The sequence below is a fragment of the Roseburia sp. OF03-24 genome, from assembly GCF_003463035.1.
In the GTDB taxonomy this organism is placed as follows: Bacteria; Bacillota; Clostridia; order Lachnospirales; family Lachnospiraceae; genus Roseburia; species Roseburia rectibacter.
In genome coordinates this window covers 1-57,671 of record NZ_QSCK01000017.1, presented here as the reverse complement: position 1 = coordinate 57,671, position 57,671 = coordinate 1, and the positions used below count along the sequence as shown (strand labels likewise).

At 42.9% G+C, this 57,671-nt stretch carries 51 protein-coding genes and 3 tRNA genes (1 of these 54 running past the window's edge); 43 read left to right on the top strand and 11 right to left on the bottom strand.

Annotated elements, in window-relative coordinates:
* The 14 genes from DXA60_RS10305 to DXA60_RS10235 all read left to right on the top strand — a co-directional run.
* Window positions 1-181, top strand: partial view of a hypothetical protein gene (locus tag DXA60_RS10305; protein ID WP_243006843.1) — the 3' portion only. The gene continues 179 nt to the left of window position 1, outside the view; 181 of the gene's 360 nt are visible here — the last part of the coding sequence; its start codon lies beyond the left edge, outside the window; it ends in the stop codon at window positions 179-181.
* A 171-nt stretch (window positions 182-352) separates the two neighbouring features.
* Entirely contained in the window at window positions 353-1,309 is a 957-nt protein-coding gene (locus DXA60_RS10300; protein ID WP_117921136.1) for a PD-(D/E)XK nuclease family transposase, read from the top strand.
* 143 nt (window positions 1,310-1,452) lie between these two features.
* The gene (locus DXA60_RS10295; protein WP_117831996.1) at window positions 1,453-2,202 is read left to right on the top strand and encodes a phospholipase D-like domain-containing protein; all 750 of its coding nucleotides are present in this window, start codon (window positions 1,453-1,455) and stop codon (window positions 2,200-2,202) included.
* Window positions 2,203-2,394: 192 nt separating this feature from the next.
* Window positions 2,395-3,207, top strand: coding sequence for a TIGR02391 family protein (locus tag DXA60_RS10290; RefSeq protein ID WP_117831998.1), 813 nt, complete (start codon window positions 2,395-2,397; stop codon window positions 3,205-3,207).
* Window positions 3,208-3,823: 616 nt separating this feature from the next.
* Window positions 3,824-4,513 (top strand): hypothetical protein, encoded by a 690-nt coding sequence (locus tag DXA60_RS19230; protein WP_243006842.1) that lies wholly within the window; start codon window positions 3,824-3,826, stop codon window positions 4,511-4,513.
* Window positions 4,514-4,531: 18 nt separating this feature from the next.
* Window positions 4,532-4,867, top strand: a complete 336-nt coding sequence (locus tag DXA60_RS10275; RefSeq protein WP_006858957.1) for an MmcQ/YjbR family DNA-binding protein — start codon at window positions 4,532-4,534, stop codon at window positions 4,865-4,867.
* Window positions 4,868-4,981: 114 nt separating this feature from the next.
* The gene (locus tag DXA60_RS10270; RefSeq protein ID WP_006858958.1) at window positions 4,982-6,364 is read left to right on the top strand and encodes an MATE family efflux transporter; all 1,383 of its coding nucleotides are present in this window, start codon (window positions 4,982-4,984) and stop codon (window positions 6,362-6,364) included.
* 68 nt (window positions 6,365-6,432) lie between these two features.
* Window positions 6,433-7,803, top strand: coding sequence for an MATE family efflux transporter (locus DXA60_RS10265; protein ID WP_117921135.1), 1,371 nt, complete (start codon window positions 6,433-6,435; stop codon window positions 7,801-7,803).
* Between the two features lie 272 nt (window positions 7,804-8,075).
* Window positions 8,076-8,951: an NAD(P)/FAD-dependent oxidoreductase gene (locus tag DXA60_RS10260; protein WP_330418410.1), complete on the top strand. Its 876-nt coding sequence runs from the start codon at window positions 8,076-8,078 to the stop codon at window positions 8,949-8,951.
* A 115-nt stretch (window positions 8,952-9,066) separates the two neighbouring features.
* Window positions 9,067-9,381: a thioredoxin gene (gene trxA, locus DXA60_RS10255; protein WP_370819180.1), complete on the top strand. Its 315-nt coding sequence runs from the start codon at window positions 9,067-9,069 to the stop codon at window positions 9,379-9,381.
* Between the two features lie 81 nt (window positions 9,382-9,462).
* Window positions 9,463-9,903, top strand: a complete 441-nt coding sequence (locus tag DXA60_RS10250) for a MarR family winged helix-turn-helix transcriptional regulator (RefSeq protein WP_022113081.1) — start codon at window positions 9,463-9,465, stop codon at window positions 9,901-9,903.
* Between the two features lie 174 nt (window positions 9,904-10,077).
* The gene (locus DXA60_RS10245; RefSeq protein WP_006858962.1) at window positions 10,078-11,343 is read left to right on the top strand and encodes an ATP-binding protein; all 1,266 of its coding nucleotides are present in this window, start codon (window positions 10,078-10,080) and stop codon (window positions 11,341-11,343) included.
* Between the two features lie 83 nt (window positions 11,344-11,426).
* Window positions 11,427-12,722: a helix-turn-helix domain-containing protein gene (locus tag DXA60_RS10240; RefSeq protein WP_055195095.1), complete on the top strand. Its 1,296-nt coding sequence runs from the start codon at window positions 11,427-11,429 to the stop codon at window positions 12,720-12,722.
* A gap of 163 nt (window positions 12,723-12,885) precedes the next feature.
* A complete protein-coding gene (locus tag DXA60_RS10235) occupies window positions 12,886-14,124 on the top strand; it encodes an MFS transporter (RefSeq protein ID WP_055195093.1) in 1,239 nt (412 codons plus the stop codon).
* Window positions 14,125-14,147: 23 nt separating this feature from the next.
* Here the strand turns inward: DXA60_RS10235 and DXA60_RS10230 are convergent, their stop codons facing one another.
* Window positions 14,148-15,167 (bottom strand): LacI family DNA-binding transcriptional regulator, encoded by a 1,020-nt coding sequence (locus tag DXA60_RS10230; RefSeq protein WP_022113077.1) that lies wholly within the window; start codon window positions 15,165-15,167, stop codon window positions 14,148-14,150.
* Window positions 15,168-15,450: 283 nt separating this feature from the next.
* Here DXA60_RS10230 and malQ point away from each other — a divergent pair, with 283 nt between their 5' ends.
* The 5 genes from malQ to DXA60_RS10195 all read left to right on the top strand — a co-directional run bounded on the left by malQ (window position 15,451) and on the right by DXA60_RS10195 (window position 22,847).
* Window positions 15,451-16,932 (top strand): 4-alpha-glucanotransferase, encoded by a 1,482-nt coding sequence (malQ, locus tag DXA60_RS10220; protein WP_117921133.1) that lies wholly within the window; start codon window positions 15,451-15,453, stop codon window positions 16,930-16,932.
* 84 nt (window positions 16,933-17,016) lie between these two features.
* Window positions 17,017-18,354 carry an extracellular solute-binding protein gene (locus tag DXA60_RS10215; RefSeq protein WP_117921158.1) on the top strand — a complete coding sequence of 446 codons (1,338 nt, stop codon included), beginning with the start codon at window positions 17,017-17,019 and terminating at the stop codon, window positions 18,352-18,354.
* A gap of 100 nt (window positions 18,355-18,454) precedes the next feature.
* On the top strand, window positions 18,455-19,822 hold the full coding sequence (locus DXA60_RS10210) for a carbohydrate ABC transporter permease (protein ID WP_117921157.1): 1,368 nt from the start codon (window positions 18,455-18,457) through the stop codon (window positions 19,820-19,822).
* Window positions 19,822-20,733: a sugar ABC transporter permease gene (locus DXA60_RS10205; protein ID WP_117921132.1), complete on the top strand. Its 912-nt coding sequence runs from the start codon at window positions 19,822-19,824 to the stop codon at window positions 20,731-20,733. The genes DXA60_RS10210 and DXA60_RS10205 overlap by 1 nt, the downstream gene beginning before the upstream one ends.
* A gap of 338 nt (window positions 20,734-21,071) precedes the next feature.
* Window positions 21,072-22,847: an alpha-amylase family glycosyl hydrolase gene (locus DXA60_RS10195; RefSeq protein ID WP_117921131.1), complete on the top strand. Its 1,776-nt coding sequence runs from the start codon at window positions 21,072-21,074 to the stop codon at window positions 22,845-22,847.
* A gap of 71 nt (window positions 22,848-22,918) precedes the next feature.
* Here DXA60_RS10195 and DXA60_RS10190 read toward each other — a convergent pair whose 3' ends face one another.
* Both DXA60_RS10190 and DXA60_RS10185 read right to left on the bottom strand, forming a co-directional pair.
* Entirely contained in the window at window positions 22,919-23,563 is a 645-nt protein-coding gene (locus DXA60_RS10190; RefSeq protein WP_117921130.1) for an extracellular solute-binding protein, read from the bottom strand.
* Between the two features lie 158 nt (window positions 23,564-23,721).
* A complete protein-coding gene (locus tag DXA60_RS10185; RefSeq protein ID WP_243006840.1) occupies window positions 23,722-24,222 on the bottom strand; it encodes a TetR/AcrR family transcriptional regulator in 501 nt (166 codons plus the stop codon).
* A gap of 350 nt (window positions 24,223-24,572) precedes the next feature.
* On the opposite strand from DXA60_RS10185, the gene DXA60_RS10180 reads away from it, so the two are divergent.
* Window positions 24,573-25,382 carry a hypothetical protein gene (locus DXA60_RS10180; RefSeq protein ID WP_117921129.1) on the top strand — a complete coding sequence of 270 codons (810 nt, stop codon included), beginning with the start codon at window positions 24,573-24,575 and terminating at the stop codon, window positions 25,380-25,382.
* Between the two features lie 159 nt (window positions 25,383-25,541).
* Here the strand turns inward: DXA60_RS10180 and DXA60_RS10175 are convergent.
* From DXA60_RS10175 to DXA60_RS10165, 3 genes are all read right to left on the bottom strand, one after another.
* Window positions 25,542-25,612: transfer RNA gene (locus tag DXA60_RS10175), tRNA-Gly, on the bottom strand.
* A gap of 54 nt (window positions 25,613-25,666) precedes the next feature.
* A tRNA-Phe gene (locus DXA60_RS10170) sits at window positions 25,667-25,739 on the bottom strand.
* Between the two features lie 557 nt (window positions 25,740-26,296).
* Window positions 26,297-28,495, bottom strand: coding sequence for an amylo-alpha-1,6-glucosidase (locus DXA60_RS10165; protein ID WP_243006839.1), 2,199 nt, complete (start codon window positions 28,493-28,495; stop codon window positions 26,297-26,299).
* A 344-nt stretch (window positions 28,496-28,839) separates the two neighbouring features.
* On the opposite strand from DXA60_RS10165, the gene DXA60_RS10155 reads away from it, so the two are divergent.
* Genes DXA60_RS10155 through DXA60_RS10145 form a run of 3 tightly spaced genes read left to right on the top strand, consistent with a single transcriptional unit; the run spans window position 28,840 to window position 31,033 of the window.
* Window positions 28,840-29,337 carry a hypothetical protein gene (locus DXA60_RS10155; protein WP_117921126.1) on the top strand — a complete coding sequence of 166 codons (498 nt, stop codon included), beginning with the start codon at window positions 28,840-28,842 and terminating at the stop codon, window positions 29,335-29,337.
* A 26-nt stretch (window positions 29,338-29,363) separates the two neighbouring features.
* On the top strand, window positions 29,364-30,086 hold the full coding sequence (locus DXA60_RS10150; protein WP_006858976.1) for an ABC transporter ATP-binding protein: 723 nt from the start codon (window positions 29,364-29,366) through the stop codon (window positions 30,084-30,086).
* 29 nt (window positions 30,087-30,115) lie between these two features.
* Window positions 30,116-31,033 carry a SufB/SufD family protein gene (locus tag DXA60_RS10145; protein WP_173022940.1) on the top strand — a complete coding sequence of 306 codons (918 nt, stop codon included), beginning with the start codon at window positions 30,116-30,118 and terminating at the stop codon, window positions 31,031-31,033.
* A gap of 4 nt (window positions 31,034-31,037) precedes the next feature.
* Here the strand turns inward: DXA60_RS10145 and DXA60_RS10140 are convergent, their stop codons facing one another.
* Window positions 31,038-31,295 carry a hypothetical protein gene (locus DXA60_RS10140; RefSeq protein ID WP_006858977.1) on the bottom strand — a complete coding sequence of 86 codons (258 nt, stop codon included), beginning with the start codon at window positions 31,293-31,295 and terminating at the stop codon, window positions 31,038-31,040.
* Window positions 31,296-31,720: 425 nt separating this feature from the next.
* On the opposite strand from DXA60_RS10140, the gene DXA60_RS10135 reads away from it, so the two are divergent.
* Entirely contained in the window at window positions 31,721-32,296 is a 576-nt protein-coding gene (locus DXA60_RS10135; RefSeq protein WP_243006838.1) for a M48 family metallopeptidase, read from the top strand.
* Window positions 32,297-32,299: 3 nt separating this feature from the next.
* Here the strand turns inward: DXA60_RS10135 and DXA60_RS10130 are convergent, their stop codons facing one another.
* On the bottom strand, window positions 32,300-32,488 hold the full coding sequence (locus tag DXA60_RS10130; protein ID WP_015521422.1) for a DUF4250 domain-containing protein: 189 nt from the start codon (window positions 32,486-32,488) through the stop codon (window positions 32,300-32,302).
* Window positions 32,489-32,637: 149 nt separating this feature from the next.
* On the opposite strand from DXA60_RS10130, the gene DXA60_RS10125 reads away from it, so the two are divergent.
* The 3 genes from DXA60_RS10125 (at window position 32,638) to DXA60_RS10120 (ending at window position 34,413) form a co-directional block, all read left to right on the top strand.
* Window positions 32,638-33,021, top strand: a complete 384-nt coding sequence (locus tag DXA60_RS10125) for a hypothetical protein (protein ID WP_015560933.1) — start codon at window positions 32,638-32,640, stop codon at window positions 33,019-33,021.
* A gap of 80 nt (window positions 33,022-33,101) precedes the next feature.
* The gene (locus tag DXA60_RS18870) at window positions 33,102-33,275 is read left to right on the top strand and encodes a DUF6472 family protein (RefSeq protein WP_015521421.1); all 174 of its coding nucleotides are present in this window, start codon (window positions 33,102-33,104) and stop codon (window positions 33,273-33,275) included.
* A gap of 40 nt (window positions 33,276-33,315) precedes the next feature.
* A complete protein-coding gene (locus DXA60_RS10120) occupies window positions 33,316-34,413 on the top strand; it encodes an N-acetylmuramoyl-L-alanine amidase (RefSeq protein WP_243006837.1) in 1,098 nt (365 codons plus the stop codon).
* A 133-nt stretch (window positions 34,414-34,546) separates the two neighbouring features.
* Here the strand turns inward: DXA60_RS10120 and DXA60_RS10115 are convergent, their stop codons facing one another.
* Window positions 34,547-36,154, bottom strand: a complete 1,608-nt coding sequence (locus tag DXA60_RS10115) for a CTP synthase (RefSeq protein WP_117921123.1) — start codon at window positions 36,152-36,154, stop codon at window positions 34,547-34,549.
* 266 nt (window positions 36,155-36,420) lie between these two features.
* Between DXA60_RS10115 and ftsH the strand changes: the two genes are divergently transcribed.
* The 13 genes from ftsH (at window position 36,421) to DXA60_RS10040 (ending at window position 52,662) form a co-directional block, all read left to right on the top strand.
* The gene (gene ftsH / locus DXA60_RS10110) at window positions 36,421-38,571 is read left to right on the top strand and encodes an ATP-dependent zinc metalloprotease FtsH (protein WP_117921122.1); all 2,151 of its coding nucleotides are present in this window, start codon (window positions 36,421-36,423) and stop codon (window positions 38,569-38,571) included.
* Window positions 38,572-38,678: 107 nt separating this feature from the next.
* Window positions 38,679-40,547 (top strand): excinuclease ABC subunit UvrC, encoded by a 1,869-nt coding sequence (uvrC, locus tag DXA60_RS10105; RefSeq protein ID WP_117921121.1) that lies wholly within the window; start codon window positions 38,679-38,681, stop codon window positions 40,545-40,547.
* Between the two features lie 71 nt (window positions 40,548-40,618).
* The gene (gene hprK / locus DXA60_RS10100; RefSeq protein WP_117921120.1) at window positions 40,619-41,560 is read left to right on the top strand and encodes an HPr(Ser) kinase/phosphatase; all 942 of its coding nucleotides are present in this window, start codon (window positions 40,619-40,621) and stop codon (window positions 41,558-41,560) included.
* Window positions 41,561-41,609: 49 nt separating this feature from the next.
* Window positions 41,610-43,010: an aminopeptidase gene (locus DXA60_RS10095; RefSeq protein ID WP_117921119.1), complete on the top strand. Its 1,401-nt coding sequence runs from the start codon at window positions 41,610-41,612 to the stop codon at window positions 43,008-43,010.
* 21 nt (window positions 43,011-43,031) lie between these two features.
* Window positions 43,032-43,940, top strand: coding sequence for a UDP-N-acetylmuramate dehydrogenase (gene murB, locus DXA60_RS10090; RefSeq protein WP_117921118.1), 909 nt, complete (start codon window positions 43,032-43,034; stop codon window positions 43,938-43,940).
* 131 nt (window positions 43,941-44,071) lie between these two features.
* Window positions 44,072-44,947 (top strand): RNase adapter RapZ, encoded by an 876-nt coding sequence (gene rapZ, locus DXA60_RS10085; protein WP_117921117.1) that lies wholly within the window; start codon window positions 44,072-44,074, stop codon window positions 44,945-44,947.
* Window positions 44,948-44,950: 3 nt separating this feature from the next.
* Entirely contained in the window at window positions 44,951-45,856 is a 906-nt protein-coding gene (gene whiA / locus DXA60_RS10080) for a DNA-binding protein WhiA (RefSeq protein WP_117921116.1), read from the top strand.
* Between the two features lie 67 nt (window positions 45,857-45,923).
* On the top strand, window positions 45,924-46,175 hold the full coding sequence (locus tag DXA60_RS10075; RefSeq protein WP_182384829.1) for an HPr family phosphocarrier protein: 252 nt from the start codon (window positions 45,924-45,926) through the stop codon (window positions 46,173-46,175).
* 21 nt (window positions 46,176-46,196) lie between these two features.
* Window positions 46,197-47,099 carry a diacylglycerol/lipid kinase family protein gene (locus tag DXA60_RS10070; RefSeq protein ID WP_117921115.1) on the top strand — a complete coding sequence of 301 codons (903 nt, stop codon included), beginning with the start codon at window positions 46,197-46,199 and terminating at the stop codon, window positions 47,097-47,099.
* A 92-nt stretch (window positions 47,100-47,191) separates the two neighbouring features.
* Window positions 47,192-48,058: a class II fructose-1,6-bisphosphate aldolase gene (gene fba, locus DXA60_RS10065; protein WP_006855227.1), complete on the top strand. Its 867-nt coding sequence runs from the start codon at window positions 47,192-47,194 to the stop codon at window positions 48,056-48,058.
* Between the two features lie 387 nt (window positions 48,059-48,445).
* Window positions 48,446-50,566, top strand: coding sequence for a glutamine synthetase III family protein (locus DXA60_RS10060; RefSeq protein WP_117921114.1), 2,121 nt, complete (start codon window positions 48,446-48,448; stop codon window positions 50,564-50,566).
* A 324-nt stretch (window positions 50,567-50,890) separates the two neighbouring features.
* Window positions 50,891-51,229, top strand: a complete 339-nt coding sequence (locus DXA60_RS10050) for a P-II family nitrogen regulator (protein WP_117921112.1) — start codon at window positions 50,891-50,893, stop codon at window positions 51,227-51,229.
* A 236-nt stretch (window positions 51,230-51,465) separates the two neighbouring features.
* Window positions 51,466-52,662: an ammonium transporter gene (locus tag DXA60_RS10040; protein WP_117921110.1), complete on the top strand. Its 1,197-nt coding sequence runs from the start codon at window positions 51,466-51,468 to the stop codon at window positions 52,660-52,662.
* 171 nt (window positions 52,663-52,833) lie between these two features.
* Here the strand turns inward: DXA60_RS10040 and DXA60_RS10035 are convergent, their stop codons facing one another.
* Entirely contained in the window at window positions 52,834-55,602 is a 2,769-nt protein-coding gene (locus DXA60_RS10035; protein WP_243006836.1) for a transglycosylase domain-containing protein, read from the bottom strand.
* A gap of 288 nt (window positions 55,603-55,890) precedes the next feature.
* On the opposite strand from DXA60_RS10035, the gene DXA60_RS10030 reads away from it, so the two are divergent.
* The 3 genes from DXA60_RS10030 to DXA60_RS18665 all read left to right on the top strand — a co-directional run bounded on the left by DXA60_RS10030 (window position 55,891) and on the right by DXA60_RS18665 (window position 57,146).
* Entirely contained in the window at window positions 55,891-56,529 is a 639-nt protein-coding gene (locus DXA60_RS10030; RefSeq protein ID WP_117921109.1) for a YigZ family protein, read from the top strand.
* Window positions 56,530-56,625: 96 nt separating this feature from the next.
* Window positions 56,626-56,697: transfer RNA gene (locus tag DXA60_RS10025), tRNA-Gln, on the top strand.
* 275 nt (window positions 56,698-56,972) lie between these two features.
* A complete protein-coding gene (locus DXA60_RS18665; RefSeq protein ID WP_158570870.1) occupies window positions 56,973-57,146 on the top strand; it encodes a hypothetical protein in 174 nt (57 codons plus the stop codon).
* A gap of 209 nt (window positions 57,147-57,355) precedes the next feature.
* Here the strand turns inward: DXA60_RS18665 and DXA60_RS19770 are convergent, their stop codons facing one another.
* Window positions 57,356-57,544 (bottom strand): helix-turn-helix domain-containing protein, encoded by a 189-nt coding sequence (locus DXA60_RS19770; RefSeq protein WP_117921107.1) that lies wholly within the window; start codon window positions 57,542-57,544, stop codon window positions 57,356-57,358.
* Window positions 57,545-57,671 lie beyond the last annotated feature (127 nt).

Below are 57,671 nucleotides of genomic sequence, written 5' to 3'. Positions count from 1 at the left end.
AGCGATGTTAAACATGTTAGAGAAAAAAGTGCTGGAACCGGCAGGGGTTGATTACAGCAGCATTAAAATCCGGTATATGGCAAAAGTGCAGGAAGCAGCGAAAAATATAGACCATATACCGGAGCAGGATGCTTTGGAGCATGAGGAGCAGGAACAACATGTACAGGTGCAGACAATGTGAAGAATGGATGGAATCAAGACTCCGAGTCTATGACAGGTTTGGAGTTTTTCTTATGTTCCTTTTTCAAATGTAAAAATTGATTGTATAAAAGAAATGGGTAAGTTATAATATAGGTGTGGTCAGATGCCTTTTTGGGGATGACTATATCTGTTACAAAAAGGAGGAAGGCCAGTGAATACAGAATTAAAAAATGCAGTGAAAGCAACAGACAAGGATGCACAGTATGATACGAGTGCAAAGCGCCTGTTAGGGCAGAAGAGCATACTGGCACATATACTGGTAAAAACAGTTGATGAGTTTAAGGGCATGAATCCCAAGGATGTGGTCAACTGCATCGAGGGAACACCACATATCAGTACGGTACCGGTAGAGCCTGGACTCACAAATGCAGCCAGCGAAAAAAATGGTGAAAGACTGGTCGGTTTCAACACAGAAAATGAAGAGATCAATGAAGGTCTGGTAAGATTTGATATCGTTTTTTATGTGCGCATGAAAGATGGATTGTCACAGATTATCATCAATGTAGAAGCACAGAAAGACGAGCCGACGGGATATGAAATCTTAAACCGGGCAATCTTTTATGTGAGCAGACTGATTTCATCACAAAAAGAACGTGATTTTGAGAACTCCAGCTACGATGACATTAAGCGTGTATATTCCATCTGGGTATGTATGAACATGGACGAGAGCAGCATGAGCCATGTGCATCTCACAAAGGAAGATTTGATTGGTTCCTATGAATGGAAGGGAAATCTTGACCTGCTGAATATCATCATGCTTGGACTGGCAAAGAATCTGCCGGAACATGATGAGACGTATGAACTGCACCGTCTGCTGGGAGCATTGTTATCCAAGGAACTTACAATAGATGAAAAACTAAACATAATTGGAAATGAATACGATATTCCTATTGAGGAGAACTTCAGGAAGGATGTGAGCGTTATGTGTAACTTGAGTCAGGGAATAAAAGAAGATGGTATTGCGATTGGAGAGGCAAGAAAAGAAGAAAAAATTATTCTTAATATGCATAACAATGGTTTTACTGTAGAGCAGATTGCTATGGCTACAGATAAAAACGTAGAAGAAGTGAAAGCGATTATTGCAGGGAAGGAACCTGCGCTTGCATAAAGTTGTAAGAAAAAGAGAGCCTTTGAGTTTAAATAACTTGGAGGCTCCTGTTATATGAAGATTTGGGAAATAATAGATACAGTTAAATTATCTGATGAAAAAATGGGTATATGTGGAAATACGGATGGAGAGTGAATGTGTAAATGAATGAAAAACAATTCTTAAAGACAATGATAGAAACTATAAAATATGATGAAGATATTCAGAACAAAGATGATTTGTTGGGGATTTTAAGATATTCTATAGTTACATTTAGAAAAACCGGTGCATATACCCATGTATCGAATCAGAGGCAGGAATATATGGATTTAAGAGTGCCAATTCCAATGCTGAAAAAAGCAAAGGAATATAAAGATGTTTTTTTTGACTTAGCCAATGATATTTATATTCCAGATGATGACTATGATTTGTATGGAGTTGAGATTAAACCTAAATTGGTAGAGTTGGAAGATGATGGACAAAATGAACATGATGTAGCATTTGATGGAATCAAAGATGTAATTATTCAAGGCATTCGGAATGCAAAGTATACAATCTGGGTAGCGGTTGCGTGGTTTTCTGACCGAGATATCTTTCAGGAATTACTTGCAAAGAAAAAGCAGGGCATAAGTATTAGAATTATTACATCAAATGAAAAATCTAATATGACGTTGATGAGTGAATTGGAAAGTAATTTTGAGGTGGTAAAAGTGCCACTTAAAGGAGCATATTTGTCCAATCGGCTGCATGATAAATTTTGCATTATAGATTTTGAATTTGTAATGCATGGTTCATATAATTGGAGCAAAGCAGCACAGTATAATGATGAAACATTGGCAACTGCTTTGGATAGAGATTTTGTAAAGAAATTTGCGGATGAATTTATGAGACTGTACAATAATCATAATGAGTAGTTTGCTAAAAGCTTTAATTGTATAAATGGCTGGGATCAAGCCTCCAAGTTTGCAACAGATTTGGAGGTTTTCTTCTGTCCATTTGCGAGGAAGGGAAATTCCAAAACATAATCATCTGTGATACAATATATAAAAAATTGAAGTGAAAGTTAAACGATGTAGATAATATACTAGGGTGAGGAGGATTAAGCTATGGCAGAGAGAATTAGAAAACTTACTAATTCAGAAGTTGAGGTTTTGGCGCGTATAATTGCAGATACCATGACGGGAAGTCAGATGAATGAAATTTTTCAGGAATGTGGAGTTCAGGATGTCAGTAATGAAAGTACAAAATGGAAGAGAATTTATTATACATTTTTAGCAAGACAAGAACAGGATGGAGCATCGAATTCATTTCTTAATTTTATAAAAAAGAGTCTGAAACCGGTAAGGTTTATCAGTGGCCAGAATGGTAATTATGATGAGATTTTATTAGAAATTAACAAACCGTTAATGTTAATTGGACTTCAGATGACAAACGAAGGAAAATTGTTAAAGGTTCAGGCAGCAACTACAATTTCAGAAGTTGAAAGAAGAACCAGAAATCTGGTGAGTGAATTACAAAAAAGACATATTCATCAGGATGTAATAAAGTGTTGCAAAGAGGAATATTTACAAGAAAATTATTTTCATGCAGTTTTTGAGGCGGCTAAGAGTTTGTCTGAGAAGGTAAGAGAAAAAACAGGAATGCAGGAGGATGGTTCAAATTTATTTAATAATGCTTTTGCAGTTAATAATCCTCGATTAGCAATAAATTCATTACAGACACCTTCGGAAAAAAATGCTCAAAACGGTCTAAAAGAAATGTTAAATGGGGTTACGCATATGGTAAGGAATGTAACAGCACATGAGTTGAAAATAAAATGGATTGTAAATGAGCAGGATGCAATTGATATATTAACTACAATTTCTTTTTTACATAAACAGTTAGATGAGAGTTTTGTTGTTCCGCAACATATAGCATAGATTTCTTTGAAAAAGAGTAAATGGTCGGAATCAAGCCTCCAAGTCCACAACAGATTTGGAGGTTTTCTTCTGCCCATTTGAGAGGAAAGTGATTTCCAAAACAAAATGATCTGTGATACAATATATGAAAGAAATTTTGGAAGTATTGGATCATAGAGAAAGAGCAGAGTCAATCGTAAGCTAATCTGGCTTACATCTAAAATACAATGCAATCTTTTTCTATGCGGGGGCAGGAGAGAGTGCATCATGTCAATTTTTTGCAGCCTCATCAGAGAGGAGTGCAACACTTTTCACTCCCAGAGTACAGTGAAAACTCTGGAAAGTGCATCTCAATTACCCTATCGACACATGTGGAGACAGTTGTCTTGCTTTCCAAGTGAATGGTCGATACAAGAAAAGTGAAGGTGGACTTCTCCCTGGAGGATATGGATTTATCTGAATTTAAGGGGCGCTAAAGGTCCGGGGGACCTTTGTCTGGCACGGATCGAAGCGGAGCGGAGACAAGCAGCTTATGAGCAGATAAAGGCATATGTACTGCAACAGACAGGACTTAAGGTTTCGTCATTGTATATAGCACAGGAGAGGAAAACAGGGTAGCTGATGTGGAACATATCCCGTGGGTGGAGCGGGAGCTGATGGTTATGAGAGAAGTGAGGGAGCTGCAGTAATAAAGATAATTTATATAATTTTAACTTTAGTTTCAGGAATTTTGCTGTCAGGAGTATGGTTTGGGCTTAATTTTCTGATACAGATATGTGTGGAAAAGTCAAAAGTAAAATTTTTGGAACGCTATAGTGTAATAGCTGCATCTGTGATACCATTAGTTTTCATCTTAAAATACAACAGACTGGAATTATGGAATTATCATAGTCTTGCTGATTGGAAAAACTGGATGATTCTGGCTGTTACAGTATTATTGTCAGCCATTGTCATTTCCATAAATCAGGTTGCGGAAATCCCACGCGGAAAAGAATTATTGCTTTATGCGTTAGATGGTGTCTGTATGGAAATCCCGCAGCGTATGATGATGCAGACATTTAGCGGTGTTCTTTTCATGCACTGGGGATTAGATTTGTATTTGTCCATACCGGTTACAGCGTTTGCCTGGTGTATCAGCATCTGTATACAATGTCTGATCTGCAAATTAAAATTTGACCGGAAAATAGCAATAGAGATAGCGGCATCCTTTCTGTTTTCTATGGGAGCCGGATTACTATTATTAAAAAGCGGATTTATTGGACTACCTATGGCAGGACATTTTTTAGAACGTATTTTGAGTACAATTATCCGTAAAATCCGAAGATAAAAGAAAGGAAGAAAGTCCATGACAACCAGACAGGAAGCATTATCTTTTGGCATGACATTTAAAGATGTCTATCAGGACACACCGTTCCACGATCCAAACTGGATTCTGGTGCGGTATAAAAAGAACAAAAAGGCATTTCTCTGGACTTATGAGTACGAAGGACAGATGCGCATAAATATAAAAGTTGATCCGCAGTGGCGCGATTTCTGGCGGGAGGCATATGCAGCGGTGATTCCGGGATATCATCAGAACAAGGAACACTGGAATACCGTTATTCTGGATGGAAGCATACCGGATGAGGAAATCAGACGGATGATCGCAGAGAGTTATGATCTGATCTGCGGAAAAAAATAAATTCATTTGTAAAGAACAATCAAGAAGTGAGGCAATAGTGTGAAAAATAAGATTTTTCACACGCAAGATTTGTGCTTGCGCACAAACTTGAGATGCGCAGAAAGCTGCGCAAGAATGGAGATTTTTATGTCAGCAAAAGATACAATGGAAAATAAAATCACAGAGGGAGTCATCTGGAAACAGCTTTTATTATTCTTTTTCCCGATACTGGTGGGAACATTTTTCCAGCAGCTTTACAATACGGTGGACGCGGTGATCGTCGGGCGGTTTGTCGGAAAAGAGGCACTATCCTGCGTCAGCGGTTCGTCCGGTCAGATCATCAATCTGGTGGTCGGATTTTTTACCGGATTATCTGCCGGCGCAACAGTTATGATCTCCCAGCATTTTGGGGCAAAAAATGAGGAACAGCTGCATAAGGCACTGCACACGGCATATGCATTTGCAATCACAGGCGGTATCATTGCCGGAGTGATCGGTGTTGTTATGACACGTATGGTTTTAAAATGGATGAATACGCCGGAAAATCTGCTGCCTGACTCGACACTTTATGTGCGGATTTATTTTGCGGGACTCTTATTTATTTTTGTTTACAATATGGGAGCGGCAATCTTACGGGCAATCGGCGATTCGAAACGTCCGCTTTATTTTCTGATCGTCTGCTGCATCGTCAATATTATTCTGGATCTGGTGCTGGTGCTTGGATTTAAAATGGGAGTCCTTGGCGTGGCAGTGGCAACACTGATCGCGCAGGGGATCAGCGCTGTGCTCGTCAGTGTGGCATTAATGTATCATACTGCCGGCTTAAAGTTAATTCCACGCGAAATCAGGATCCATAAAAGTGTGCTGAAAAATATGCTCGCCATCGGACTGCCGACCGGTATCGAGTCGAGCATGTACAGTATTTCAAACGTGATCGTGCAGGCTGCGTTAAACGGATTTGGCGTTGACACAATGGCGGCATGGGCTGCATTTGGCAAAATAGACAGCCTTTTCTGGATGATCAACAGTGCGTTTGGAATCGCTGCGACCACGTTCGTTGGTCAGAATTTTGGTGCCGGAAAAATGGACCGCGTCCGCAAAGGAACAAGGGAATGTCTTGGCATGGCACTTGTAACTGCGATTCTTCTGAGTGTGATCTTAATGTCGGCGGGAAGATTTTTATTTGGCATATTTACCACAGATGCGAATGTAGTGGAAATTGGTCTTAGCATGATGCAGATCATATCGCCGACCTATTTTCTGTTTGTGTTTATCGAAGTATATTCCGGCGCACTGCGCGCGCAGGGGCATGTGATCGTGACGACGGCAATGACGATGATCGGTATCTGTGTGCTGCGTGTCGTATGGGTCACCTGGATCGTACCGGATGGCACACTCTCACAGATCGTGGCATGTTACCCAATTACATGGCTGGTCAGCGCGGTGGGGATGATCATTTATTATCATTATAAGCAGAAAAAGATTCTGGAAAAATTTGCTGCAACACATGATTTATAAACAGAGAAACTGGAAGCAGTTTTTTATAGCTACATGGTTAAAAATAAGTTCAGGAAAAGAGGATATAAATGAAACAGTCAAAAAATGAAATTAATCTCGGCGAGGAAAGCGTCGGCAGACTTTTGCTGACCTTGGCGGTACCATCTGTGATCGCACAGCTCGTCAATCTTCTTTACAATCTGGTGGATCGTATTTATATCGGTCATATCCCGGAAAACGGGGGCGTGGCACTGACCGGTCTTGGACTCTGCTTCCCGATTCTGATGATTGTCACGGCATTTTCCGGTCTGATCGGGTATGGCGGGGCGCCGCGTGTTGCTATTTTCATGGGAAAAGGCAAAAATGATGAGGCGGAGGAGATACTCGGCAACTGTACCATGGCATTGATCGTGATCGCATTGATTTTAGTTGTGGTACTGCAGTTTGCAGCGGAGCCGCTTCTGATGCTGTTTGGTGCAAGTGACAATACGCTGCCGTATGCACTTTCTTATCTGAACATTTACGGAAAAGGGACTTTGTTTGTCATGCTTACGATGGGATTAAATTCCTTTATCAATACACAGGGATTTTCCAAAGTCGGTATGAAAACGGTTCTGATCGGGGCAGTCTGCAATATCATTTTAGATCCGGTCTTTATTTTCGTATTTGGCATGGGTGTGCAGGGAGCCGCGCTTGCAACGGTGATCTCACAGGCAATTTCAGCGGTATGGGTCATCCTTTTTCTGACGGGAAAACAGACAAAGCTGAAAATAAAGACAAAGTATTTTAAGCCGAAAGCCTCCGTACTTTTGCCGGTATGTGCACTTGGTGTATCGCCTTTTATCATGAATGCGACGGAGAGCGCAATCAATATTGCATTTAACGCATCTTTATCACGCTACGGCGGTGATGTGGCGGTCGGAGCCATGACGATCTTAAGCAGTATTATGCAGCTTCAGTTTATGCCGGTGCAGGGAATTGCACAGGGAGCGCAGCCGATCATGAGTTTTAATTATGGAGCAAAAAAGATGGATCGTGTGAAAAAGGCATATCGTCTGCTTATGATCTGCAGTTTTACATACACGATGATCTTCTGTCTGGCGGTGGAAATCGCACCTGGATTTTTTGTGCATCTGTTCAACAGCAGTTCACAGGAATTATTTGAAATGACAAAATGGGCACTGCGCATCTATATGGCAGCGACCGGAGTATTCGGGATCCAGCTTGCGGTGCAGCAGGTATTCATGGCACTCGGACAGGCAAAAATCTCATTGTTTATTGCGTGTCTGCGAAAGATTATCCTGCTGATCCCGCTGATTTATATCCTGCCGCATTTCTTTGTAGATAAAGTATTTGCCGTTTTTTTAGCAGAGCCGGTTTCGGATTTTATTTCGGTGACAGTTGCAGCGACATTATTTTTCCTCAACATTAAAAAGATATTGAAAGAGGGAGAAGTGTGAGCGTATAAAAAAATCTGAAACTGAAAAAAGGCTCCAAATACTGTCTGATGGATTCGAAATATTATCCGACGGAGCGTGATACATGGGTAACAAGGTCGAAAGTATACAAGTTTACAGCAAAATAAAATAACGTATAGGAAAAGAGAACTGTGAGAAAATAATCTCACGGTTCTTTTTTTACTTGACAAGTGATGGTATCTTCCTGTAAGATAAAAAGCGTAAAGATTGCACACAATTAAATTTAAAACAATGATTTTGAGATGGAGAGAAAAATGGAGAGAGCAGACATAGCGATTATCGGAACCGGACCTGGCGGCGTTTCTGCTGCATTGACGGCAAAGGTAAGAAATAAAAATATTTTGCTGATCGGGAAAAAGCAGATGAGCGACAAGGTCAGCAAGGCGCATCAGATCATGAACTATCCGGGACTCCCGGCGGTGACCGGAGCGGATATGGCGAAGGCGTTTGAAAAGCAGCTTGCCATGATGGAGATCAATATTACGGACAGCCGGATCGGCACAGTCTATGCGATGGGCGACTATTTTGCAATCCAGGCAGGCGAGGAAGTGCTTGAGGCAAAGAGTGTGATCTTAGCGTGCGGCGTTGTCTCAGGCAAAACACTTCCGGGCGAGGAAGAGATGTTAGGACGGGGTGTCAGCTACTGTGCGACCTGTGATGCATGCTTTTATAAAGGAAAGAAGGTTGCCGTCATCGGTTACGGAAAAGACGCGGAACACGAAGCGGACTTTCTTGCGGAAGTGGCAGCAGAGGTACTTTATTTTCCAATGTATCAGGATGTACCTGGCGTATCAGAGCAGGTAACGGTGATCAAAGAACGTCCGAAGGAGATCTTTGGTGAAAAGAAAGCCGGGGGACTTCGCACAGAGCAGGGGGAGTACCTTGTGGATGGCGTTTTTGTACTGCGGGATGCCGTATCCCCGAAACAGCTTGTGCCGGGTCTGGAATTAGACGGAAATCATGTAAAGGTCAATCTGTCGATGGAGACAAATATTCCGGGGCTTTTCGCCTGCGGAGATATCACGGGAACACCGTATCAGTATATCAAAGCAGCCGGACAGGGCAATGTTGCGGCATTATCCGCAGTGGCTTATCTGGATGCGAAAAAACGCGAAGCCGGGAAGCAGTAAAGAGGCAGCCCGCATGAACAGAAATGTGTGGGACTAAAACCGGAACGTATTTTACAGCAAATATATCACAAAAAACAGTGTGTCATGCGCAAAGAACTGCGCAGGAAAGGAAAATATTATGGTAAAGAAAATTACAAATAACGATTTAAATGAGGCAAAAAAAGGTGCAGCAGTTGTTGATTTTTCCGCAGTATGGTGCGGACCGTGCCAGATGTTAGCACCGGTGATGGAAGAATTATCCGAGGAACTCTCCGGCAAGGCAGAGTTTTACAACGCAGATTCCGATGAAAACATGGGACTTGCACAGGAGTACCGCATTGTCAGCATCCCGGCAGTCATCGTGTTAAAAGATGGCGTGGAAGTGGCAAGAACGGTTGGATTCCAGCCGAAAGACGCAATGCGCAGCTTTATCGAGGAACATCTGAATTAGAAAGAGCTGACTGTGAACTGGTACATCGTCTGGGAATAATCTGGATTGCAGAACGGTGTACCGGTAGAAATGAGGATTATCATGCCAGATAAATATGATGCATTAAAACTGGAAAACCAGTTGTGTTTTCCACTTTACGCCTGTTCCAAAGAGATCGTGCGCAAGTACAAGCCTTTTTTAGATGAGCTTGACCTGACATACACGCAGTATATCGCGATGATGGTGCTCTGGGAACACAGACAGATCAGCGTGAAAGATATGGGAGCACTTTTATATCTGGATTCTGGCACACTCACGCCTGTCCTGAAAAAGCTTGAGCAGAAAGGCTATCTTGTACGCGCAAGGGACAGTGAGGATGAGCGTGTGTTAAATGTGACGATCACAGAACTCGGCGAAAAGCTGAAAGAGGATGCCGTTCTGGTGCCAAAAAAAATGGGCTGCTGCGTGTGTCTGGAGAAAGAAGATGCTGATGAGTTGTACCGGCTGCTGCACAAAGTGCTGGGAGTGCTTGGAAAAGAATGAAAATAAATCATATTTCAAACATTTGACAAGTGTATCTGCAACAGAAAGTTAAAGTGATTTCTCCCCCTAATCCAGTTGCACCCCACCAAACCCCTATGGTAAAATTATCCTTATAAGATTGCCGGAAAACAGGCAGTCATTTATGAAGAGTAGAAACCACTGGGGGTTTTTGTTATGGAACAGACAATGTTGATCGCAGTACTGATCGCGGCACTTGTGGGATTGTTTTTGTTTGACACGGTGCGTCTGCGGCGCATGCAGGTGCAGAGGGATGCAGCGAAAGAGGAAGTTGCAGAAGTAAAAACAGAGTTTTTGTCGCGCATCAGTCACGAGATCAAGACACCGATGAACGTGATCGTGGGGGCAACGGCGTTAGGACTTGAAGAGACGGAACATCCGGAGCGGATGGAAGAGTGCTTAAACCGGATACGCGGCGCGAGTGAATTTCTGATGGGACTTTTGAATGATCTGGTGGATATGTCTAAGATCGAAAACGGAAAGTTCCATCTTCATCCCAAGCCGTATTCGTTTACGGAATTTTTAAATGAAGTGGAAAATATGATGGAGCCGATGTGTGAGCGCAAATGGATCCGATTTCATATGCCGCATGAGGAGATCAACATTAATATGATGGTTGATCCGGTGCGGTTTTTCCAGATATTTTTTAATCTGCTCTCCAACGCGGTGAAGTTTACACCGGAGGGCGGGGAGGTCACATTCCGCATCTGTAATTATGCCACGCACAACAATCAATTTTGTGCCGACTATGTGGTGTCCGACAACGGAATGGGAATGAGCGAAGAGTTTCAGCAGATTCTCTTCCAGCCATTTACGCAGGAGAGCGTGAATCAGGGTGAACCGGGAAACGGAGCCGGATTGGGACTTGCGATCGTGAGAAGCATCGTTGATCTGATGGGCGGAACGATCACGGTAAAAAGCGAGCCGCAGAAAGGTACGGAGATAAAAGTCCATCTTGAGATTGAGATTGCGGAGATACAGCCGGAGATCGAAGTGGCACACCGTTCCGCGGAGGAGATACAGAACATCCTGCGGGGAAAGAGGGTTCTGCTTGTGGAGGATCATCCACTTGATGTTGAGATCAGCAGGCGTATCTTAGAGCATGTGGCGGTAAATGTGATCAGTGCGCAGGATGGAAAAGCGGCATTAGAGCAGTTTAAAGCGGAAGAACCCTATCATTTTGATGCGATACTGATGGATATCCAGATGCCAAACATGAACGGTTTTGTTGCGGCGAGAGCGATAAGGAAGGTTGCAAAGCCGGATGCGCAGATCATTCCGATCATAGCATTGAGTGCAGACGATACGCTGGAAGATGTGAGAAAATGCAAGGAAGCGGGCATGAATGCACATATTGCAAAACCGGTTGAACCGCAAAAATTATATCAGATTTTGTGTGAGTACCTGCTTGCGCCGATTTAAGAGGCAATTTTATAACAGAAAAATCCAATGGGCTTTATAAAGACGATAGATAGTTCACAGAGACAAAAATTTGGAAAATAAGCATGAATAGAAAAGAAAAAAATCCGGCAGGGATGATTTTGCGCGCGGAGCGGATCAGACAGGGAAAGGGGCAGAAAGAAGTCTGCTATGGCATCTGTGTGGTTTCGTATTTAAGTAAAATCGAGCGTGGATCGGCGGAGCCGGATATGGCAATTTTAAAGCAGCTTTTTGCAAGACTTGGAATCAATTATGAGACAGATTCTGCGTTTCTTACTGAGAGCAGGAAACAGATAGATGAATTTTTTTACAATCTGCAATATGGGCTGGAAAATGAAACGGTATGGAAAAAACTTGCCGGAAAATGGGACAGGCTTTTGATGTCACCGCTTACAATCGATATCAGACTGGTATCCGCAATTTATTACAGTGAGAGCGCGTGGAAAGAAGTAGATAAAAGTTTTATCGAAAGTTTGATGAAAAAAGAAGCAGATGGAAATGACATACAGAATTTTTTGAATGAAAATGTCAGCACTTTAGTGCGGTTAGAAGACTGCATGGATGAAAAACAGTATGCCTATTACAGTCTGGTCTGTTCAAGACTTACAAAAGATCCGGCAGAGAAAATGGAGTGGTATCAGAAAGTACAGCACGGACTGCAGAACACGCTTGGCATGTGCTGTCTGATTGCCGGTTATTATGAACAGGCAGAATACGACGCGATTCACCGGATGGAGAACCGTTTTGTGACGGCGGCATTAGAAGAGGGAAATGTATATGCACTGGCGGATTATTATTTTATGAATGGAAGCGCATATGCATGTGTCGATATGGATGAGATGATGACCGTCTATTATGAGCGCACCAGAAGGCTATTGCAGAATACCGGATGGTGGAAAGAATACGAGCAGGGATTATATTATAATATGGGGGCGACCTATCTTGCAGTTGGAAGATATGAGGAAGCACTCGACTGTTTAAACCGTGTCCGGTCAGAAGATTTCCTGCTCTGTCATAAAAAGGCATGGTTACATCTTCTCCTTGGAAATACCGGGGAGGCGGATCATTATCTTGCAATAATGAAACAGTTACTTTCCCGGAAAGATATGAAGGGTAAGATGGCAGAGCGTCTGATGTATGAGGAACTTTGCATGGAACAAAAGCAAGACTTTACGGCGGATCCGGCATATTTAGATCTGATCGAACGACTGATCAGGGCACTCATAAAAGAAAAGTCGTTTGGTTTCCTCTATCAGTATAAAAATGTGATTTTAGAAGCCTATACGAGGCAGCGAAAATATAAAAAGGCACTGGAGTTTAGTGAACAAATTTCCGCAAAGACCAGAAAAAGTACGTTTTAGCGTGCTTTTTTTGTGCCGATTTTCCCAAATCAATTCGCTTTATCTAGTTTAAAGTGGAATATATAATAACTGTAGCAATCGATATATGATGTCTGGAATCCACTATTTGCTCCGGACATCATAATCTTTACGCTATACTACAAAACATGAAATGAGGGAAAACATGTCACACAAGCAAAAAACACTCTGGACAAAAGATTTTACCAGTATCACTATCGCAACCATTTTAACTGCTGTGGGCGGCGAAGCCATGAACCTGCCGATCAGCCTTTTGGTATTTGATGAGACCGGATCTACATTCTTATCAGCATTGGTACTGATCTGCGGCGTTTTGCCGGACGTTGTTCTTTCTGTTTTAGTTGCTCCATTGATTGATAAAGGCGGAAAGAAAAAATGGATCGTCGGACTGGATATTGTAACGGCGGTATTGTATGCGGTAATGGGACTCTATATCAGTGGTCATGCATTCAATTACCTGTTGTATCTGATATTTGTCCTTGCAGTGGGAACAATCTCAGTGTTTTACCGTCTTGCATATGATGCATGGTATCCAAATCTGATACCGAATGGGATGGAGCAGAAGGGTTATGCGGTCAGCAATACGATCTATCCGCTTGTCATTATTGCAATGTCCCCGGCGGCAACCTTTTTGTATGAAAAAATATCCATGGCACACATTTTTTATCTGGTTGCCGGTATCACGATGGTATCTGTCATCGTGGAGAGCCGGATTCATGAGGAAAAGGAAGAAGCACAGGACGATTATACCTGGAAGCAGTATTGTCAGGATATCAGGGAAGGATTTCATTATCTGAAAAAAGAAAAGGGCATTCGTAACATCTATACTTATATGAGTATCACAAGCGGTGTGTCAGATGGAAATACCGTACTGATACAGGCGTTTTACCAGACAGTGCCGTGGCTTACGGTCACAATGCTTGGATTTTTAAAAAGTGCGGAAATGATCGGGCGGGGACTTGGCGGCATTTTTCAGTATAAAAAAGAAATACCGGTAAAAAAACGTTATGCGTTTACCAAATTTGTCTATACGGTCTATGGACTGATGGATATTTTACTTTTATATCTGCCATATCCGCTGATGCTGTGTAACCGTTTCCTTTGTGGGGCACTTGGCATCTCAAGTGCGACCATCCGTGAGACAGCAGTGCAGAGCTATCTGCCCGAAAATATGCGGGCGCGTATCAACGCATTTTTTAATATGGTATTTGCGATCGGAAGTGTGGCATTCCAGATGGCAGCGGGAGCACTGGGACAGATCATGTCTTACCGGTTTGCAATTCTGCTGCTCGCGACGATAGAACTTACCGCCATGTTTCTGCTGATCTGCCTTCCGGCAAAAGAAAACCGCCCCGTATACGAGGCGGTCCGAAACGCAGAGTAGTGTTGATAAATCTGTTGGCAGTTTTAAGCCAGCGGTTTGATCTCCGGCGCCGCCGGACAGCGTGCCGTCGACTCTCTCTCGATGAGTCTGGCGCGGATCTGCGTCCGGCAGAACGGGATGTGGTGCACCAGAGAATTTAAAACGACGTAAGCGCATTTTCCAAGCTCATTGCGCTCCTGACGAACCGTGGTAAGCGGCGGCTCTAAGGAGGCAGAGAGCGGCAGGTCATCAAAACCGACAACGCTGATATCCTCCGGAACACGGAAACCGCGCAGCTTACACTCAGCGATCACACCGGAAGCAATCAGATCGTTGCCGCAGATGATCGCAGTCGCACCTGCGCCGAGAAACGTCGGGACGTGATACTTTGCGCTGTCTGCCACATAATAGCCGTAGGCGGTCAGCTTCTCATCAACAGTCAGTCCGTGAGCTTTCATGCTGTTATAAAATGCTTCCTGGCGCTGCTCGGATACCATGGAGTGCAGGGAACCGTTTAAGAAAGCAATTTTTTTGTGGCCGAGCGTATAAAGATGATCTACGGCTGCGTCGATGCCCTCATAGTTATCGGTGCCGACGTAGCAGACGTTCGGATTTTTTTCGATATAGTTATCAAAGAGAACAGTCGGCATTGTGGTGTGGGAAAGCTGCTGCATCCATTCGTCATGCAGGGCGAATCCGACTAAAAAGGCACCGCAGAAACCGTTCTTTAACATGTATGTATCATATTTTTCTGTAAGCTGAAAAGCAGGTGTGACCGGAATAACGGTGACATCCCAATTATGGCGGAAAGCATTCTGTTTGAAACCGAGTACGATATCGTAGCCAAACTGATCTTCCGTTTCATATTCCATATTTTCGATAAAAACCGCCAGTTTGCGGTTTTCTTTTTTCTTTGATTTTTTTGTTGCGTATCCCATTTCAACTGCAGTGTCAAGCACCATCTGACGTAATTCTTCGCTGATGTCACTCGCGCCATTTAAACCTTTTGATACGGTACTGACGGAAACACCGAGTCTTGTTGCAATATCTTTGATTGTTGCCATGGGTAAGATCCTCTCCTTAGTAAAAACAGTTGATTTTTTTATATTATATAAAGAAAACAAAAAGTTGACAAGCAGACATACTAAAATTTTCGAAACTTTTGAGCGCTTTCGTTGTAAAAATAAACAAAAACGATATAGCAAAAACGGCAAATATGGCAAAAACGCTGTTAAAAGTTGCAAATTCGTTGACAAAAAACGTTTCCAGTAATAAAATTATCACAGATACGAAAAAAAGCGAAAAAATGAGAGGAAGGACCGGGGAAGATCATTGGATGCAAAAAGAATGGCAAGGGGAGCAGGAATCCTCTTAGCGATCACAAGTTTACCATCTTCATACGGAATTGGTACATTAGGAGATGCGGCATTCCAGTTTATAGATCTGCTGGTGGATTTAAAACAGCGTTACTGGCAGGTGCTGCCGATCGGTCCAACCAGTTTTGGAGACAGTCCATATCAGTCATATTCCGCATTTGCCGGGAATCCATATCTGATCGATCTGGATGATCTTGTGCAGGAGAAGCTGCTTAGTGTGGAAGAGATCCGAAGTTTCCATTGGGGAAATGATGAAGCGGATATTGATTATGCGATGATTTATGAGAACCGCTTTAAAGTTTTGAAAATGGCGTTCGCACGATTCGATATCGAAAATGAAGTTTTTGTAACGTTCTGTGAGGAAAATGCCAGATGGCTTTCTGATTATGCACTTTATACTGCATTAAAGAAACATTTTGGTGATGAGGAATGGCAGAAGTGGGACGAACCGCTTCGAAGCCGGGATCCTGAGGCATTAAAAGAGTATGAAACAACGTTACATACAGACATATTGTTCTATGAATTCTGCCAGTTTGAATTTTTTAAACAATGGAAAAAATTAAAAGAATATGCAAATAACAGAGGTATCCAGCTGATTGGTGATCTTCCGTTTTATGTGGCATTAGACAGTGTGGATGTATGGGCAAACCGGGAACTTTTCTTATTGGAAGAGGATGGGACGCCAAAAGGAGTTGCAGGTTCTCCGCCGGATGCATTTTCAGAGAATGGACAAAAGTGGGGAAGTCCAGTATACAACTGGAGCCGGATGGAAGAAGACGGATTTGCCTGGTGGCAGGCGCGCATGTTAGAACATGCAACGCTGTTTGATGTGATACGGCTTGATCATTTTGCAGCGATCGTAAAGTATTATGTCGTACCGAACAAGGCAGAAGATGGAAGAAGTGGAAAGTGGAGTAGGGGACCTGGAAAGAAACTTACGGATGCAATCGAAAAAGTGATCGGAGATACACACATCATCGTTGAGGATATCGCAGGAAAGAGTCCGATACCGGGTGTGAAGAAGCTGATGGCAAGAACCGGATGGCCGGGCATCAAGATTTTGATGTTCGCATTTGGGGATGATACGGCAAACGAACATCTTCCACATAATTACACCGACTGCAATCTTGTCGTTTATGCGGGAACGCATGACAATGAAACAATTGTTGGTTACTTCAGGGACAAAACAGATTATGAGCTTGCTTATCTGTACGAGTATCTGAATATCAAATATAAAGAAGAAATACCGGATGCGCTGATCCGGGCTGCCTATGCAAGCATTGCAGATGTGGTGATCATACAGATGCAGGATCTGATGAAGCTTGGAAATGAAGCGCGGATGAATGCACCATCCACCGTCGGGAGAAACTGGAGATGGAGGATTGGAACCGATGAACTGAGTGAGGAGCGGAGGGCATGGATCCGGACGCTTGCGTCGGTTTATCACAGATAATTATGTTATAAAGTGCAGATTGCATTTTATATAAAAACAAAGTTCATGAAAACTTTTTGGGAAAAAGAAAAGGAGAGGAAAAAAATGAAAAAGAAAGCAGTGTCATTATTAATGGTAGCAGCTATGATGACAACCATGGTAGCAGGATGCGGAAACAAAGCCGCAAACAATGCTGGAAGCGATGCAGCAGCAGACAACAGCACAACAAGTGATGCAGCAGCAGAGGAGACAGCAGGTACTGAGGCAGCAGCCGTAGAGACAGCAGGTACTGAGGCAGCAGCCGCAGATTCTGAAGATGAGCCATGGTCCGGTACAATTACAGTATGGAGTCCACAGGAAGATCAGGACACAGGCTGGCTTGCAAAAGAGTGTGACGCATTCAACGCAGCTCATCCAAACTGGGATATCACTTTCAATTATGGTGTATGTGCAGAGGGTGATGCAAAAGCAACGGTTACACAGGATGTTGAAAACTCCGCAGATGTATATATGTTAGCAAACGATAACATCCCGGATCTGGTATCTGCAAATGCATTAGCAGAGCTTGGAGGAAGCTATCTTGACTATGTAACTACAACAAACTCTGATTCTATTACAGCATCTGTTACTTACAATGATGCAGTAGTGGCATTCCCGTTTACATCAAATACATGGTTCATGTACTATGATAAGAGTGTATTTTCAGATGATGATATTAAGAGCTTTGATACCATGTTAGAAAAAGGAAAAGTTTCTTTCCCATTATCTAACTCCTGGTATATTCAGGCTTTCTATGTAGCAAACGGATGTACATTATTTGGTGATGGTACTGATGCAGCAGCAGGTGTCGATTTTAGTGGTGACAAGGCAGCAGCAGTTACTGAGTATCTTGTAGACCTTTGCAAGAATCCAAACTTCATTAATGATGCAGACGGAGCAGGTATTGCCGGTTTACGTGATGGCAGCGTTAATGCCATTTTCTCAGGTACATGGGATGCAGAATCTGTAAAAGAAGCTCTTGGCGATAACATGGGTGTTGCAGCTCTTCCTACTGTAAATATCGGAGGAACAGAGGGTCAGATGAAATCCTTCATAGGATCTAAAGCAATCGGCGTTAATCCAAATACAGAGAATATGCAGGTTTCCATGGCTTTAGCGGCTTACCTTGCAGGTGAAGATGCCCAGAAAGATCATTATGATATGAGAAATATCCTTCCTACAAATACAAACATTGCAATCTCAGATGATGAAATTGCTACGGCAGTTACAAAAGTTATGACAGATACATCTATCATGCAGCCATTAGTAAGCGAAATGAGCAACTACTGGTCACCGGCTGAGAACATGGGTAAAGCACTGGTCGCTGGTGAGATCACAGCTGATAACGCAGCAGAGAAAACAGAAGATATGAATACAACAATGAACACAGACATTGCACAGTAAAAAGATTTCTTCTGATAGAAATCCCAGGGTGCCCGGACGGGCATCCTGGATGTTTCTACATTGAGATTTAAAGGAGGCCCATAACGTGAAAAAGGCTGGAATGAAAAAAGGAAAAAATAAAGAATTTTCAACACCGTACACGGTTACAAATGCGGCGGCAAAAGGAAATATAATCACAAAACTTTCCCTGTTAATTATGGGCTTAGGAAATATTGCACATAAACAAATTGGAAAGGGAATCATGTTTCTTGCAGTAGAAGCTGCATATATCTGGTACATGATTCAGTCAGGAATTTATAATTTATCTATGCTGCCATCTCTTGGATGGAGAGAGCAGGAAAAAGTATGGAACGAAAAAAAGAGTATTTATGAATATACAGCAGGTGACCAGTCAGCACTGATTCTGTTGTATGGAGTGGCAACAGTTTATATTACAGCAATGTTTATCATTGTCTGGAGAGAGTCCGTAAAGAGCTCTTATAAATCGGAAGTGTTGGCAAAATCAGGAAAGCACTTAAACAACTTTAAAGAAGACTGCAAGAGTTTGTTAGATCAAAATTTATATAAATTACTGTTGGCAGCGCCGGTTATGGGAATTTTAATTTTTACGATCTTACCACTGATCTATAACATTACCATGGCGTTCACGAACTACAGTAAAGTCAACGATCATCTGGTATTATTTGACTGGGTGGGACTGGCAAATTTCAAGAAGATTTTAAACTTCGGTGACAGCATCGGCAAGCAGTTTTATTCCGTATTGGGATGGACACTGATCTGGGCGATCTTAGCAACTGCATTAAACTATATCCTCGGTATGATCTTAGCGATCATCATCAACCGTAAGGAAACAAAAGGAAAGGCATTCTGGAGATTCTGTTTTGTACTTTCCATCGCAGTACCGCAGTTCGTATCATTGCTGATCATGCGTACCATGTTACAGCCGACCGGTATCGTCAATACGCTGTTAATAAAATATGGTCTGATCGATACCGCATTACCGTTCTTTTCAAATGCAACATGGGCAAGAGTAACGGTTATTGTTATTAACCTCTGGGTAGGTATTCCGTATACGTTACTTCAGGTAACCGGTATTTTACAGAATATTCCGGGTGAACTTTATGAGGCAGCAAAGATCGACGGAGCGAATGCTGTACAGACTTTCTTTAAGATCACATTGCCTTACATGTTATTCGTTATGACACCGTACCTGATCACACAGTTTACGGGAAATATCAATAACTTCAATGTCATCTTCCTTCTGTCAGGTGGAAATCCTACTCCGGTGGATGCCACGGCAGGAAAGACAGACCTTCTTGTTACCTGGCTGTATAAGCTGACGGTTGATAAGAACTATTATAACTTAGGTGCTGTTATCGGTATTATGACATTTATTGTACTTGCGATCGTAGCATTGGTAACATATCGCAATACCGCATCCTATAAAGATGAGGAGGGATTCATGTAATGAACACGACACATACGAGTACAGCAGCAGTGGCTGCGAAAAAAAGTGGTGCATCCAATACGGCGAAAATCCGTAAAACAGTGATAAATGTGATTGTTCACATTTTCCTGGCAATACTGGCATTTATCTGGGTTCTCCCGATTTTCTGGGTAATCCTTACAAGTTTCCGTGGAGAGAAAGGTTCTTATGTAAGTACATTTTTCCCGAAAACCTATACATTTAATAATTACATCAAATTATTTACAGACACCAGTATTTTAAACTTTCCGAAGATGTTTATGAATACCTTTGTGATCGCAATTTTTACCTGCATCATTTCTACCATCTTTGTACTTTCAGTGGCATACAGTATGTCAAGAATGCGATTTAAGATGAGAAAACCGTTTATGAATATTGCGATGATCATTGGTCTGTTTCCATCTTTCATGTCCATGATCGCTGTGTACTATATTTTAAGAGCACTTAATTTAGCAGATGGTGCAATGATCCGTGTAGCACTTATCATCGTGTTCTCCGCCGGTTCCGGTGCAGGATTTTATGTTGCGAAGGGATTTTTTGATACAATCTCAAAATCGCTGGATGAGGCAGCGATTATCGATGGAGCGACAAGATGGAATGTATTTACAAAGATTACTGTACCGCTCAGTAAGCCGATCATCGTATATACGATTTTAACATCCTTTATGGGACCGTGGGTTGACTTTATTTTCGGTAAAGTTATCTGCCGTGCAGATGCACAGTATTACACCGTATCCATCGGTCTTTGGAAGATGCTTGAGAAAGAGTATATCGATAGCTGGTATACCTGTTTCGCAGCAGGAGCAGTTGTCGTATCGATCCCGATCGCAATTCTGTTCTTAATGACACAGAAGTTCTATGTAGAAGGAATGAGCGGAGCTGTCAAGGGCTGATCCACAGGATACAAATTGAATATGAGGGCACATTTTGGTGTGTCATTGGGCAGATGGGGAGTCTGCCGGGAGAGCAGGGACGGTTTGTTTCTGCTCTCTTTTTAAATTCATAGGAAATTGCGTCCTATGAATTTAAAAGCCCTCCGGGCAGGATGCGCATCTTGCGGAGCAGAAGTTAGCTGTAAACAGCACCGCTCGAGCGCGAAAGAGTCGCAAGCGACTCTTTATTCTAATAGAGTAATTGAAGGATGCTGAGGTCAAATAGTGCAATCAGGAAGCTTGGGTGTACTATTGTGACTTTAACATAATTGAAAAAGCGCAGGCATATATGCGCAGAAATGAGGACTGAGATGAAAAAGAGAATCATTGCGGCTGTTTTAGCCGGTATGTTGATAGTTTCCGCAGGGGGATGTGGAAATGGGACAGCTTCATCAGGGAATGCTGTGGATAATTCGAATGGAATGGCGACGGAAAGTTCTGCGGATCAAGCCATAGCTTCTGCCGGGCAGGATGAAAATGCAGATGCTGACACGAAGGAGGGGGGAGTGACCGCCCTTTCTCTGATGCAGGAAGTCAATACCGGGGATGAACAGATCATTGATGATAATTACCGTACCTGGTATGAGGTGTTTGTGTACAGCTTTTTTGACAGCGACGGGGACGGCATCGGGGATCTGAATGGTCTGACAGAAAAGTTAGATTATATCAATGACGGTGATCCGGCGACAGATACGGATCTTGGATGTAACGGAATCTGGCTGATGCCGGTCATGCCATCGACAACCTACCATAAATATGATGTGACGGATTACTGTGATATTGACCCGGAATACGGTACGATGGACGATTTTAAAAATCTGATCGCGGCATGCCATGAGAGGGGAATCAATGTCATTATCGATCTTGTCATGAACCATACTTCCTCCCAGCATGAATGGTTTAAAACGGCAGCAGATTACCTGAAAAACCTGCCGGAGGGAGCAGAGCCGGATGCGTCGGAGTGTCCTTATGTGGATTACTATAATTTTTCTAAGGAAATGCAGGGCGGTTACAGTAAGCTCGATGGTACAGACTGGTATTATGAGGCGCAGTTCTGGAGCGAGATGCCGGATTTAAACCTTGGCAGTCAGGCAGTCCGTGATGAATTTGACAAGATCGTAGACTTCTGGTTTGATCTGGGGGTGGACGGATTCCGCCTGGATGCGGCAAAAGAGTATTACAGCGGAAGTGTGGATAAAAATGTGGAAGTGTTGTCATGGTTTCATTCCATGGTAAAAGAGAAAAAAGAGGATGCCTATATCGTGGCGGAGGTCTGGACGGATCAGAATACCTACGCAAAATACTATGAGAGTGGTATTGACAGCTGTTTTGATTTTTCTTTTGCGGACAGCACCGGAACGATCACTTCCGTGCTTAAAAATGGTTCGGCATCTTCCTATGGAAAGGCGTTGGTAAATCTACAGGATAATCTTTCCCAGTACAGTGACAGCTATATCGATGCACCATTTTACACAAATCATGATATGGCACGAGGCGCAGGTTATTATTCTGGGGATGACAGTGAAAAACAGACAAAGATCGCACAGGCAATGAATCTGTTGATGTCTGGAAGTGCTTTTCTGTATTATGGAGAGGAACTGGGCATGAAGGGTTCCGGTAAGGATGAAAATAAGCGTGCACCGATGTATTGGAGCGAAGATAGCGCAGTCGATGGAATGTGCAAGGGACCTGCTGATATGGATGCCATAAAAATGAAATACGGTGCGCTCGAAACACAGGAGGAAGATGGAAACTCTATTTACCAGTTTGTAAAACAGACGATAAAACTCCGCAATGAGTACCCGGAAATAGCCCGTGGAACAGTAAAGTTTGAGGAGAATATTTCGGATGACAAGGTATGTGTCATAAAGAAAACATATGGTGATTCGGAAATACTTCTGGTTTACAATCTTGCTCCGGAGAGTGCGGATGTAGATTTATCCGGAGTTGCAGTTGGAGAAAAGAGCGGAGGTGATCTTGCAGTTGGCGGTGTACTGCTGACGGGCACAGAAGAGGCAGTGCTCCAGGATGGAACACTGACAATGCCGGGATATTCGGTGGTGATAGTGAAATAATATGTCAGGCTGTGCCGGGCAGATTTAAGAAATTACGGACAGAGCAGGCAGTAATGTGCCTGCCAATCCAATTAGTAGTTCAGCAGGAAATCCGCAAATTTCGTATAGTAATCTTTCTGCTCGGAGCGGCTGAAAACACCAAAGTAGCAGCTGTCATAAATGCCATATTTCTGGATCCACCGATTATCGGTCAGTTCGATCGCACATGGATAGGACTCTGACTCGCCATCATCGGTGGAGTAGATCAGATGATCTTTATATTTTTCTAACACATCATCCGAAACATAGGTGCGCAGATCCATCAGCGCACCTTCTTCGGCATAATCGGTGTAAACACTTCCTGTACCGAAAAACAGATCCTCGCCGCCGGCACCGATCATCGTGGAAAGTACCATGTAGTCGTTGTAGTCCGTTGTTGCATTTGGATCATCGGAAAACTGCAGATTTGCAGAAACGTCGATTGGCTGCTGTTTTTTATCATAACCGGCAGCATCAGAAAATTCGTCGAAAGCAGTTTCGGCATTCTCGCTGACTGTCTGGATATTGATCATGATGACGCTGAGTACCGGCTTGCGGTAAGTGATAAAATGATATCCCAGACCAATCACGATCGCAGCAATGACACCTCCAAATAAAATATGCAGTTTGTAATAGTCCCAGATATACTGAACTTTTGCCTTGTTCGAAAGTGCCTTAAAATCTGTCTTTTTTTCCATGGTATTTCTCCAATTCTAAATATTTGTCATGTATTTTTGCCAGTTACTCCACCGGTATCATTCTACTAGCATAACATACTTAAAAAAATGAAAAAAGTGCCAATTTGTGAAGTTTTTCTAAAAAATGTTACTGTTTACACTATATGCGGGAGCAGTAACTAAAAATTTTCTGTACTCTGGTCCGTCAGTGTTTCTAAACAGGTCAGCACTTTTGACATATTTTCCATGATCGTATCGGTATTAAATAATTGCGGCTGCAAGACGGAGTTACGGATCGTGGAAAAAATGCCGCCGGAAAGAAACGAGGCGAGAAGTTCCGGGGATACGGAAAAGGTGCAGCTGCGTTGTTGGTGTTCTTTCAGATTACTTAAGATGTTAGAGTGTATTTCTTCATTAAAAATATCAAGCGGTGAGGCGGACATGTCGCTTTTTAAAATATTCTGGATCAGTGATTCGTGCTCCTTAAAATAGAGTATGGACCTTTGGGTAAGGTAGAGCGTGTAAGCATAAATTCCGTTGGGGGGAGTTTCCTCTTTTGCCTGTGAGATGAACTGATCCTGCTTTTGGCGGATAAAAAAAGAAAAGAAATCATACTTGTCTGCAAAATGTTTATAGAACGTGGCGCGCCGGATCGTTGCCTCATCACAAAGCTCATTCACAGTCAGATCGTCAAATCTTTTTTCTCCAAAATAGTTACAAAGGCATCACACAGTGCCTTGTAGGGTTTTCGGATTCTTAAATCTGTTTTTTCTTCCATAATTATTCCGTCCTTTCGAAAAATAAAAGACAATTATTCTGTTTTTGTCAAATAACTATCATATACATTGCAATTGTACGTTGAAAAAAACGATTTGTTATTATTATACAGAAAACGAACAGTTGTCAATTATAAAACAATCGTCAGAAATAAAACAAATGAAAATCTACTGAAAAAGCAGGGATCAGAAAAAAGGATACAGGGAGAGCAGTAGAAAACGTTTGAAAGGTTTTTTGAAAAAGGAGAAAGCATGTGGAAAAGTTTTATGAATTGGTGATCCGTCATCGTAAAATCATTTTTGCAGTATTCATTGGAATAGCAGTCATTTGTGCGATGGCGCAGAAGTTCGTATCAGTCAACTATGATATGATCTCTTATCTGCCGGAGGCGCTTTCCTATAAGGAAAAGTTAGGAGAAATCGACGGTGTGACAGATGTGACCTGGTTAGATGATACGGTAACGGCAAAGATTGGTGAACTTGCGGCAAACGGCGATCAGGAAGCCAACGCACTGTATCAGTGTGCAGCGACCGGAAATACCGGAATCAATGATTACACAAGTGCTGTAAATAAAATCACAACCGGTTATGCAAGCATCACAGGCGGCGCAAAAGATCTTGCAGACGGAACAGCCACATTGTATCAGGGAACACAGGAACTGGTAAAAGGAACACAGAGTTTAAAAGATGGCGCAGGAACACTTTCTGCGGGAACAGAGAGTCTTTTAAACGGAGCACTTTCATTGCAGAGCGGAGCCGGACAGCTTGCAGACAACACGCTTACATTGCAAAACGGCAGCAAATCATTAGCAGAGGGAGCGGCAGCATTAAAGGACGGAACAAAAGAAATGAAGGAAGGCACAAAAGAGCTGAGTGACGGCACCGATGAATTCCAGTCGGAGACAGCGGATCTTGATACAAAGATCTCAGATAAGATTTCGGATACGATTGATGATATGACAGGAAAAGATGTGGAGACAGTATCCTTCGTATCAGAAAAAATACAAACATTGAATCAGTGCTGTTTGTCATTAAGACACCGGCAATCCAGAAAGAGGAAGTAAAGGAAGAGACTGTCACGGAAGAGAAAAAAGAAACGTTTTGGGAGAAACTGGTTGGGCTGTTCAAGTAAAAACGGAAAAGCAGGTGCAATCCCCCACCTCATAACAGATACTAAAAAAACTGAGTTCCATCGGAACTCAGTTTTAATACCTGTAACAGAGAGCGGGTGATGGGAATCGAACCCACGTATCCAGCTTGGAAGGCTGGTGTTCTACCATTGAACTACACCCGCATAAGATGTATGAAATTGAATACTGCCGAGCAGAAACTGTTGTTTCTGCTCTAATGCCCAGTTCCGGAATCGAACCAGAGACACGAGGATTTTCAGTCCTCTGCTCTACCAACTGAGCTAACTGGGCGTCTCACAACAAAACTTATTTTAAAGGAAAATGGCTTTGCTGTCAAGCAGAAAATGCAAATTTTTTTAATAATATGAATTTTCGCAATAATTAGGAAAACATAGACGGGTCATTTTAGAGCAAGCATATGCCACATTGCCAGCGCAGCGCACAAAAATAAAAGTAACGTAAACCCAATTCGTTTAGTTTGAAACAGAATGGGCGAAAACTGCACATTACAAAGGGATTTCGTCCGGTTTTTACGGGAATATACTTCAATATGGGGTAGAATGGGTGAAATAGAGGTGAAATCAATCAGAATAACCCACAGAATCGGAAAAACCAGGGCGAAATGAGTAGAAAAAGGAAGATTTCGCCCAAAATCAATAGAAAGTCATTAAATAGTTAGAAAAAATGGGTGAAACCAGATTTAAATACCGAGGTTTCACCCATTGTGTGCATCTGTTAAATTGTAAAGTGATATGTTTTTTGACCTTGCTGTCGAGAGATTATATTATACGGTAACGCATGTCAGTACATTTGTATATCATGCGTATAGCAGGATAGCAGGACGGAAGTTACATATACGGCAGCACATCCTGCATATAAGCACGCAGTGTCTCGCCGACGCTCCATGCCTGCGCATAGCATCCTCTTGGATTGTGAGGTGCATCCCCGTCGAAGATTTCGGAGATCGAGCCGATGCAGCCGTTGTCGGTCAGATGATGACGCACCGGCCCGAGCAGGGAAAGCAGCTCTTTGGTACATTCCGGCGAGTGATCGTGGACTTTTGCGTAAGCGGACAGAAAACCGCCGAGCAGAAATCCCCATGCCGTACCCTGGTGGTAAGCTGCATCACGCTTTGGCAGGGAACCACAGTAAATGCCGTGATAGTCCGCATGGTCACTGGTGAGAGAGCGAAGTCCGCAGCCTATATAAAGATATTTTTTGACAAATGCGACGATTTTTGCTTCCTGCTCCTTCGATAACATGGTAAAAGGCAGTGACACCGCATAGATCTGGTTTGGGCGAAGATGGTCATCCGGCTCATCCCCGTCCACGACATCGTAAAGACAGCCCTTTTCTTCCCACCAGAACTTCCTGCAGAACGATGCTTTTACAAGTTCCGCAAGTGCGGCGTAGTCGTGAGAGGTCATAACATGACTGTCCAACCCCGTGGCAGCACCAGCAACAGAAACCTCACTGCCGGAACTTGTGGCATAACCGCCAGTAACCAAAACATCATCCCCACCTTCATACCGCCGGGCAAGTTCCTCCATGACCTTCAGCGCATTATACCAGAGCGCATTGATCTCCACCGGTTTTCCGTGGCGCGGGGTGGCAACCCAGTCACCGACGCGTACGTCCATCCAGGTGATCTGGTCAAGACCGCTTCCAGCATGGATGAGCCCGTCCTCCTCCATATAAATACTGAAATCTGTGCCGTTTTTGTAAGCGGAAATGATTTCCTTCAAATGAGGATAAATATTTTCCTGTACGAAAGCATTTGCAGCGGTATCCGGATAATACTGCAGATACTGCCATACCGCATAAAAATACCACAGGGAAGCGTCCGCTGTATTATAAAGCGGAGCGGCATTGTCATCCGGGAACATGTTTGGCACGATCCCGTGACGGATGTATTTGGAAAAAGTTAAAAGGATTTCCTCTGCATCTTTTCTGCGCCCGGTGCAGAGCGTCAGCCCGGTAAATGCGATCATCGTGTCACGGCCCCAATCCGTAAACCATGGAAGCCCGGCAAGCACGGTTTTATAGCCGGTAGAAGCACGGTCACAGAGAAACTGATCCGCGGCGAGAACCAGGCGATCTGCAAAATCATCGTGGATACCTGCCATTTCGTAGAGTGATTTTGTATACTTTTCCCGTTCTTTTAAAATGTCAAAAGCGGTATCTGCCGTGATATCTGTAAATGTTTCATCGGCAGCGATCACGGAACAGAGCACGGAAATCTGTTTGTGGCTTTTCGCCGGAAGAAAAACAGTGACTTCATGTGGACAATAATGACAGTCGAGTCCGTCCGTCTCAAGATCGACTTCGGTCTGAAGCTGCATGTCAATATCGAACATAGGCGTATGGTCGGAAAAAATACCTTCACTGGTCTGGAACAAAATGGCAGTATCAGGATGGCTTTCCGGGATCAGGCAGAGTGAATTGTCGATCAGGGAAGTACGAAAATGAAAATCTTCCGGGCGGCTGGATGCGCTGTGTTCACGGAAATTAAAAAGCGGAACCAGTGTGAGAGAAGCATCCGGACCATTATTTTCGATTTCATAGGCAATGGCACACACATTGGCACCATGTTTTAAGCAGATATGTTTTTTCATCGTGATATCGCCCGCCTGGTATGTGTAGTGAACACTTCCGTCATAAGAAAAAGAGACGAGATATTCCTGCCCCTGTGTGTAACAGGTTTCGCCATTTTTCTTATGCTGTGAAGTCTCAAGGTTATACACTGCAGATACAGCTGGAACAGATCCTTTTTTTAACGTGTCCGTAATGGGATGAAATTTTTCGTCAGAACTGCCAGTGCTTTCTGCTGCAAATACGGACAGAGATTCATTGATCTTGGAAAAAACAAGATAGCGCTCGATCGGCGGGTGGAGACTCGCGATCAGATAACCCTGATGCGTCCGGTTGTGAGCACCGATGAGGGAACTTCCGGCATAACCGCCGATGCCGTTGGTCAGCGCCCATTCACGGCGGATTCCTTCCTGAAATGTGGAAAATGCATCTTTTTCATAGTGATAATTGATCATTTTTTTATTCTCCATGATAAAAAGTTATTGTGTGTAAAAAATGTGTTGCAAAACTGCGAAAAATTACGAAAAAACCATTTGCTTTTATTTTACACGATAACAGGTGCGATGTACAGAAAAATAAAAAATGTATAAAATTTCCTGTATTTATGCAGAGAATGGAGGGACAGCCCTTGCCTGACAAGTTGTTACATGATAATATAAGAAGTATGACCTGTGGCAGACTTGCAAAAGAGATGCTGATGTATGTGAAATAGAACCAGTTCCACGATGGTGGAAAAGGCAGCCTGCCCAAAAGAGTATGTCAAAAAACAGGTAAATATAAGAAAACAGGAGAAGATTATATGCATGAGAAATTAGTGATCGTTCCGAAAAAGAAAACAGGTTCCAAAAAAATGTTAACTACAGCATGGTTTATCCTTGCCTGCCTGATGTTTTTGCTGGCTACATTTGTGAATCCGATTATTTTTCTGATCCCGGGAATCGCATTTGCACTGGTATGGTATTTTCAGGCATTTCGTTCGGATATAGAGTACGAATATACCTATTATGATGGAGAGTTCCGCTTCGCACGGATCAAGGCAAAAAGCAAACGTAAAGCCATCGGCAGCGTGCAGATGGATGATGTACTTGGATTTGCTCCAAGAGGTGACAGAAGCGTATACAAATACGAAAATGACAAGAATCTGGCATATAAAAATCTGACTTCCGGTGACCCGGAGGCAAAGGTGTATGAGCTGATCGCAAAGGGCGAAAAAGGACTTGTGCGTTATGAGTTTGAGCCGGATGATGAGATGCTCGATGAAGTTATGGTAAAATATCCGCGTTCCGTGGTAAGATAAGCGGCGAAACGCAGACGGAGGAAGAAATGTTAGAGTTAAGAAATATCACTTATGAGGTAGAGGACAATCAGGACAACAAAGAGATCTTAAAAGATGTCAGCCTTACGATCGATGAGCATTTTGTGGCGATCACCGGACCGAACGGTGGAGGAAAGTCCACACTTGCAAAGATCATTGCCGGAATCATCAAGCCGACATCCGGTCAGATCATTTTAGATGGAGAGGATATTACAGAACTTGATATTACCGAGCGTGCAAAACATGGCATCAGCTATGCATTTCAGCAGCCGGTACATTTTAAAGGACTGACAGTCAAAGATCTGATCACAATCGCAGCAGGAAGAACGATGACGGTGAATGAGATCTGTGAGATCTTATCGGAGGTTGGTCTGTGTGCGAGAGAGTATATTGACCGTGAGATCAATGGCAGTCTTTCCGGCGGTGAGTTAAAGCGTATTGAGATCGCGATGATCACGGCACGCGGAACAAAGCTTTCCATTTTTGATGAGCCTGAAGCGGGAATCGATCTCTGGAGTTTTAACAGTCTGATCAGGGTATTTGAAAAAATGCGTGATGAGATTCAGGGAACGATTCTTATCATTTCACATCAGGAGCGTATTTTAGACATTGCAGATAAGATCGTGGTGATCGCAAACGGACAGGTTAAGACAATCGGAACCAAGGAAGAAGTACTTCCGGAACTGCTTCATACAGCAGGGGCCTGTGAGACACTGACCAGCAAGCTGTAATGTATGAGTATGAGGAAGTGAGGATAAAAATGGATTTAATACAGAAAAATTTATTAGAGCAGGTGGCAGGACTGCACGAGATCCCGGAGGGTGCCTATAACATTCGTGCCAACGGAACCAAACTCGGAAGAAATACAACTGCAAATATTGATATTGTAACAAAGACTGATAAGGACGGAATCGATATTATCATCAAACCGGGAACGGTCAATGAGAGTGTACACATTCCGGTTCTTTTGAGTGAAAGTGGAATGCAGGAATGTGTTTACAATGATTTTTATATCGGTGAGGGTGCAGATGTCACGATCGTGGCAGGATGCGGGATCCATAACTGTGGTGTAGATACTTCCAAACATGACGGTGTGCATACGTTTTATCTGGAAAAAAATGCAAAGGTCCGCTACATTGAGCGCCATTACGGCGAGGGTGACGGCAACGGAGAGAATATCATGAATCCGCAGACCATTGTGCACTTAAAAGAGGGTGCACATATGGAGATGGAGACGACCCAGATCAAAGGGATTGATTCCACAGTCCGTGTGACAAAAGGTGATCTTGCAGAAAATGCATCTTTAGAAATTCATGAGAAGATCATGACACACGGAAAACAGTACGCGAAGACAGATTTTCATGTGGATATTAACGGGGATAATTCCAGTGTGAATCTGGTGTCACGTTCTGTTGCAAAAGGGGAATCAAAACAGGAATTTTTCTCCGTTATGAATGGTAATGCAGCCTGTGCAGGACACAGTGAATGTGATGCCATCATTATGGATAACGCCTGTGTGACTGCAAGTCCGCAGCTGACTGCCAACAATATTGACGCAAATCTGATCCATGAAGCTGCTATCGGAAAAATAGCCGGAGAGCAGCTGATCAAGCTGATGACACTTGGACTTACAGAAAAAGAAGCGGAAGAACAGATTATCAATGGATTTTTGAAATAGTCATTTAAAGTTTGTGGCCGGGAATGTCTTTGTATTCGATCATCCCGTCATCAATCCATTCTTTAATGCGGCTGAGCGGCAGATGAAAATGTGTTGCAACATCATAAGCGGTGGCGTTGTTTGTCTGAATATATTCTTTTACCTGATGAAAAAGTTCCTGTTCTAAACAGCGGGGACACAATGTTCCCTCGTAGGATGTGGGAAGAAGACAGTGACATTCTTCGCAGTATCTCCGGTTTTCAAATAAAGGTGTTTCGGTCATATAAAGTCCTCCTGTCTGTTACATTAGGATTTTATTATAACATAAATTATCATGTGGAAAGAATTGTATTTATAAATAAAATATAAAAACAAAAATAAGGATTTTTATAAATCTTTTCGAAAATCGTCACACTTAAGACATATTTTTTCCGTATACTGTAACCATCGAAAGAAGTTAACAACGCTTACCCAGGCGGGTTGTTAAACAAGGTTGTATAGAATAAAGGCTGTACATCCCGACAATTCTTTCGAGGCAATTTCCTTTATATAGATTAACATTTTCATAACTAAACTCCTCGGAGGAACCCCGGAACAGTGATGTTACCGGGGTTTCTTCATTTATGGGATTAGATTATCAAAAGGTGGATTTCATTTTTTGAAAATCGAATCATATTAAAATTCAGAAAATTATCAGAAAGGCCGGATATGAGAGAAAAAACATACAGTTTCACGATAGAAGAGATCCCGATCATTGTGACGAAAAAACGCATGAAAAATATGTATCTGCGTATCAGTAAAGAGGATGGCAGTGTGCGCATTTCGGCGCCGCATCAGATGAGCGACGAGCGGATTTACCGTTTTGCAAAGGAGCGGATCGACTGGATCCGGGTTTACAGGGAAAAATATCTGCGTGCGAAAGAGGGACGCAGGGAGGTAAGACAATTAAGCGAAGCGGAATTAAAACAGCAGAAACTGCTTTTGAAAAGAGACGTGGAAAAATTGATTGCAAAATGGGAACCCGTCATGGGCGTAAAGGCATCCGGTGTTACGATACGCCAGATGAAAACACGCTGGGGTTCCTGCAATGTGAGAACACACCACATCAATATCAATCTCGCACTGGCGAAAAAGCCGCCGGAGTGTCTGGAGTATGTGGTTGTGCATGAACTGACACATATTTTAGAACCGAGTCATAATGCCGTGTTCTGGGGCTATATGACACAGTTTTATCCGAATTGGAAGCGTGTCAGAAAATATCTGAATGATGAAGTACCGGAATAAATGTTATACAAACTGATTTTGGGTTTCGTCATATTCGTAATCGATCATTTTTAATTTTTCAGTGATCGCATCGGCATCTGCATGAAATGCGGCAACAAGCTCAGAAAAAGACGGATAATTGTCGCGGAGCTGTGTATTGACGAAACTTAAAAGCATAGCAGGATCGTTTGGAAGATTTTGATATTCAGTCATAATAAACCTCGTTTCTTCTATATTATGGTAAACGGTTTGCCCGTGTAGTGGGTTGCCCATGATTACCGCAGATATGCGGTCTTTTCTGTGAACGGTTTCTATGCTAAAATAACATGGGAACGCAAAAAATGCAAGGAGACGATAACAGCATGGAACAAAAGATTGACAAAGAAGTGTTTGATAAATTTTTTACGGAGAGTTACTGCCCGGTTGACTATACAACGGTAAAGGAAGAGTTCGAACAGATCGCATCGGTGGGAAATGATATTTTTACCGGAAGTTATGAGGCAAGAAATTTAAACCGCGAGAATTTCATCCTATACCTGACCAGTGAGGCGTATTGTGATTTTGAGGCTGCCGTGCAGGAGGCGATGGATGATCTGAACCCGGAGATCTTAGATGCAGTTATGGATGTGACGGAAAACACACCGGACGGAGACGAGATCACTGAGAAATACTGGGATACCCAGCGCACACTTTTGAAAGAATTTTTAGAACAGCTTTATGACGAAGTGATCTCAACGTGGAGATAATGTTCTGCGGAAGAGTCGGAAGTGAAAGATAAGCAGCAGACAGGATATGGAAAATACGGCAATAAGAATTGGAGGATGTTATGGCGAGCTGTGACAGTTGTGTATACAATGTATACGATGAAGATGATGAGGAATATTACTGCGAAGTGGACATGGACGAGGATGATGCTGCGCGCCTGATGCAGGGACATTATAAAGAGTGTCCGTACTACCAGCTGGATGATGAGTATGCGGTGGTAAGGCATCAGATGTAATGTTACAGACAGATAATAAGCAAAAAGAATGGAGAAATATATGAGTTTGGGCAATATAAAAAAGAAGAAAAGATTACTGGCGTTATTGTTATGTACGACACTGGCGGGGGCGTCTTTTATGACGGGATGTGGCAGCAAAGCGGATGAAAACGGATCTGCCCAGGTGTCTGCTGAAGAGAAAAATGTCACAGAAATACAAGGGCAGGGAGAACAGACTGCAACAGAGCAGATCCTGACAGAAGCGACAGAAACTGCACAGACAAAAACACAGGAAACAGAGCAGACGGAAGAAACAGAGCCGGCAGAACTGGCACCAACGGAGACCCGGGAAACAGAAGAAATCATTACAACAGAGGTGATTAAGGGAGAAGCAGATTCGGAGCAGGAGAGTGCATCATCACAGACTGCGGACACAGAGCAGTCTGCTGAGGCTGGAAATCCCCAGACTGGCACAGAGCAGTCTGCTGAGATGGAAAACACGCAGACAGATACAGCCCAGACAAACATTTCCGGTAATCTCGTTGTGATCGACGCCGGACATCAGGCAAAAGGAAATAACGAAAAAGAGCCGATCGGGCCAGGCGCATCTGAGACAAAAGCGAAAGTTGCTTCCGGTACAACAGGTGTGGCGAGCGGGCTTGCGGAATACGAACTGACACTTCAGGTATCTTTAAAGCTGCAGCAGGAACTTACGGCGCGCGGCTATCAGGTGTTGATGATCCGGACGACCAATGATGTCAATATCAGTAATTCCGAGCGTGCGGCAGTTGCCAATAATAATCATGCGGCAGCGTTTATCCGAATCCATGCAAATGGAAGCACCAATGCAGCAGCAAACGGTGCGATGACGATCTGCCCGACGGCGGCAAATCCATATTGTTCAAATATTTATCAAAATTCGAGAAAACTTTCTGACTGCATTATTAACTCCATGTGTGTGGCAACCGGGGCAAAGAGCGAAGGCGTCTGGGAGACAGACACGATGAGCGGTATCAACTGGTGCCAGGTTCCGGTTACGATCGTTGAGATGGGGTATATGACCAATGCAGAGGAAGATCTTAAGATGGCAACCGACGATTACCAGCAGAAGATCGCATCAGGAATCGCAGATGGTGTAGATGCTTATTTTGGAAAATAAAATGAGGAATGTGTACGGGTCACATGGATGTGTGAACAGTTGTAGAATGGTTACAAGATCTTAAGATAATAAAAAAGAAAAGCTGACTGCCGGAATGACCGGTAAGCCAGCTTTTCTTTTTCATGTGTCAAATTTATTTCATACTGTTTTTTACAGCAGCTTCTACAAATCCTTTGAATAACGGATGCGGACGGTTCGGTCTGGATTTGAACTCCGGATGTGCCTGTGTTGCAAGGAACCACGGATGATCCGGAATCTCGATCATTTCTACGATTCTTCCATCCGGGGAAGTACCACAGAGTTTCATGCCGCCTTCGGTAAGTGCTGCACGGAAATCGTTGTTAACCTCGTAACGATGACGATGTCTTTCGTGAATTTCCTCGGAACCGTAAAGCTCGCGGGCTTTAGATGTTGGATCTAATACACATGGATAAGAACCAAGTCTTAAAGTACCGCCGATATCTTCCACACCATTCTGATCCGGCATCAGTGCGATGACAGGATGTGTGGTGTTCGGATCAAGCTCAACGCTGTGTGCATCATGGAAGCCACAGACATGTCTTGCAAATTCAATGATGGCTACCTGCATACCAAGGCAGAGACCAAGGTATGGAACATTGTTTTCACGGGCATACTTTGCAGCGGAGATCATACCTTCAACACCGCGGGAACCAAATCCTCCCGGAACAATGATGCCTGCCATATCGCCAAGCAGCTCTTTGGCATTGTCGTCATTTAAAGTTTCAGAATCGATCCAGTGAAGATCAATGGTAGCGCGCTCAGCGATACCGCCGTGTTTTAATGCCTCTACTACGGAGATATATGCATCATGCAGAGCGATATATTTTCCGACTAAAGCGATCTTTACTTCTTTGTTCGGATGACGCAGGGCGTCTACCATGGATTCCCAGTCTTTTAAATCGGGTTCCGGGCAGTCTAAATGCAGAGCCTTACATGCAACCTTGGCAAGATTTTCTTTTTCCATGGCAAGAGGTGCTTCGTAAAGGTACTCAACATCAAGATTCTGCAGTACATTGCCGTTTGGAACATTACAGAACAGGGCAATCTTGTCTTTTAAACTCTGGTCAAGTTCATGTTCGGAACGGCAGACGATGATATCCGGCTGGATACCCATTCCCTGAAGTTCTTTTACACTTGCCTGTGTCGGTTTCGTCTTAAGTTCACCGGAAGCCTTGATATAAGGGATCAGTGTCACATGGATCAGGATCGCATTTTCGTGTCCGACCTCATGCTGGAACTGACGGATCGCCTCTAAGAAAGGCTGGCTTTCGATATCTCCTACGGTACCACCAACCTCGATGATCGCGATATGTGTTTCATCGGAAGTGAAATTGCGGTAAAAACGGCTCTTGATCTCATTTGTAATATGCGGAATAACCTGAACGGTACCTCCACCGAAATCACCGCGGCGCTCTTTCTGGAGCACAGACCAGTAAACTTTACCGGTGGTCACGTTGGAATTTTTTGTTAAACTTTCATCGATAAAACGTTCATAATGTCCCAAGTCCAAGTCTGTTTCTGCACCGTCATCGGTAACGAAGACTTCACCATGCTGGATCGGGTTCATGGTTCCGGGATCGATATTGATATACGGATCGAATTTCTGCATGGTTACTTTGTATCCACGTGCTTTTAATAATCTTCCAAGGGAAGCTGCCGTGATACCTTTACCAAGACCGGAAACGACACCGCCGGTGACAAAGACATATTTTACAGGCATAGGGTTTTCCTCCTCATAATTATAGTAAATTAAAAAAATTTCACGTATTTAATAACCCATATAGTATACAACTAAGTTTACGCAAAATCCAGCAAAACTTAAAAAAGATAAAAGTGAATTTAGAAATAATTTAGAAATCACACCAAAAGTTCATGAACTGCGTATTGCTTTTGCGTTTGGTTTTCAATATAATAAAGAAGATATTGACGAATATCAGATAAAATCCAGATGTGGCATAGGCCGCAGATGTTTGGAAAGGATAGATTATGGATAATCAGGGACCAAATAATTACAATAATGGAAATAACAATTACAACAATAACGGCGGCAATGGCGGTGGAAATAATGGCGGTAACGGCGGCAGGGACAACCATAACGGACAGCTCATCATGGCATTTGTCCTGGTTTCCCTCATCGTGTTGTTTATCATGAGCATGGTGTCAAACCGTTTTTCACAGATGAGCACTCAGGAGATCTCTTATTCGGAATTTTTAGAAAAAGTAGAGGCAGGAGAAGTCAAATCCGTAGAGATCGGTTCTTACGAGATCGATATCACGCCGGTCACAAAGGATAAGAGTCCTTATCAGCCGACTTATTACTGCGGACGTGTGGCAGATGAAGATCTGATCCCGCTTTTGAAAGAAAAAGGTGTGGAGATCTATGGAGTGATTCCGGATAACACTTCCACCTGGATCTACAGCATTTTAAGTTATCTGATCCCATTAGTACTGATCTGGGTACTGCTCGGCTTTTTAATGAAACGTATGGGCGGCGGTGCTATGGGTGTTGGCAAGAGCAATGCCAAAGTTTATGTCGAGAAGCAGACAGGTGTTACCTTTAAAGATGTAGCAGGACAGGATGAAGCGAAAGAGTCCTTACAGGAAGTTGTTGATTTCCTGCACAATCCGAAGAAATATTCAGAGATCGGTGCAAAGCTGCCGAAAGGTGCGCTTTTAGTAGGACCTCCTGGTACTGGTAAAACATTGCTTGCAAAAGCGGTGGCAGGTGAGGCGAAGGTTCCGTTCTTCTCACTGGCAGGATCGGATTTCGTGGAGATGTTTGTCGGTGTCGGAGCTTCCCGTGTGCGTGACCTGTTTAAAGAAGCACAGAAACAGGCACCGTGTATCATTTTCATCGATGAGATCGATGCGATCGGTAAGAGCCGTGATACCCGTTACGGCGGCAATGATGAGCGTGAGCAGACGTTAAACCAGTTACTGGCAGAGATGGATGGTTTCGATACATCGAAGGGACTTCTGATCTTAGCAGCGACAAACCGTCCGGAGGTACTTGATAAGGCGCTGCTTCGGCCGGGACGTTTTGACCGTCGTATTATCGTAGATAAACCTGACTTAAAAGGACGTTTAGAGACATTAAAAGTCCATTCCAAAGATGTTATGATGGATGAGACCGTAGATCTTGATGCACTTGCACTGGCAACGGCCGGACTCGTAGGATCTGATCTTGCAAATATGATCAACGAGGCTGCGATCAATGCTGTTAAAAATGGAAGAAAGTTTGTCAATCAGGCGGATTTATTTGATGCATTTGAGCTTGTTGCAGTCGGAGGAAAAGAGAAAAAAGACCGTATCATGAGTGACAAGGAGCGCAAGATCGTATCTTATCATGAAGTAGGACATGCGATGGTAACGGCATTGCAGAAAAATACCGAGCCGGTACAGAAGATCACGATCGTGCCGCGTACCATGGGTGCACTTGGATATACCTTACAGACTCCGGAAGAAGAGAAATATTTACAGACCAAAGATGAACTGCTTGCAAAGATCACGACTTATATGGCAGGCCGTGCAGCAGAGATGCTTGTATTTGGTTCTGCGACCAGCGGTGCCGCCAACGATATCGAGAGTGCGACCTCGATCGCAAGAGCTATGGTCACACAGTACGGTATGTCTGATAAATTTGGCATGATGTGTCTTGCAACAGTTGAAAACCAGTACTTAGATAACCGTGCAGGATTGATCTGCGGTGAGGAGACGGCTGCACAGATCGATCAGGAAGTACTGTCCATTATCAACAGCAGTTATGATGAAGCATACCGCATGCTTGAAGAAAACAGGGAGGTTCTCGACAAGATCTCAGAATATCTCTACGAGCATGAGACGATCACCGGAAAAGAATTCATGAAGATTTTCCGCGAGTTAAAAGGAATCCCGGAGCCGGAAGAAGAGGAGAAAAAAACATTCTTCGAACAGGCAGAGGATGCTAAAAATGCGTTAGAGCAGGCGAAAACAGAAGAACATGCAAAAACGGAAGGACAGACAGAAATAAAAAAGCAGGCAGAAGCAGAAACTTCACGTGCAGCGGAAGATCAGAATACTGTATCCTTGGAAAAGGGCAGTTTTATTGATCAGGTCGTAGACGATCAGACAGCAGCACATGAGGAACACCAGAAATAACGCAGCAGAGGCTTCGCTGAAGAAGTATCAGAAATAAAAGCTGAAAAATAAGATAAATATCAGCAGGATAAGTATAAACAGAACGATCAGAGCAGGAATGAGGTTTCATGTTTAACATCGCAGAAGAATTAAAAAAACTCCCGGATCAGCCGGGAGTTTATATTATGCACGACAGCCACGATGCGATCATATATATTGGAAAGGCTGTCAGCTTACGAAAGAGAGTACACCAGTATTTTCAGCCGAGTCATGATGAGGGGATCAAAAAGGCGCAGATGGTAAAACAGATCGCACGTTTCGAGTATATTATTACAGACTCGGAATTAGAGGCACTTGTCTTAGAGTGCAATCTGATCAAGGAGCATTGTCCAAAATACAATACCATGCTGCGTGATGATAAAACATATCCCTATATCCGGGTAACGGTTGGCGAGGATTTTCCAAGGGTACTTTTTTCACGTCAGCAGAAAAAAGATAAGTCCAGATATTTTGGACCATATACCAGTGCAGGGGCGGTAAAGGATACGATCGAACTGATCAATAAACTTTACCAGCTCCGCACCTGCAGCCGTGTTCTGCCAAGAGATATCGGCAAGGAGCGTCCGTGTCTGAACTATCACATCCACCAGTGTCAGGCGCCGTGCCAGGGATATATCAGTAAAGAAGAGTATCGGGAAAGAGTCGATGCTGCCGTTGAATTTTTAAATGGAAATTATGCGCCGATCTTAAAATCATTAGAACAGAAAATGAATGAGGCATCCGAAAATCTGGAGTTTGAGAAGGCAATCGAATACCGGGAACTTTTAGGCAGTGTGCGTCAGATCGCGCAGAAGCAGAAGATCACGCATACAGATGGAGAGGATAAAGATATCATCGCACTTGCGTCGGATGACAGGGATGCAGTGGTTCAGGTATTTTTCATCCGCGATGGAAAGCTGATCGGCAGGGATCATTTTTATGTCAGAGTCGGAACAGAAGATACCAAAAGCCAGATCTTAACAACCTTTTTAAAACAGTTTTATTCAGGGACACCGTTTATCCCAAGAGAGATCATGCTGCCGGAGGAGATCGAGGATCACGAGGTCCTAGCTGAGTGGCTGGGTGAAAAACGTGGTGCAAAGGTTTATATCCGTGTTCCGCAGAAGGGCATGAAGGAGAAGTTAGTCGAGCTGGCACAGAAAAATGCAGAACTGGTTCTTTCGCAGGATCGTGAGAAAATCAAACGCGAGGAGGGAAGAACCATCGGTGCAATGAAAGAAATCGAACATCTTCTGGGGATGGAAGGTCTTTCGCGTGTCGAGGCATACGATATTTCAAACATTAATGGTTTTGAGACAGTTGGTTCCATGATCGTTTATGAGAAAGGAAAGCCAAAGCGTAGTGATTACCGTAAATTTAAGTTAAAAACGATCACAGGACCGGATGATTATGCGTCGATGCATGAGGTGCTGACCAGACGTTTTACGCACGGCATGCAGGAGAAAAAAGATCTTGCTGAACGTGAAATAGCGGAAGAATATGGAAGTTTTACAAGATTTCCGGACCTTATCATGATGGATGGCGGACGTGGGCAGGTCAATATTGCGCTTAAAGTACTCGATGAGCTGAAGATAAATATTCCGGTCTGTGGTATGGTAAAAGATGATAATCACCGTACCCGCGGGTTATACTATCAGAATAAGGAAATACCGATCGAGCGGACGAGTGAGGGATTTAAACTGATCACAAGAATCCAGGACGAGGCACACCGGTTTGCGATCGAATATCACAGATCCCTGCGAAGCAAAGAACAGGTACACTCTGTGCTTGACGATATTCCGGGAATCGGGCCTGCGCGGAGAAAAGCGTTGATGCGCCGCTTTCAGTCGCTTGAAGCAATCCGGGAGGCATCGGAGGAAGAACTTGCAAAGACAGAGTCGATGAACGAGCAGGCGGCGCAGGCGGTTTATCAGTTTTTCCACGAGTATTCAAGTTGAAGAATTTTAGCGTCTATGGTAAAATGGCGTCAGAATAGTTACGAAAAAATGCTTAGGAGAGGACAAAGGATATGGAAGGCGTTGGAGTAGCAAAGATCGCACAGATCATGGATTTATGTAATTTTCTGCCGGATATGGAATTAAAGGGACATCGCATTATGATCAGTGATGTGAACAGACCGGCATTACAGCTCAGTGGATATTTTAAACATTTTGAACAGTCCAGGGTTCAGATCATCGGTACTGTAGAGTACACATATCTGCAGCAGTTAGATGAAAAAAAACGTGAAAAGATCTATCGTGAATTTATGGGATATGATATCCCTTGTGTCATTTTCTGCAGGGATTTACAGCCGGATGAATCATTCTTAAAGATTGCAGAGGAGAAGAACATCCCGGTGCTTGGCACAAAACGCAGTACTTCTGAGTTTATGGCAGAACTTATCTACTGCCTGAATGAACAGCTTGCACCGTGTATCACGATCCATGGAGTTTTAGTAGATGTCTATGGTGAGGGACTTCTGATCATGGGCGAGAGCGGTATCGGAAAGAGCGAAGCAGCCCTTGAGCTGATCAAGAGAGGACACCGTCTTGTAACAGATGATGTGGTAGAGATCCGCAAGATCAATGAGCACACGCTGATCGGAACATCACCGGATATCACACGTTATTTTATTGAACTCCGCGGTATCGGGATCATCGATGTAAAGACACTGTTTGGTGTAGAATGTGTAAAGGAAAAACAGCAGATCGACCTCGTCATCAAGTTAGAGGACTGGAAGAAAGAAAATGAGTATGACCGTCTCGGCTTAGAGGAAGAATATACAGAGTTCCTTGGCAACAAGGTAGTGTGTCATTCCCTGCCGATCCGTCCGGGACGTAACCTTGCCGTCATCTGTGAGGCGGCGGCTGTCAACCACAGACAGAAAAAGATGGGATACAATGCGGCACAGGAGCTTTACCGTCGTGTGCAGGAGAATCTCACCAAAAAATCTTCGGATGATGATGAATAATAAAAGTCCGGAGTTAAAAAGAATAGCATAAATGGAGGCATAATCAGTCATGGAAAGAAAAAACGCATGGGAGAAATACCCGGAAGGCAAAAAAAGAAAAGAGGTATTTCAGTTTGCAGAAGATTACAGAAAGTTTATTTCGGAATGCAAAACAGAGCGTGAGTGTACCACAGAGTTTGCAAAAAGAGCTGAGGAAGCTGGATTTGTAAATCTGGATAAAGTATTGGAAAAAGGAACAAAATTAAAAGCCGGAGACCGTGTATATGCAAACAACATGGGAAAAGGAATCGCCATGTTTGTGATCGGAAAGAAGAGCATGGAAGAAGGAATGAACATTCTCGGAGCACATATCGATTCCCCACGTATGGATTTAAAACAGGACCCGTTATATGAGGATACAGATTTTGCAATGTTAGATACCCATTATTATGGAGGTATCAAAAAATACCAGTGGGTAACACTTCCACTTGCATTGCACGGCGTGATCGTCAAAAAAGACGGAACTGTTGTGAAAGTCAATGTCGGAGATAAACCTGGTGACCCGGTATTTGGCGTCAGCGATCTTTTAATTCACTTATCAGGAGAGCAGCTTGAGAAAAAGGCTGCAAAGGTGATCGAGGGAGAGAACCTTGATCTTATCATTGGAAGTATTCCTGCAGAGGAAACAGGCGATGACAAGGAAGCTGCAAAAGAAAAAGTAAAAGCAAATATCATGAAGATCCTTGCAAAGGAATATGATATAGAGGAAGAAGATTTCTTATCAGCAGAGATCGAGGTTGTTCCGGCAGGAGAGGCAAGAGATTACGGTTTTGACCGTAGCATCATTATGGGATATGGTCATGATGACAGAGTATGTGCATACCCGTCCTTTATGGCAATGCTTGCAATGAAAAAACCGGAGATCACGAGTGTCTGTCTGCTTGTAGATAAAGAGGAGATCGGCAGTGTCGGTGCAAGCGGCATGCAGTCACGTTTCTTTGAAAATACGGTTGCAGAGGTTATGAATGCAGCAGAGGATTATTCAGAATTAAAATTAAGACGCGCCCTGAAAAATTCCAAAGTACTTTCATCCGATGTGTCCGCAGCATTTGATCCGAATTATCCGTCTGTTATGACAAAACGCAATGCAGCATACTTTGGAAGAGGACTTGTATTTAATAAATATACCGGTGCAAGAGGAAAATCCGGTTCAAATGATGCAAATGCAGAGTATGTCGGATATTTAAGAAATATCATGGATAATAATAATGTATCATTCCAGACAGCAGAGCTTGGAAAAGTAGACCAGGGAGGCGGCGGAACGATCGCATACATTCTGGCAAATTACGGAATGAGTGTTATCGACAGTGGTGTTGCAGTATTAAATATGCATGCTCCATGGGAACTTATCAGCAAAGTAGACTTATATGAAGCATATAACGGTTATGTTGCATTCTTAAAAGAAGCGTAAAACCATAGAATTGAGGAAAGCATGAATCAGCAGTTTTTGACAGAACTTAAAGCAGTCACAGCAGAAAACAGAATATTTACGGATGAACCGATGAAAAAACATACGACATTCCGTGTGGGTGGTCCGGCAGATGTTTTAATACAGCCTAAGAGAGCAGAACTGGCATCCGTTATCCGTCTGTGCAGAGAGTATGATATCCCGTATCAGGTCATCGGAAACGGAAGCAATCTTTTAGTGGGCGACCGTGGAATCAGAGGTGCTGTGATCGAGATGCTGTCAAAAAAAGATGAGATTTGTGTGGAAGATGACTGCATCACTGTGGGAGCAGGAATGTTGTTGTCAAAGACAGCAAACTGTGCGGCAGAGCATGGTCTGACCGGCATGGAATTTGCAGCCGGGATTCCGGGCAGCATCGGTGGTGCTGTTGTCATGAATGCGGGCGCTTACGGCGGTGAGATGAAGGATATCTTAACCGCTGTGACCGTCTTAGATAAAGATGGCAATGAGAAAAAACTTACGGTAGAAGAACTTGAACTTGGCTACCGGACAAGCTGTATTTTAAAAAAAGGTTATATTGTAACAGAAGCAAAGATGAAACTTTTGCATGGAGAGGAAAAAGAGATCCGTGCCCGCATGGATGAGTTAAAGAAACAGAGGGTGGAAAAACAGCCGCTTGAGTTTCCAAGTGCAGGAAGTACTTTTAAAAGACCGGAAGGATATTTTGCGGGAAAACTCATCATGGATGCAGGGTTAAGAGGTTATCAGGTGGGAGATGCGCAGGTGTCAGAAAAACACTGTGGATTTGTCATCAACCGGGGAAATGCTACGGCAGCGGATGTAAGGACCCTGATGCAGAATGTTTCAGATATTGTAGAAGAAAAGTTTGACGTCAGGTTAGAACCGGAAGTCAAGATGACCGGTGAATTTTAAACAGGCTTTAGATGCGCGGGAAACGCTCTGGAATGGAGAATAGTGTGAAAAATAAGATTTTTCACACGCAAGATTTGTGCTTACGCACAAACTTGAGATGCGCAAAAAGCAGCGCAAGAATGGAGAATAAGATGAAGTTCGTAATTTTAACAGGAATGTCGGGAGCAGGAAAAAGTACAGCGATAAAGATGATGGAAGATATAGGGTTTTATTGCGTTGATAATCTTCCTATTCCGCTACTGGAAAAGTTTGTAGAACTTACAACATTACAGAGTGCGGAATTACAGAAAGTTGCGGTCGGCATTGATATACGAAGCGGTCAGTCATTTGATGAGCTGCATAGTGTGTTAGACCGGATGAAAGAAAATGGCGTTGAATATGAGATCCTGTTTTTGGATGCCGAGGATTCTGTCCTGGTAAAACGATATAAAGAAACGAGAAGAAACCATCCGTTATCCGGCGGCGAGCGTGTGGATAAGGGAATTGAAGAGGAAAGAAAGCGTCTGGCGTTTTTAAAAGAGCGTGCAGATTATATTATAGATACAAGCCAGCTTTTGACGAGAGAGTTAAAAGCCGAGTTGGACAAAATATTTATACAGAATCAGGATTATAAGAATTTATTTATCACGATTCTGTCGTTTGGATTCAAATATGGAATACCGGTCGATTCCGATCTGGTATTTGATGTCCGTTTTCTCCCAAACCCATATTATGTGGAGGGATTGCGGGCAAAGACCGGAAATGATAAAGAAATTCAGGATTATGTCATGCAGTTTCAGGAGGCAAATGTCTTTCTTGACAAACTCGAAGATATGCTGGAATTTCTGATCCCGAATTACATTACGGAGGGCAAGAACCAGCTTGTGATCTCCATCGGATGTACCGGGGGAAAACACCGGTCTGTTACACTGGCGAATGAATTATACAAACGTTTGTCGGGAAGAAAAGGTTATGGACTTAAAATCGAGCATCGGGATATTGGCAAAGATGCTTTAAGGGGAAAATAAAGAATGTCTTTTTCAAGTGAAGTGAAACAGGAGCTGGCAAAGCAGAGTGGAAAGAGCAGACATTGCCAGATCGCAGAACTTGCAGCGCTGGTTGCTTTTGAAGGAAAACGTCAGCGGCTGATCGGGGATGCAGGTGATGTGTTAGATTCGGAAAATCCGCTTTTGCAGGAAAAATATGGACTGTTACTGACTCAGTTGTTCCAGATTAATATAGAGGAAATAGATACACTGTCAGCCGAACGTGTCCTTGAGACGATCAAAATGTGGAACCAGTCTTTTGGAGGGGCACAGATCACTGATACGGTAAATGGAATTTTGCTGCAGCAGACCTGCTGCAGGCGGGCATTTATCCGGGGAGCATTTTTAGCGGGTGGATCGATCAGTGATCCGAATAAATCTTACCATTTTGAAATTGTCTGCAGAGGTATCGAACAGGCAAAACAGCTTCAGGATACGATCAACAGTTTTGATATGGAAGCAAAGATCGTGGTGCGAAAAAAACATCAGGTCGTATATTTAAAAGAGGGTGCGCAGATCGTGGATATGTTAAATATTATGGAAGCGCATGTGGCATTGATGAATCTTGAGAATGTGCGGATATTAAAAGAAATGAGAAACTCCGTTAACCGCAAGGTAAATTGTGAGACGGCAAATATCAGCAAAACTGTTACAGCAGCAGTAAAACAGCTTGGCGATATTGAATATATTAAGCAGAATGCAGGTTTAGACAGTCTGCCGGAAAACTTAAAAGAAATGGCATTGCTGCGGTTAGAGTACCCGGATACACCACTTAAGGAACTGGGAACTTACCTTGATCCGCCTGTCGGAAAATCAGGAGTGAACCACAGGCTGCGCAGGATCAGTGAGATTGCAGATGAGCTGCGTGGGAAAGAACCGTGTGAAAAATAATATTTTCACATACGAACTTGACATGCTCTTAGAATTGAGAACAGAGCAAACAGGAATGGAGGATATCATGAAAAAGAGTGTAGTGGTAAATATGCAAAACGACATGGAAGCAAGACCGATCGCACTTTTAGTGCAGAAGGCAAATCAGTTTTCAAGCCGGATCTATATGGAATCTGCTGACAACAAGAGAGTGAATGTCAAAAGCATTATGGGAATGATGAACATGGCTCTTTTAAATGGTGAAGAAGTTGTGATCGATGCTGAGGGCGAGGATGAACAGGAAGCAATCGCAGCAATCGAGGAATTTCTGACAAAATAACAGGACAGGTGTAGGAAACTTATGGAAGAAAAGAAAACACTATTATTTATTTTCAATCCATTTTCTGGAAAAGCGCAGATTAAAAACCAGCTTATGGATATCGTGGATACCATGGTGAAGGCAGGGTATGAGGTAACAATTTATCCGACACAGGCACCGGAAGATGCGATACATAAAGTGGAAACAGATGCAGAAAAATATGATCTTGTTGTATGCAGCGGAGGAGACGGTACGCTTGATGAAGTGGTAAGTGGTATCATGCATAAAGGACTTACTGTACCGTTAGGATATATTCCGGCGGGAAGCACCAATGATTTTGCAACTTCACTTGGAATTCCAAAGGATATGGTAAAGGCAGCAGATGCAGCAGTGAATGGAAGAGCATTTCCGTGTGATATCGGTGCATTTAACAATGATTATTTTGTCTATGTGGCAGCTTTCGGACTTTTTACGGAGGTCTCTTATAAGACAAGCCAGGAATGGAAAAATGTACTTGGACATGCAGCATATATTCTGGAAGGAATGCGCAGTCTGCATGATATCCCATCGTTTACCATGCAGGTTGAGTATAATAATGTGCGTATCCAGGATGAATTTATCTATGGAATGATCAGCAATTCCACATCGGTGGGTGGATTTAAGGGAATGACCGGAAAAGATGTGCGCTTAGACGATGGCGTGTTTGAGGTTACCCTGATCAAAAAACCACGCAATCCGATTGAACTCAACGAAATTATCGCATCTCTGATCAATCTTGTGGATGACACAGATATGATTTATTCATTTAAATCTAATGAAGTAAAGTTCCTTGTAAGAGAGGAAGTTCCGTGGACGTTAGACGGCGAATTTGGCGGGGCACACGAAGAAGTTGTCGTAAAAAATATCTGCCGTGCTGTTGATATTATGGTTCCGGGAAACAAATGATTAAGATTGTTATAAATTTAACTTTATTTTTTGAAAGAAGTAATATATAATACCCATAGGGTAAAAATATTAATTTTATGGAGGAATAAGACATGTTAGTATCTGCAAAAGAAATGTTAGACAAAGCAAAAGCTGGTCACTATGCAGTTGGTCAGTTCAACATTAATAACCTGGAGTGGACAAAATCTGTTCTGCTTACAGCAGAGGAGTTAAGATCCCCGGTTATCTTAGGCGTTTCTGAAGGCGCTGGAAAATATATGACAGGTTTCGGTACTGTAGCAGCTATGGTAAAAGCTATGCATGATGAGTTAGGAATCACAGTTCCTGTTGCATTACACTTAGATCATGGTACCTACGAAGGATGCTATAAATGTATCAAAGCAGGATTCACATCCATCATGTTCGACGGATCTCATTACCCAATCGATGAGAACGTTGAGAAAACCAAAGAGCTCGTATCCGTTGCCCATGCAATGGGAATGTCTATCGAGGCAGAAGTTGGTTCTATCGGTGGGGAGGAAGATGGCGTTGTAGGTATGGGTGAATGTGCTGATCCGGAAGAGTGCAAGAGAGTTGCAGATCTTGGCGTGGACATGCTTGCAGCAGGTATCGGTAACATCCATGGTAAATATCCGGCAAACTGGAAAGGATTAAGCTTCGAGACTCTTGATTCTATCCAGAAATTAACAGGCCAGATGCCGTTAGTACTTCACGGAGGTACAGGTATTCCGGAAGACATGATCAAGAAAGCAATCTCCCTTGGAGTAGCTAAGATCAACGTTAACACAGAGTGCCAGTTATCTTTCGCAGATGCTACACGTAAATATATCGAAGCTGGTAAAGATTTAGAGGGTAAAGGATTTGATCCTCGTAAATTATTAGCTCCGGGTGCAGAAGCAATCAAAGCTACTGTAAAAGAGAAAATGGAACTGTTCGGTTCTGTTGGCAAAGCTGAATAATATTGTCGCACAGACGGAAGTCCACTTTCCATAATGTTATATTTAACAAAGATTTCAGACTTTACATGAATTTATTGTTCAATATAGCAAAATGATAAAAAAGTGAAATTTTTCTCTTGCATTTTGGAGAGAAAAGTATTATCTTAAATTCAACAAAACAAATGTGAGAGATGAACAAGGGCGTTCCAAATAGCTTGGAATGCCCTTTTTTTATAAGAAATTGTCGCACAATTTTTTATAAAAGCCATATAGAAGAAATTTCTTACTGACATTCATCCACTTTCAAGGTACAATAAGAAATGAGGGTTTAAGATCTCTTACATTTGTTCAAAAAAGCAGGGAATAGTCTCAGGGGATTAGACCGGTGAAGAAGAAAGGATGTAGAACATGAGCGAAACAGGATACTTAAATGTAGCAGAGATTTTTGGCGAGAACGTATTCAATGATGCAGTTATGCAGGAACGCCTGCCAAAGAAAGTTTACAAGAAGTTAAAGGAAGTAATTCAGGAAGGTCGCGAGTTAGACCTTGAAACAGCAGATGTTGTTGCACATGAGATGAAAGAATGGGCAATCGAAAAAGGTGCAACACATTATACTCACTGGTTCCAGCCACTGACCGGAGTAACAGCAGAGAAACATGATTCATTCATCACAGCACCGATGGAGAACGGCAAGGTATTAATGAGCTTTTCCGGTAAAGAGCTGATCAAAGGTGAGCCGGATGCATCTTCTTTTCCATCCGGTGGTTTGAGAGCTACATTCGAGGCAAGAGGATATACAGCCTGGGATTGTACCTCACCGGCATTCGTAAGACAGGATGCAGCAGGCGCAACACTTTGTATCCCAACAGCTTTCTGTTCTTACACAGGAGAAGCACTCGATCAGAAAACACCGCTTCTTCGTTCTATGGAAGCTATCAATGAGCAGGCATTACGTCTTGTAAGATTATTCGGTAATACGACATCAAAGAGAGTTACTCCTTCTGTTGGACCGGAGCAGGAGTACTTTATCGTAGACAGACAGAAATATTTACAGAGAAAAGACCTTATCTTTACCGGTCGTACTTTATTCGGTGCAATGCCTCCAAAAGGTCAGGAGATGGACGATCATTACTTCGGTGCGATTCGTGAGAGAATCGCAGCATTCATGAAGGATGTAAACGAGGAACTCTGGAAACTGGGTGTCAGTGCAAAAACACAGCACAATGAAGTTGCTCCTGCACAGCATGAGTTAGCGCCAATCTACGCACAGGCAAATATCGCAGTAGACCACAACCAGTTAATTATGGAAACTTTAAAGAAAGTAGCTGGACGTCATGGCTTACAGTGCCTGCTTCATGAAAAACCATTTGCAGGAGTCAATGGTTCCGGTAAACATAACAACTGGTCAATTACAACGGATGATGGAATCAACCTGTTAGAGCCAGGTAAGACACCACACGAGAATGTACAGTTCTTATTAGTACTTACCTGTATCTTAAAAGCAGTTGACAAACATGCAGATCTTTTAAGAGAATCCGCAGCAGATGTCGGAAACGACCACAGATTAGGAGCAAACGAGGCACCGCCAGCAATCGTTTCCGTATACTTAGGAGAGCAGCTTCAGGATGTATTATCACAGCTGATCAGCACAGGCGAAGCTACACACAGTCTTGCTGGACAGAAATTAGAGACAGGTGTTAAGACACTTCCTGATTTTATGAAAGATGCGACAGACCGTAACAGAACATCACCGTTTGCATTTACCGGTAATAAATTTGAATTCCGTATGGTAGGTTCCCAGGATTCTATCGCTCAGCCGAACGTTGTATTAAATACAATCGTTGCAGAGGCATTTTCAGAGGCATGTGATGTTCTTGAAAAAGCAGATGATTTTGATATGGCAGTACATGATCTGATCAAAGAATATGCAACAGAGCATCAGAGAATCGTATTCAACGGAAACGGTTATTCCGATGAGTGGGTAGCAGAAGCTGAGAGACGCGGACTTCCAAATATCCGTTCCATGGTAGATGCGATCCCTGCATTAAATACAGAGAAATCTGTGAAATTATTTGAAAAATTCAAAGTATTTACAAAGGCAGAGTTAGACTCCCGTGTTGAAATCGAGTATGAGACATACTCAAAAGAGATTAACATCGAGGCAAGAGCTGCAATTGATATCGCAACCAAGCAGATCATTCCGGCTGTTATCAAATACACAACCGTACTTGCGGAGTCTATCACTTCCGTAAAAGCAGCATGTGGTGCAGATATCAGCGCACAGACAGAGATCCTGACACAGGTTTCCTCTTTACTGGCTGATTCCAAGAAGGCACTGGCAAAATTACAGGTAGTAACGGAAAAAGCTGCAGAGATGGAAGAAGGCAGAGATCAGGCTGTATACTATAGAGATGAAGTTAAGACAGCAATGGATGAGTTAAGAGCACCGATTGATAAACTTGAGATGTTAGTAGACAAATCCATGTGGCCAATGCCATCTTATGGTGATCTGTTATTCGAGGTATAAAGATTTTCCGACAATAACGGCAGATATGTAAAAATTAGATTTTGTGTGGAAGTGGCAGTAGAAAAATCGCTGCCACTACCGCAGAAATCTGCAAAACAAGGAGAAAAATCCTCTGCTCCTGCAAAGGCAGTCGCATTTTTCTTCGAAAAACAAGGAGGAAAATACTCTGCTCGCCAATGGGCTCGCATTTTCCTTCGGAAAACAAGGAGGAAAATCCTCTGCTCCTGCAAAGGCAGTCGCATTTTCCTTCGGAAAACAAGGAGGAAAATCCTCTGCTCCTGCAAAGGCAGTCGCATTTTGCTCCGCAAAACAAGGAGGATTGGGATGAAGAAGTTAGAGATTATTATCAAACCTGAAAAATTAGAGGATCTTAAGGCTTTGCTTGACAGTGAAGAAGTAAATGGTCTTAATATTGTAAACAGCATGGGTTACGGTAATCAGAAAGGTATTATCAAAAATTACCGTGGTGCAGAGTATGCAGTCAATCTGTTACCGAAAATAAAAGTGGAGACAGTCGTGGCAGATGAGGTCGCTCCAAAGCTGATCGACAAGATCGTTGAGCAGATCAATACCGGTCATATCGGTGATGGTAAAATTTTTATGTATGAGGTAGAAGATGCGATCCGTATCAGAACAGGTGAGCGTGGTGTAGACGCACTGTAAGAGGCTTTGTGGATGAAATGAGGAGTCATCTGCGAAATCAGGGAACGGATCAGGAATAAAATATTATGAAAAAAATTGAATCAGGAAGAAATTATTATCAAAGGAGATAATTGTGACACAAGTGTGGATTGGTGTCGTGATTATCTTTTTTTATTTCTTCGGAAAACAAGGAGGAAAATCCTCTGCTCTTGCAAAGGCAGTCGCATTTTGCTCCGCAAAACAAGGAGGATTTGATTATGGATATGAGTGTATGGTACCTTATGGGTGCAGCGTTAGTTTTTTTTATGCAATGTGGATTTGCTATGGTTGAGGCTGGTTTTACCAGATCAAAGAATGTTGGTAATATTACGATGAAGAACCTGATGGATTTTTGTATCGGCACAGTTGCTTTTTATCTGTTGGGTTATAACCTCTTATGTGGTGATGGTAAGTTTTTTGGCTGGGGATTAAATCCATTTGCTCATTTTGGAGAGACTGACTGGTCGGGATTTGTATTTAACCTGGTATTCTGCGCAACAGCAGCAACGATCGTTTCCGGCGCAATGGCAGAGCGTACCAAATTTATTACATATTGTATTTACAGTTTTATCATCAGCTTATGTGTTTACCCGATCGAAGCTCACTGGGTATGGGGCGGAACACCATGGCTTACTGATCTTGGATTTACAGATTTTGCAGGTTCTGCATGTATCCATATGGTAGGTGGTATCACAGCTTTCATCGGTGCAGCAATGTTAGGACCTCGTATCGGAAAATATGACAAAAACGGAAAACCAAGACCAATTCTTGGACATAATATTTTGATCGGTGCACTTGGCGTATTCATTCTCTGGTTTGGATGGTATGGATTTAACGGCGCAGCAGCAACAGACACCATGCAGTTATCACAGATTTTTGCAACAACGACAGTTGCTCCTGCAGTGGCAACCTGTACAGCAATGATCTATACATGGATCAGAAATGGCAAACCGGATGTTTCCATGTCATTAAACGGATCTCTTGCAGGTCTTGTAGCAGTTACTGCCGGCTGTGCAAATGTAGATGTTATCGGTTCTTTCGTCATCGGCGCAGTAGCAGGTGTGCTTGTCTGTGTAGCAGTATACTTTGTTGAGGATAAATTAAAAGTAGATGACCCGGTTGGTGCAGTTGCAGTTCATGGCTGCAATGGTATCTGGGGAACGATCGCAGTAGGACTTTTTGATTATAAAGATGGTCTGTTCTACGGTGGTGGTGTACATCATCTTCTGATCCAGTTACTTGGTATCCTTTGTATTGCAGGATGGACGATCGTTACGATGGGAATCGTATTTACAGTCTTAAAGAAAACAATCGGTCTTCGTGTTTCTGCACAGGAAGAAATCGAAGGACTTGATTCTACAGAACATGGATTAGAGTCTGGTTATCCGGATTTTGTATCGAGAGAGTTACATTAATATGCACTAATCTAATTTGATTAGATTGGTGAAATCTAATCCCCTTAGTTAGTATATACATCAACAGTGAAAACCCCGAAGGTGACTTCGGGGTTTTTGCTGTTTGTGCAGGGAAATCATTGTCGAATCGACGATAAGCCTGCATTCTTTATTATGAAAATATATTTTCAGTTACTGAATGGGTGCATCTCCGATATTCCATCCACCATCGCCGCTGGTGTTGTTAGATGCATCATTGCCGGAGGAACCATCTGTAGAAGCATTGCCGCCGGTGTTATCTGCGGGAGCATTGCCGGTATTTTCTGCAGGTGGTTGTGTCTGCTGCGTATTATCGGCAGGAGCCTGTGTTCCCCCGGAAGTATCATTATTTACTCCAGGGACCGCGGAGAAAGCGGAAGTTCCCTGGTAGGTGGAGTTGCCTTCATTGTGCAGGGTACAGGTATTATTCTTAAAATCATCCGTCAGAAGATATGGAGTATCTTCCGTTCCGACAGTTCCGCCAATAACGAATACCCGTGAGGAAATAGAATCTGTCGGGCAGTAACCACTGGCAAGCTGACCGGAAGCGTTACAGATATTTGCAACAATATGATGGTCACAATATTCCGTAGGCTGTGTACCCTCTGCAAAATATTCCGTGTATACACGGCTGCCGCGGGGATCTGCATCACAGACACCGGCAATTGCCAGTTTTCCGGACTCCTTGCAGACCTGAGCTGTAACGATACCGGATGGTTTTGTGAAATCCTGATATTCCAGATTTTCATGGATACGGCTCATAACTGCTTTCCAGATCTTTTTCGGGTAGGTAGTCTGACCACCGGACTGTGGTGAGTTATCGTCAAATCCACCCCATACGACACAGGTATAATATGGTGTAAAGCCGGCAAAAAGCGCATCGCGGTTTTTGGTTGTTGTACCGGATTTACCTGCCTGTGCCATTGAACTTCCGAAATAAGCCGGAGTACCGGTTCCCTGAGTCATAACATCCTTCATGGCATCGGTTAAAAGCCATGCAGTTGTTTCTTTTAAAACAGTATGGGAGATTGGTTCGGTATTATCGATCAATACATTTCCATCATGATCTAAAATTTTGGTGTAGAATTTTGGCTTAATGTAAGTTCCACTGTTCGCAATCGTTGCATAAGCAGCCGTAAGCTCTAAGTTGGTAACACCATGTGTCAGACCGCCGAGTGCTAAGGTTTCATTGGAACTTTCATCTAAACCGACGGTTGTGATGCCAAAATCACAGATATAATCATATCCGAGAGACGGCCCGATTTGTGCTAAGGTTTTTACGGTAACAACATTGATAGAGTCTGTAATGGCTTCGCGCAGTGTTGTGAAACCGCGATAGCGATTATCATAGTTGTTGACGGCACCACCTTGTCCACTGCCGTAATTATATGGCGCATCGTCCTGAACAGATGCAAGTGTCAGACCGCCGGCATCAAGTGCCGGTGCATATGCAGCAATGATCTTAAATGTAGATCCAGGCTGCCTTGTGGTGTCTGCTGCACGGTTTAAAGTCTTGTTGGCGGTTTTGTCTCCGCGGCCGCCGACCAAAGCCTTGACATTTCCGGTGCTCTGATCGATGATCGTAAGAGCTGCCTGTGGCTGAAGTGTGTAGGTAACTGTTTCACTTCCGTTTACGATCGTATCACCGTCTTTCATGATGTCAGTTTTATACTGCTCGATTGCAGCAGCAGCATCTTCTTCCGAGTTAAAATTGATCGTAAAGCTCTTGTTTGAAGACTGATAGTAGGAAAGCATCGTCTGTTCACTGTAATTTGATATGGAACCGTCGGCAGAGCGAACAGATAAACGATAGGAAAACGATACTTTTGGAGCAGTCGGGTAATTGTCCAGATTATTTACTTCATCATCACAGATCGCCTGAATTTCCGGATCCTGTGTGGAGTAGATCGTAAGTCCACCCTGATAAAGTGCTTTGTAAGCCTGTGTCTCAGTGTAACCTTTCTGTTCTACCAGATCCTGAATGACCTGATCAGTCAGTTCATCAACAAAATATGAGTTGATACTGTTGGTTTCGGATTCGATGTTGACAAGCTGGATACGGTCATAAACGTTATCTGCAACAGCTTCATCGTATTCGTCCTGGGTAATATAACCCTGATCTTTCATATTATTAAGTACTTTCATGCGGCGCTTGGCATTTTCCTGTGGGTTGGTAATAGGGTTGTATTTGGAAGGATTCTGCGTAATAGCTGCTAAAACGGCACATTCCGATAAGGTAAGATCAGAAACATCCTTGCCAAAATAACGTTCCGAGGCAACACCGACACCTAAAGTATTTTGTCCGAGGTTGATTGCATTTAGATAATTTTCTAATATCCAGTCTTTATCCACTACTTTTTCCAGCTGCAGGGCGAGGTATTGCTCCTGAAACTTTCGCTCGAATTTGTCTGCCATGGAGGATTCGCTTGTCCAACTGGTAAAGACGGTATTTTTCAAAAGCTGCTGTGTGATGGTACTGGCACCTTCTGAAAAATGAAAACCGGATGCAACACCTTTTACTCCGGCACGGATGATACCTGTTACATCAATACCATTGTGCTCATAAAAACGCTCGTCTTCAATGGCAACAAATGCATACTGCAGATTTTTTGGTATCTCATCAATCGTAACGGCACGCCGGTTAGATCCCGATGCCACTAATGTAGCAGTCTGATTGCCGTTTGCATCTAAAACCGTGGATAAGAAACCGGTAGGAGTAGCGACGATATCATCAATTGTTGGAGCGGAGGCAATGATTCCCCGAATGATTCCAACACCGGAACATACTCCGATCACCATGAAGGCAAATACACATATAAGCAGCGACTTACAAAAAATCACGTAAAATTTTTTGCGAATCATGGTACTTTTGGAAATCAGTTCTTTTTCGCGCTTTTGCGTACTTTTCTTTCCATAATTCATTTTAGGTCTCCTTTTTGTAATAAAAATAAGCTATGAAATTACAATACTATTTATAGTCAGAACGAACCATCATCATATTATAGCAAAGAAACGTGTCAGAATAAAGGAAAAACTGAAAATACAGGCTTTCTTCATTTATTTTTAAGAATTGAATTTCGAAAAAAAACATGATACCATAGGAACACGCAAAGAATGTGAGAGGTTGATTTACCTATTTATATATAGAAATATTTGATTCATTAAAATGACAGAAAACAGTCTGAAAGATGAGTGACAGGAGGGACAGGCATGAAAACAGTATATGCCGGTGGAGAGGCAGAGATTATAGAAAAAAAATCAAGGTTTATTGCAACAGTGCGTCCTGTCTCATCCGAAGAAGAAGCAACCGCATTTATTGCAGAAATGAAAAAAAAATACTGGGATGCCAGACATAACTGTTCTGCTTTTGTAATTGGAGACAGACAGGAGTTGAGCCGTTGTTCAGATGATGGGGAACCTGCACAGACAGCAGGCAGACCGATGCTTGATGTATTATTGAAAGAAGATATCCACAATGTGGCTGTTGTGGTTACGAGATATTTTGGTGGAGTGCTCCTTGGAACGGGCGGACTTGTGCGTGCATATCAGAAATCTGTTCAGGAAGGACTTGCAGCAAGTGTCATTATTGATAAAAAAGAAGGACGCAGACTTTCCGTAGGGACGGATTATACCGGACTTGGAAAATTACAGTATCTGATTGCACAAAATGGGCTGACACTTATTGATACCGTTTATACCGAAAAAGTGGAGCTGCTTTTGATGGTTCCATCCGGGATGCAGGAACAGACAGAGAAAGAAATTATCGAGGCAACCAATGGAAAGGCTGATCTTTCCTGGGGAGAGATGGTGTTATATGCGATGGTCGGAGAAAAATTGCAACTTTTTTAAAAATTTAAAATTTTTTTCAAAAAAACAGTTGACAAAAATATTATACTCATATATAATAGCTATTGTTGACGGCGCGAAACGCTAGAGACAAGATAAAGGGCTATCGCCAAACGGTAAGGCAACGGACTCTGACTCCGTCATTTCAAGGTTCGAATCCTTGTAGCCCTGCTAACAAGACCTCAGCAGTGAGACTGCTGAGGTTATTTTTTTGCCCGGAGAGACGCAGAATTGTGCGGCTTTCCAGGCTTTTTTGTCTGGATGAATCAGCAAAAGCTGGGATCAAAGGGAAAATGCTCTGCAGGAACGGAGTACGGCAATTTCCTGCAAAATAAGAGGAAATTTGAATGGATAGGTCAATTCATAGGTCAATCGAAAATGCCGGGAAACATTGATTTTACTGGTGCGAGGGATATGGAAAGGGCAGCGCAAATGCATCAAGTGATGTGGATTTATTGGTCGACAGTGGACTAAAAGGTTTAAAGTTTGTTGGATTGATTGAGGCATTGCGGGCGGCATTAGATAGGAAAATGGATGTTTTTGATGTTTCTCACGTGGAGAAGGGAACGGAAATTGACCATGAGATCGCAGAAACCGGGGTAAAGATTTATGAAAAATGATGTTATTAGAAATTAAATAGGTTAATTGCAATATCATAAATTAATTTTGTAAGTGAACCCTGCCAGTGATGAAGATGCTGTCAGGGTTATTTTTAATTCATAGGAAAATACGTCCCATGAATCAAAAAGCCCTCCGGGCAGGATGTGCAATCTCGCGGAAAAGAAGTTAGTTGTAAACAGCACCGCTAGAGCGTGAAAGAGAAGCTGTGTTATTTAGTCAGGCTGCTGTTTCTTAAAACATATTCTGAAACCGCATCTCGTGGAATTTTCCATATTCTTCCGATTCTAAATGCATGGATCTGATTGGTGTTTAACAGATGGTATGCAGTATTTTTTCCAATTGCGAGCATGTCGCAGAGATCATCAATGGTTATTAAACCATCGTAGCTGTTGAACATGATTATAAAAATCCTTCCTTTATTATTGTATTACATTTATGTTTGAAAATTATTTTTTATTTTTTGCAAACAAATAAGTAATCCTGAATTATTCACGGAACAGTATCTGAACTGATAACTGTACCAT

Excerpts from the sequence above, each read along its gene's own strand:
- DXA60_RS10295 (WP_117831996.1), top strand. The coding sequence starts at position 1,453 with ATGAATGAAAAACAATTCTTAAAGACAATGATAGAAACTATAAAATAT.
- DXA60_RS10290 (WP_117831998.1), top strand. The coding sequence starts at position 2,395 with ATGGCAGAGAGAATTAGAAAACTTACTAATTCAGAAGTTGAGGTTTTG.
- DXA60_RS10275 (WP_006858957.1), top strand. The coding sequence starts at position 4,532 with ATGACAACCAGACAGGAAGCATTATCTTTTGGCATGACATTTAAAGAT.
- DXA60_RS10270 (WP_006858958.1), top strand. The coding sequence starts at position 4,982 with ATGGAGATTTTTATGTCAGCAAAAGATACAATGGAAAATAAAATCACA.
- DXA60_RS10265 (WP_117921135.1), top strand. The coding sequence starts at position 6,433 with ATGAAACAGTCAAAAAATGAAATTAATCTCGGCGAGGAAAGCGTCGGC.
- DXA60_RS10260 (WP_330418410.1), top strand. The coding sequence starts at position 8,076 with ATGGAGAGAGCAGACATAGCGATTATCGGAACCGGACCTGGCGGCGTT.
- DXA60_RS10250 (WP_022113081.1), top strand. The coding sequence starts at position 9,463 with ATGCCAGATAAATATGATGCATTAAAACTGGAAAACCAGTTGTGTTTT.
- DXA60_RS10245 (WP_006858962.1), top strand. The coding sequence starts at position 10,078 with ATGGAACAGACAATGTTGATCGCAGTACTGATCGCGGCACTTGTGGGA.
- DXA60_RS10240 (WP_055195095.1), top strand. The coding sequence starts at position 11,427 with ATGAATAGAAAAGAAAAAAATCCGGCAGGGATGATTTTGCGCGCGGAG.
- DXA60_RS10235 (WP_055195093.1), top strand. The coding sequence starts at position 12,886 with ATGTCACACAAGCAAAAAACACTCTGGACAAAAGATTTTACCAGTATC.
- DXA60_RS10230 (WP_022113077.1), bottom strand. The coding sequence starts at position 15,167 with ATGGCAACAATCAAAGATATTGCAACAAGACTCGGTGTTTCCGTCAGT.
- malQ (WP_117921133.1), top strand. The coding sequence starts at position 15,451 with ATGGCAAGGGGAGCAGGAATCCTCTTAGCGATCACAAGTTTACCATCT.
- DXA60_RS10215 (WP_117921158.1), top strand. The coding sequence starts at position 17,017 with ATGAAAAAGAAAGCAGTGTCATTATTAATGGTAGCAGCTATGATGACA.
- DXA60_RS10210 (WP_117921157.1), top strand. The coding sequence starts at position 18,455 with ATGAAAAAAGGAAAAAATAAAGAATTTTCAACACCGTACACGGTTACA.
- DXA60_RS10205 (WP_117921132.1), top strand. The coding sequence starts at position 19,822 with ATGAACACGACACATACGAGTACAGCAGCAGTGGCTGCGAAAAAAAGT.
- DXA60_RS10195 (WP_117921131.1), top strand. The coding sequence starts at position 21,072 with ATGAGGACTGAGATGAAAAAGAGAATCATTGCGGCTGTTTTAGCCGGT.
- DXA60_RS10190 (WP_117921130.1), bottom strand. The coding sequence starts at position 23,563 with ATGGAAAAAAAGACAGATTTTAAGGCACTTTCGAACAAGGCAAAAGTT.
- DXA60_RS10165 (WP_243006839.1), bottom strand. The coding sequence starts at position 28,495 with ATGATCAATTATCACTATGAAAAAGATGCATTTTCCACATTTCAGGAA.
- DXA60_RS10155 (WP_117921126.1), top strand. The coding sequence starts at position 28,840 with ATGCATGAGAAATTAGTGATCGTTCCGAAAAAGAAAACAGGTTCCAAA.
- DXA60_RS10150 (WP_006858976.1), top strand. The coding sequence starts at position 29,364 with ATGTTAGAGTTAAGAAATATCACTTATGAGGTAGAGGACAATCAGGAC.
- DXA60_RS10145 (WP_173022940.1), top strand. The coding sequence starts at position 30,116 with ATGGATTTAATACAGAAAAATTTATTAGAGCAGGTGGCAGGACTGCAC.
- DXA60_RS10140 (WP_006858977.1), bottom strand. The coding sequence starts at position 31,295 with ATGACCGAAACACCTTTATTTGAAAACCGGAGATACTGCGAAGAATGT.
- DXA60_RS10135 (WP_243006838.1), top strand. The coding sequence starts at position 31,721 with ATGAGAGAAAAAACATACAGTTTCACGATAGAAGAGATCCCGATCATT.
- DXA60_RS10130 (WP_015521422.1), bottom strand. The coding sequence starts at position 32,488 with ATGACTGAATATCAAAATCTTCCAAACGATCCTGCTATGCTTTTAAGT.
- DXA60_RS10125 (WP_015560933.1), top strand. The coding sequence starts at position 32,638 with ATGGAACAAAAGATTGACAAAGAAGTGTTTGATAAATTTTTTACGGAG.
- DXA60_RS18870 (WP_015521421.1), top strand. The coding sequence starts at position 33,102 with ATGGCGAGCTGTGACAGTTGTGTATACAATGTATACGATGAAGATGAT.
- DXA60_RS10120 (WP_243006837.1), top strand. The coding sequence starts at position 33,316 with ATGAGTTTGGGCAATATAAAAAAGAAGAAAAGATTACTGGCGTTATTG.
- DXA60_RS10115 (WP_117921123.1), bottom strand. The coding sequence starts at position 36,154 with ATGCCTGTAAAATATGTCTTTGTCACCGGCGGTGTCGTTTCCGGTCTT.
- ftsH (WP_117921122.1), top strand. The coding sequence starts at position 36,421 with ATGGATAATCAGGGACCAAATAATTACAATAATGGAAATAACAATTAC.
- uvrC (WP_117921121.1), top strand. The coding sequence starts at position 38,679 with ATGTTTAACATCGCAGAAGAATTAAAAAAACTCCCGGATCAGCCGGGA.
- hprK (WP_117921120.1), top strand. The coding sequence starts at position 40,619 with ATGGAAGGCGTTGGAGTAGCAAAGATCGCACAGATCATGGATTTATGT.
- DXA60_RS10095 (WP_117921119.1), top strand. The coding sequence starts at position 41,610 with ATGGAAAGAAAAAACGCATGGGAGAAATACCCGGAAGGCAAAAAAAGA.
- murB (WP_117921118.1), top strand. The coding sequence starts at position 43,032 with ATGAATCAGCAGTTTTTGACAGAACTTAAAGCAGTCACAGCAGAAAAC.
- rapZ (WP_117921117.1), top strand. The coding sequence starts at position 44,072 with ATGAAGTTCGTAATTTTAACAGGAATGTCGGGAGCAGGAAAAAGTACA.
- whiA (WP_117921116.1), top strand. The coding sequence starts at position 44,951 with ATGTCTTTTTCAAGTGAAGTGAAACAGGAGCTGGCAAAGCAGAGTGGA.
- DXA60_RS10075 (WP_182384829.1), top strand. The coding sequence starts at position 45,924 with ATGAAAAAGAGTGTAGTGGTAAATATGCAAAACGACATGGAAGCAAGA.
- DXA60_RS10070 (WP_117921115.1), top strand. The coding sequence starts at position 46,197 with ATGGAAGAAAAGAAAACACTATTATTTATTTTCAATCCATTTTCTGGA.
- fba (WP_006855227.1), top strand. The coding sequence starts at position 47,192 with ATGTTAGTATCTGCAAAAGAAATGTTAGACAAAGCAAAAGCTGGTCAC.
- DXA60_RS10060 (WP_117921114.1), top strand. The coding sequence starts at position 48,446 with ATGAGCGAAACAGGATACTTAAATGTAGCAGAGATTTTTGGCGAGAAC.
- DXA60_RS10050 (WP_117921112.1), top strand. The coding sequence starts at position 50,891 with ATGAAGAAGTTAGAGATTATTATCAAACCTGAAAAATTAGAGGATCTT.
- DXA60_RS10040 (WP_117921110.1), top strand. The coding sequence starts at position 51,466 with ATGGATATGAGTGTATGGTACCTTATGGGTGCAGCGTTAGTTTTTTTT.
- DXA60_RS10035 (WP_243006836.1), bottom strand. The coding sequence starts at position 55,602 with ATGAATTATGGAAAGAAAAGTACGCAAAAGCGCGAAAAAGAACTGATT.
- DXA60_RS10030 (WP_117921109.1), top strand. The coding sequence starts at position 55,891 with ATGAAAACAGTATATGCCGGTGGAGAGGCAGAGATTATAGAAAAAAAA.
- DXA60_RS19770 (WP_117921107.1), bottom strand. The coding sequence starts at position 57,544 with ATGTTCAACAGCTACGATGGTTTAATAACCATTGATGATCTCTGCGAC.